The sequence below is a fragment of the Nonomuraea helvata genome (assembly GCF_039535785.1).
Lineage (GTDB): Bacteria > Actinomycetota > Actinomycetes > Streptosporangiales > Streptosporangiaceae > Nonomuraea > Nonomuraea helvata.
Window position 1 is genome coordinate 171,356 of sequence record NZ_BAAAXV010000011.1, and the last position, 56,449, is coordinate 227,804.

Genomic DNA, 56,449 nt, shown 5'->3' on the forward strand with positions numbered 1-56,449 from the left:
TTCGCTAAGGGCTGACATCGCGCCGACATCACATAGGCTGATTCATCATGAGTACGGCAGAGCCTCCGAAACGCGGGGGATTGCGCGGGTTCTTCAGTCGGCTGGCCTCACCCCAGTCCGAGATCGAGGCCCAGGAACTTCGGGAAGACGCCGACGAGGTGGGCGCGACCCCCATCGTCTCGTGCGGCGGGCGCCGGCGCTTCTGCGTAGCCGGTACGCTACGTACAGTCACACTGCGCCCGAGGGGCGGCGCTCCCGCTCTCGAGGCCGAGCTGTACGACGGGTCCGACGTGATCGACCTCGTCTGGCTCGGCCGCCGCAAGATCGCAGGCATCGAGCCCGGTCGCACGGTCAAGGCCGAGGGCCTGGTCAGCGTCCAGGACGGGCGCAAGGTGATGTTCAATCCGCGTTACGAGCTGCGCCCAGGGAGTTGACACGTGAGTGCTGAGGCGGAAGAGGTCGCCCACGACACCGTTGAAGCGGCGGTGCGAGCCCAGCTCGCCAAGGCGTTCGGCGGTGTGCGCGGCATCATCGAGGCGGCGATCCCGACGATCGCGTTCACGCTCTGCTGGGTCCTCACCGAGGACCTGAAGACGTCGCTCATCGTCAGCGTCTCGCTGTCGGTGGTGCTGCTGCTGGTCAGGATCGTGCAGCGGTCCACGCCGCAGTTCGTGATCAACAGCCTGATCGGCATCGCGATCGGCGCGTTCTTCGCCAGCCGCACCGGTGACGCGAAAGACTACTTCCTGCCCGGCATCCTGTGGAACGCCGGTTACATGGTGGCGATGCTGCTGTCGATCGTCGCCCGCTGGCCGGTGGTGGGCTTCCTGATCGGCTCGGTCACGGGCGACCCGACCGCCTGGCACAAGGACCCGGGCATCGTGCGGCTCTGCACCAAGCTGACCTGGATGCTCATGTTGCCATGCGCGGTCCGGGTGGCCGTGCAGGCACCGGTGTACTTGTTCGGAGGCGGCGACCAAGCGGTCGCCGCCCTCGGTTTCGCGAAGATCGTCATGGGCTGGCCCCTGCAGGTGGCCGCCCTCGCCGCCATGCTCTGGGTCCTGGGCCGCGGCCGCACCCCGATCAAGCCGGTGGCCCCGGCCTGACGTCGGTCATGCTTCGATCATGGCCGTAGGCTGCTGCGGGTGAGCATCATGCAGGTTCCAGGATCGAAGTCCATCACCGCCCGCGCCCTGTTCCTCGCCGCCGCCGCGCGCGGCACCACGCTGCTGCGGCGGCCGCTGGTCTCGGACGACACGGAAGGGTTCGCCGGGGGACTGGAGACCCTGGGCTACCGGGTGGAGCGCGACCCCCGGGCATGGACGATCGAGGGCCGTCCCGAGGGGCCGCCCGCCGCCGAGGCCGAGGTGTTCTGCCGCGACGGCGCCACGACCGCACGCTTCCTGCCCGCGCTCGCGGCCGCCGGGCAGGGCGTCTTCCGGTTCGACGCCTCCGCCCAGATGCGCCGCCGCCCGCTCGGCCCGCTCACACAGGCGCTGCGAGAGCTCGGGGTCGACCTGGTCCACGAGGGGCAGGAGGGGCACCATCCGCTGACCGTACGCGCCCGGGGGATCAAGGGCGGGCGGATCACGCTGGACGCGGGGCTCTCCTCGCAGTTCCTCACCGCGCTGCTGCTCGTCGGGCCGCTCACGGCCGAAGGGCTGCACATCACCGTGACGGACCTCGTCTCGGCGCCGTACGTGGAGATCACCCTGGCGCTGATGCGCCGCTTCGGCGTCGAGGTCGAGCGCGCGGGCGACACCTTCCACGTGCCGCCCCGGCCGTACGCGGCCACCGACTACACCATCGAGCCGGACGCCTCCACGGCGAGCTACCCCCTGGCCGCCGCCGCACTCACCGGCCACAGCGTCACCATCCCAGGTCTGGGCTCGGCCTCGCTCCAGGGCGACGTGCGCTTCGCCGAGGTGCTCGGGCGGATGGGCGCGACGGTGGAACTGCGGCCCGACGCGGTGACCGTGACCGGCAACGGCCGCCTGCGCGGCCTCACCGTGAACATGCGCGACATCTCCGACACCGTCCCCACGCTCGCCGCCATCGCCCCGTTCGCGGACGGGCCGGTGCGCATCGAGGACGTCTACAACATGCGGATCAAGGAGTGCGACCGCCTGGACGCCTGCGCCGAGAACCTGAGCCGCCTAGGGGTGCCCGTACGCACCGGGCGTGACTGGATCGAGATCCACCCGGCCTCGCCTCGCGCGGCCGAGATCGCATGCCACGGGGACCACCGGATCGCCATGGCGTTCAGCGTCACCGGAGTGCGGACGCCGGGCATCACGCTGGACGACGCTGGATGCGTGCGGAAGACGTTCCCCGGCTTCCACCAGGCCCTGGCCGATCTGCGGGCGGGCTGGGCGCTCTGACAGCGCGCCGATCATCGGCGTGGCAGAACGCTCAGGGGCCATGCGGCAGAACGCCCACGCTTATGCGTTCAGCAGCGGTGACGTGACGAGCCATGACGGGGGTCGAGGAAGAACTGCTCAGGAATTAGCGGTAGCGACGCCATGATTCATGTCGATTACATCTTGTGACGGTTGAGTTCCTGACGGACGATCAAGCGGCGGAGTGTGGATGCTTCGCGGGTGAGCCGACGCAGGCGGAGCTGGAGCGATTCTTCCTTTGCCCGCCAGCAGGAGCGGGCTTGCGGCAGGTGCGGGCTCCATCCGCCGATCCCGAAGAGGACTAGCCATGGCCATCTTGTCCCACAGCGCGCGCCGTCAACACCGTCTTTGGCCCGATCGGGGCTTGCTGTGAAGGCCACACGGGCGGTAGCGCGCGTCATCGCGGTGGCGGTACTGACGGTGACTCTCGGGGTGGCGATCAACCAGATCCTCAACGGCGCCACCGTGCAGCCGCTCTGGCTCGTCGCGGGCTTGTCACTGGCGGCGCTGGTCGAAGCGCTGCAGCAGTGGCTGACCCGGCGGGACGCGGCCGCCAACGCCGTCAAGCCGGTGCTCTGGCCGGAGCTGGCCGACCGGGCCGGCCGTCCCAAGGCGTTGAGGGAGATCACCCCGCGCGAGCTGGGGGTACACGCCAACCGGTTCACCGCCGATCAGCAGCTGCCCTACATCCCTCGCGACATCGACGCCGTGCTACGAGAGGCGCTGGCCGGCGACAAGCGCCTGATCGTCGTTCGCGGGCCACGGCTCGCCGGCTGCACCGCCACGCTGGCTCACGCAGTGCTCACGTACCTACCTGGCCACTACCGGATCATGGCCTTTCACGACGACCCCCGCCTGCAGGTCCAGCAGATGGTCGAGCATGCCGCCCACCTGGCAGCCGTCGCCAAGGCGGGCGGAGCGGTGCTGTGGCTGGACGGCCTGCCCGCGGAGCGGGCCGGGGAACTGGCGAACCTCTTGGAAGAGACAATGCCGGATGGCTTGTGGATAGCGGTCACGCTCACCCGCGGACCTGATGACGAGCAGCCTCCAGGCGCCCGTATGGGCACCTTCCTCGACCAGCACGCAGTTCAGGTCGACCTTGACGCGATCAGATCGGCCGAACGCCGCGCGCTGCTCGACAGTGACACCTACGCGGAACTGCATCCGGTCCTGGCCGAAGGGCATGACGTACTGATGGGGCGGCTGATGGTCTCCTGGGAGGAGATCCGCCGAGCCCTGAGGCGCGAGGGTGAGGAGTCCACCGACCGGGTCGCGCTGCTGCACGCCGTCACCGACTGGTACCGGCTACGGCTGGACGTCCACCGGTTGCTCACCTCTGACGCTTTGAAGCACCTGTTCGCGCAGTACCGGCGGGAAGTCGCCGACCTGCCACCGGATGCGCCGCTCCCTGTCACGGGTCGGCGCGCCGCGTTGACTTGGGCTATGGCCGCCGACAGCCCGGTTCGGCCGCGGCTGATATATCAGCAGGACACCGGCTCCGGCCGCCGTTACGCCCCCCACCCCCTCCTGCCACTGCTCGCCGATGACCCGTCCGAGCAGAACAGCTGGCCTGTCCACGAAGCGCTATGGACCTACGCCGACCAGCACTTCGAAGGTGATCAGCGCCGCGACATCGGCTATGCGGCCCTACAACGGCAGGCTTACCGTACGGCGATCACGCTTCTCGACCACGCCGATGCCGACATACACATGGAGGCGATGTTCCAGATCGCCGAGTGGCTCTACTCAGTTGAGGACTGGCCTGCAGCACGTCATTGGTTACACAAAGCCAGTCTCACTGGCCACCCCGATGAGGCGCCCAGAGCGATGGTCAGCCTTGGAGCGCTGGAGCTGCAGCAGGGGAATCTGGCTGAGGCCCGGCGGTGGTGCCAGGAGGCGATCGCCACCGGTCACCCCGATCAGGCACCCACGGCGATGGTCGCCCTTGGGGTGCTGGAGGTGGAGCAGGGCGATCTGGCCGAGGCCCGGCGGTGGTGTCGGGAGGCGATCGCTACCGGCCACCTTGATGCGGCACCTGTGGCGATGCGTAATCTCGGGTTGCTGGAGGAGAAGCAGGGCGATCAGGCCGAGGCCCGGCGCTGGTACAGCGAAGCGATCGCCAGCGGCCACCCCGATGCGGCACCTTTGGGGATGGCCAATGTCGGGATGCTGGAGGAGAAGCAGGGCGTTCTGGTGGCGGCGCGGCGCTGGTACGGCGAAGCGATCGCCAGCGGCCACCCCGATGCGGCACCCACGGCGATGCGCTGTCTCGGGTTGCTGGAGGAGCATCAGGGGGATCTGGTGGCGGCGCGGCGCTGGTACGGCGAAGCGATCGCCAGCGGCCACCCCGATGAGGCGCCCACGGCGATGGTCAATCTCGGGGTGCTGGAGGAGCAGCAGGGCGTTCTGGCCGAGGCGCGGCGCTGGTACGGCGAAGCGATCGCTACCGGTCACCCCGATGAGGCACCCAGGGCGATGCGTAACTTGGGGTGGCTGGAGGAGCAGCAGGGCGATCTGGCCGAGGCCCGCCGCTGGTACCGCGAAGCGATCGCCAGCGGCCATCCCGACCAGGCACCCAAGGCGATGCGTAACTTCGGGTGGCTGGAGCTGCAGCGGGGGGATCTGGATGCGGCGCGGCGCTGGTTTGGCGAAGCGGTCGCTACCGGTCACCCCGATGAGGCACCCAGGGCGATGCGTAACTTGGGGTGGCTGGAGGAGCAGCAGGGCGATCTGGCGGCGGCGCGGCGCTGGTACGGCGAAGCGATCGCCAGTGGCCACCCCGACCAGGCACCTCCAGCGATGGTCAATCTCGGGGTGCTGGAGGAGCAGCTGGGCGATCTGGCGGCGGCGCGGCGCTGGTACGGCGAAGCGATCGCTGCCGGTCATCCCGACGAGGTACCCACGGCGATGCGCTGTCTCGGGTTGTTGGAGGAGCAGCTGGGCGATGTGGCGGCGGCGCGGCGCTGGTATGGCGAAGCGATCGCCACGGGACACCTCGACGAGGCACCCAAGGGGATGCGTAACCTCGGGGTGCTGGAGGAACAGCAGGGGGATCTGGCGGCGGCGCGGCGCTGGTATGGCGAAGCGATCGCTACCGGTCACCCCGAGGAGGCACCCAAGGCGATGGTCAACCTCGGGATATTGCAGAAGAAGCAGGGCGATCAGGCCGAGGCCCGGCGCTGGTACGGCGAAGCGATCGCCACCGGTCACCCCGACGAGGCACCCACGGCGATGCGCTGTCTCGGGTTGCTGGAGGAGCAGCTGGGCGATGTGGCGGCGGCGCGGCGCTGGTATGGCGAAGCCATCGCCACTGGACACCCCGAGGAGGCACCCAAGGCGATGGTCAACCTCGGGGTGCTGGAGGATCTGCAGAAGGATCTGGTCGAGGCCCGGCGCTGGTACGGCGAAGCCATCGCCACTGGACACCCCGACGAGGCGCCTGTGGCGATGGTCAATCTCGGGATACTGCAGAAGCAACTGGGCGATCTGGTGGCAGCCCAGCGCTGGTACGGCGAAGCGATCGCTACCGGTCACCCCGACCAGGCGCCTGTGGCGATGGTCAATCTCGGGATACTGCAGAAGCAACTGGGCGATCTGGTGGCAGCCCAGCGCTGGTATGGCGAGGCCATCGCCAGCGGCCACCCCGACGAGGCACCCAAGGCGATGCGCTGTCTCGGGTTGTTGGAGGAGCAGCTGGGCGATGTGGCGGCGGCCCGGCGCTGGTATGGCGAAGCGATCGCTACCGGTCACCCCGATGAGGCGCCCACGGCGATGGTCAATCTCGGAGTGCTGGAGGAGCATCAGGGCAATCTGGCCGAGGCCCGGCGCTGGTACGGCGAAGCGATCGCCACCGGCCACCCCAGCATGCAAGCGGACGCGAAAGAACGACTCCGAGACCTTGATCGCCGCCAGAAAGAATTGCGGCGGGCGAACTGGTACGCCAAATACGGCTACCTGGCCTACGCCGACCCATCGATGATGCGCCAGCAGCCCGCGTCACACCCCGAGCAACCACACGAGGAAGAAGGACCGCTGCCGCAGTAAATGCCGCATGTATGGCGGCAGCTCCGATACGGGCATCAATGCGCACGTCACCCAGCCTGGACCGGCTGGGAGCGAGATTCCGCGCGGGGTTCGTCCTCTATACCGGGGAAGAGACACTGAAGGCCTTAGCCAATCGCGTCCTTCTGAAAGCTCGGCAGCACCCCCGATCCATGGATCCCGCGCCAGGGCTGCGCGGAGACCACCGGATCGCCATGTCCTTCAGCGTCGACAGACTGCGTACGCCAGGCAGCACGCTGGAAGAGCCTGGACGTGTGAAGAAGACATGCCCTGGCTTCCACCAGGCCCTGGCCGACCGGCGGGCGCGCTGGGCGCTCTCGTGGCGCCCCGATCGTCGGCAAAGACTTCCGGCGCAATCTCTTACACAGGTGATCCACTTGCGCGGGTACGAAAGGCGGCGAACGATCAATTCACGCCGTACCGGGGGGCCACCATGTACAGAAGCGCCATCATGACCGTGACCGCTGTAGGCCTGCTCCTGTCAGCCGGGCCCGCGATAGCCGATGACGACTGGGCCGGGCCGGATCCGGCTTTGTGCGGAGGGAGCGCGGAGGCGATGCGGGGCATCGACGTGTTCTTCATGCCGGAGGGGGTCTTCCTTGTGCCGCAGAGGGTCGCCACGTCCTGCGCTGACACGAATGACCCGCACACCGCCCATTCGACCAACTGAGCGCCGGCTGCCGTAGGTGGGCCCTCGCACATCTTCTTCAGGCAGTTCAGGCTCGAGCCACACCCCACCTCACCCAGGAACGGGTGCCCGCTTTCCAGCCCAAACCCACTCGATACGCTCCGCCTCTCAGCCGGGGAAAGGCGATGTCTTCGTGGGGGCTTTCACATCGGAGGCTCGCAGGTCAGATCATCGGACGTAGTTCTCGGTCCTCGTCACCAACTGATCGACCGAGGTGACGCGCCCCATACGGTGCCGAGGATGTCGCGGCAGTCGATCAGACCCAGCTGGCGGGAGTCCTGCGAGCGTGTTGTGTTGTCCCCGGCCACCGCGACCTGCCCGGCCGGCACGTGTGACACGCCCGGCAGCGCTGGGACGAGCCAGCCCGGCAGCGGGTCGCCGGTGACCGCGACGACCCGCTTGATCCGATGCGGCAACTGCTCGTCCACCACCCGGAACACGATCACCTCGCCGCGCCGAGGGTCCCGGCGCAGCCGCCGCGCGAACAGGCGCTGGCCGTCCCGCAGGGTGGGCGACATGCTGTTGCCCTGCACGATCACCCTCATCCACCCGATCATCGCACCCTCGCATCCTGGTAGCCGTCGGCCTGGAGGCGGAACAGCCGGGCGTACTCGCCGCCCGCGTCCATCAGTTCGTCGTGACTGCCCCGCTCGGCGATCCGGCCGTCGACAAGCGTGACGATCAGTTCCGCGCCGCGCAGCGCGGACATCCGATGGGAGATCAGCAGCCGGGTACGGCCCTCGGCGTGCCGGCGCAGGGTGCTGTGCACGCGGTGCTCACCCTCGGCGTCCAGCCCCGAGGTCGGCTCGTCGAGCACGATCAGCTCGGCGTCGGTGCGCATCAGGCAGCGGGCCAGGGCCACCCGCTGCCACTGCCCGCCGGACAGCGTCACACCGGTCCGATCGCCGTCGTCGGTGTGTGTCCTGGACAGCACGGTGTCGTAGCCGTTGGGCAGTGCCGCCACCGTGTCGTCGGCACGTGCCGCCCGCGCGGCCGCGACGATCCGCGACCGGTCGTCGAGGTGGTGGACCTGCCCGATGCCGATGTTCTCGGCCGCGGTCAGGTCGTAGGTCATGAACTCCTGGAACACCACACCGATCCGCGCGCGCAGTGCCGCGACGTCCAGCTCGCGGATGTCCACGCCACCCCAGGTGATCGTGCCGCGCTGCGGGTCGTAGAACCGGCACAGCAGTTTCACCAGTGTGCTCTTGCCCGCGCCGTTGACGCCGACGAGTCCCACGGCGGCGCCGGCGGGGATGGTCAGGTTCACCCCGCGCAGCACCCACGGACCACCCTCGCCGTAGCGGAACCAGACGTCCCGCAACTCGATGGTCGCCGGTGAAGGCGGCGTTCCCGTACCGGCCCGCAGGTCGTCTTCGGTGTCGAGGACGTCGAGGTAGTGCCCGAACAGCCGCACCGCGCGGCCGGCCTCGCCGAGTTGGAGCACCACGGCGGACAGCCCGGTCTGCACGCCGGCCACCGCACCGAGGAACAGCACCAAGTCGCCGACCGACGAGCCACCGGTGACGACGTTCGTGGCGACCACGACCGTGCCTATCCCGGTGACCACGGCGCCGAGCAGCGCGAGCCCGCTCTGCACCAGTGTGCCCCTGCGTGCCGCGGACAGCCGTGCGTGCGAGACCGACGCCAGCGACTCGATCATCCTGGTGTGCAGCAGCGTGCCGAGGCCGAACAGCCGGATCTCCTTGGCGGCACGCACATCGGTGAGCAGTGCCCGGTAGAACAGGCGGCGTCGGTCGGTGGCCACCCAGGCCTCCTCGGTGGCCGCCTCGCGCCGCGCGGTCGCCAGCCTGGCGAGCACGGCGACCAGCACCGATGCGAGCAGCAGCAGGGTCATCGGCGGCCATACCACCAGCAACGCACCCGCGAAGCCGGTGAGCAGCACCAGTGAGCGGACCAGCTCCTGCGCGAACTGCGAGACTGTGCCGGGCGCTTCCTGCGCGGCCTGCTCGGCGAGCCGCAGCCGGTCGTGGAACGCGGGATCTTCGATGTGCCGCAGTCCCGGCAGGGTGGCGACCCGCTGGAACAGCCGGCTCTCCACGGTCAGCGTGACCCGGTGCCGGACCACTTCACCGAGGTGGCCGGCGAGGTAGAGCAGGGCGATGGCGAGCCCGCCGGCGATCGCCGAGGCGATGGCGAGGAACACCGCCCGGCCCGTGCTCGCCACACCCGAGGTGAGCTCGTCGACCAGCAGCCTCGTCAGCCATGCCCCGGTCGCGGGCGCGGCACCCGCGACCACGGTGAGCGTCAGAGTGGTGGTGGCGGTCAACGGCGCGGACCGGAACGGCAGCGCGAGCGCCGCCACGCCCACGCGGAAGGCCGATCGGGTCATGCCACCTTCGCCGGGGCGCCGGTGGCGTCCGCGAAGTCGTCGAGCCGGCTGCCGGACGCGGTCACCACGCCGCTGTGCGTGTGCAGCAGCGCCGGGAACGCGACGACCTCGAACGCGGTCAGCACGGGGTCGTCGACGCCGATCACCGCGACCCGGCCGAGGACACCGAGCTTGGCGACCAGTTGCGCGGTGGCCTCGGGGGCGGCCGGGTCACCGTCCACGATGGACACGAACCGGGCGGCCGGCGGGGCGGTGACGAGCGCGTCGGACAGCATCCGGCACGGCCCGCAGCCGACCTGGAAGAACCCGACCTGGACCGGGCCGTCGAGGTCGGCCTCGGTGATCGTGGCGCCGTCGGTGTCGGTGACCGAGAACGGGCGGACGACCGTGCCGGGCCTCGGCACATGCGTGTTGCGGGCAGGGGCGCTGCCGTGCTGTTGCAGCTCGCGGACCCTGGCGACCAGCGCGAACGTGAACAGCAGGTGCACCGCAACAACGACAGCAACCAGGACGACGGCGGTGGTGAGAAGGATCAACGCTTCCTCCCGGTGGGAACGAGGAGGAACGCGACGTCCTCCCAGCGGGTCGTGAGCAGGCCGAGGAACGCTCCGGTGACCAGGGCGACCAGCGTGGCCTGAGCGGACGTGGGCACGCCACCGGCGAGCGCACCGATGACGGCGACGGCGACCAGCAGGCCGTTGCGGACGAGGTGCTGCGGGCCGAGCAGGCCACCGCCCGCGCCGAAGCACTGGCAGCGCACGAACTGCCTGGCGAGGACCGCACGGGCGATGACGGCACAGAACACGATGAGGAGCACGGCCGCGAGGGCGTAACCGGCCAGCCGCGTGCCGGGGACGGCGAGCAGCACCACGGTGGCGGCCTCCCCCGCGACGACCGCGCCGGCGGCCGGCCCGGCGGACAGCCACCGTGGCCCGATCGCCGCGACCGAGTCGCGGAACTCGGCGAACCCCTGCCGGGAACGCGTCTTCCCGACGACCGCCGCGAAGAAGACGACGGCGAGCAGCACGCGAGCAAGCAGGTCGAGCACGGCAGCCTCCGGGCCGATACGGTGGCCGGCGGGGCGCGAGGTGGCGTCCCCGCCGGCCGCTCCGGTCAGTGTGTGGTCAGCAGGTGGACACCCTCTCGGTGCAGATGCCGTAGCAGTTGTAGCGATAACCCCTCTTGCAACATACGCCGTGCTCCGGCACACATGCACCGGCTTCCACCTTCGGCAGCACCATCCCGACGAGCCGCTCTCCCGCTCGCTGCACGATTCGCTTCATTCCAACTCCTTCCGTGACCAACATCGCGGACACCGACCAGAAGATCAGTGATCTCGACGCCACGGCCACGGCAAGTGCCGCATCGTCCGCTTTGGCCAGAACACCGTACTTTTGCCTCCTCTGGCTGGCATCGACAAAGCTGCCCTGAATTTGATCAAGAGTCAAGATCCTTGATCAATGAAGATCTAAAGGCCTGTACGGAGCTGAGATCAGAGGAATTCGCGTGTGCGCCGGTCTCCGAGCGGGGTGATGCGCCGCAGTTCATCCCGCTGCTGGAGGCCATCCGGGTGGCTCGCCTGGGCCCTGGCCGGCCGTGTACCCCGGCCGATCCGGTTGCATGGCGACAAGGCCTACTCCTCGCGCGCCAACCGGGCCTACCTGCGCCGCCACCGGATCGATGAGATGCGCGAGATCGGTGACGGTTGGACCTGGATCGTGCGCGGTGTCACGCGGTCGCAGCGGCCTGAGTGCGAACCCCTCGACAAGGTTCATCGCCCCAGTTCAGAAGGCACTTTCGTATTTCCTCGCCGCTTCCGGCCTCATCTCTACCGAAACGGCGAGGTTAGTCGCCGAGGATCCGCTCCCACAGCAGCCCGTCCCGCCAGCCCCCGTCGAGAAAGATCGAGGAGTGCGCGACGCCGTACGGGCTGAACCCGTTGCGGCGCAGCACCCGCTGCGACGGCAGATTCTCCAGATTGGTGGACGCCTCGGCGCGGTGCAACCCGAGTTCGTCCGTCATCACCCGGAGTACAAGCCCGACGGCGTGCCCGGCGTGCCCTTGATTCTGGGCGACGCTGGCGATCCAGTATCCGACGGAGCCGCGGCGCAGATGCGGCTGCGGCAGGATGTTTCCGACGGTGATCTGCCCGATCACCTGGTCGTCGGCGAGCACCACTCCCGGCCAGACCGAGCCGGCCCGGTATCCGGCCAGCAGGCTGTCGATCCGCGCCGCCTGGCCCTCCGGGGTGAAGAAGTCGGCCGGCTGGGCCGGTTCCCACGGTCGGAAAGCCTCGAAGTCCCGCACCCGATGCGCAGCTATCGGGGCGGCGTCGGTGGGCTCGATCAGGCGGATCCTGGTGCTGCTACGCATGGGCTGATCCTCGTCGCGGTGCGTCGGATGAGATGGCAGCCTATGCGAGGGCGCTCGCGGGCATCAGGCCTCCGTCTCGCATAGTGAGGCGCTCATGGAGGCCGCCGAGGCGTCTTGCGTGATGAGTACTTCTGCCCACACCGTTCTGCCGCCAAGCGCGTCGTCGTGTACGCCCCAGCGGATCGCTGTCTCGCCGACTATGTGCAGGCCCCGCCCCGAGCACTCCGTATCACTTGGCTGACGCATACGTGGCACCGTCAGCCCTCCTTGATCGATCACGTCAATGCGGGCCATGGCGTCACCGATCTGCCGGACGGCCACGGTGATCAACCCGCCTGTCAGTCCCGAGACGGTGTGCAAGATGGCGTTCCCCACCAGTTCGCTGACTATGAGCAGGGCGTCGTCGACGCACCGATGGCCCGCTGCCTTGAGAATGCCCCTGACGCAGTGACGAGCTGCGGATACCGAACGACGCTCGCCCGGGAACACCAACTCGGCCAGGAACTCTTCGTTCATAACGTCGCCTCCTCAGTTCCGTCCGGTTGTACGCGGGTCGCGATCTCGGGCCTGGGCGGGTCGGATCTGTCGTGTTCGACTCGTCACTGGATGTAATCGAAGCTTGACGCCATCCGCTGGCCTCTGCAAGTGAAACTGCAAATTTGCATCGGCGTTCTCTCTGGGACTTCTGGTGCAGAGGAAGAGCACGTGCGGAACACTAGAGAGCCACGTGCTTGAAGGAGGGCCCGACGATGGCTGGTGGGCGAGGCCCCACTCTCCGCCGACGCAGACTCGCGGGAGAACTCCGCCTTCTACGCGAGCGCTCCGGACTCACCGGAGAGCAGGTAGGAGAGCGGCTCGGATGGTCCGTCAGCAAGGTAAGCCGCATCGAGACAGCACAAGTCGGGGTGCGGACCGGTGACCTCACGGCGCTCTGCGACCTCTACGAGGTGCCAGCCGCAAAACGTGAGGCGCTCCACGAGCTTGCGCGGACAGCCATGCGGCGTGGTTGGTGGGAAACGTATGAGTCGATCTCGACCGACTACGCGAACTACATCGGCCTCGAATCCGAGGCCGCCGACATCAGGTGCTTCTCGCAAACCCTCATCCACGGACTGCTGCAAACAGAGGACTACGCACGTGCCGTCATCCGGGCGACTCTCATGCCGTTTGCGCCCGCTTCCGAAGTTGACCGCCGGGTTGAGATCCGTATGACCCGCCAGAAGATCCTCTGCCGGGACAACCCACTTGGTATCTGGATGGTCCTGGATGAAGCAGCGCTCAAACGTCTGGTCGGCGGCTCGGAGGTGATGAAAGCCCAGTGCGAGTCGTTGATCCGGATGTCAGAGTTGCCCAACGTCACGATCCAGATCCTCACCTGCTCCGTCGGCGCCCATCCCGGCGCCAACACCCCGTTCTCGATCCTGTCGTTTCCTGAGGTGTACGACCCTGACGTGGTCTACATCGAGACCATGACGAGTAGCCTGTGGATCGAGGATGACAGTGAGGTTCACTCCTATAGCCTCGCCTTTGACCAAGTGCGTGCGATGGCGCTCAGCCCAGACGACTCGGCAGAGTTGATCTCAGAAATGGTTGGACGCCTGTAGATGGAAGAGGACCAGCAAGCCATGCACATGAATCCAATCGACCCCTCCACCCTCACCTGGCGGAAGAGTCGGCGCAGTGACGGAGGCAACGGCTGTGTGGAGGTCGCGGTGGCCGATGCCGCACCGGCCGATGCTCCTCACAAGGCCGAGCGAGGACCTCTTGTGCTCTTTCGCGACAGCGAGAACCCGGCAGGACCCGTTCTGGCCTTTACCCGCTCTGAGCTTGAAGCGTTCTTCGGAGGGATCAAGGACGGGGAGTTCGACGATCTCATTTAGCCTCCGTCAGTGAGGCTGAGGGCCGCTGCCTCCTGGTCAAAGGTGATTACGCGGTCCCTGCCATCAGCGACTCTCCCTAACCGGCTATCTCGGCGGACTGCCGTGTTTCCGGCAGGGCTTCTGGTCAGAGCACTAGGCAGCGGGGTGGAGGCCGGCGAGTGAAGCGAGCGGGTTTCGGGTGGGCTCCAGCAGGCCCACCCGGTAACCAGGCAACGGGTGGGGGCGGCGAGCGGAGCGAGCGGGGTTGTCCGGGGGGTCGAAGGGGCGGAGCCCCTGGGAGGCAGGGCCCGAGTGTTCGCATGGCGCATAGCGCCCCCAATGCGAGGACCTTGCCTTTGGCCCCAGGGCTCCGTGGCGTTCCGGCTAGTGCTGGGAGAGGAGGTGGGCGAGTTCCTGCTCGACCTCCTGATTGGCCACGAACAGCAGTTCGTCCCCCGCCTCCAGCGGGTCGTCCGCCGTCGGTACCAGGACCCGGCCCTCCCTGAGGATCGCCACCAGGGCGGCGTCCACCGGCCAGGGGACGGAGCCCGCTCGCTGGCCCACGACCGGCGCGTCCTCCGCCAGCGTGAGCTCCACCAGGTTGGCCTGGCCCTGGCGGAAGGTCATCAGGCGGACGAGGTCGCCGACGCTGACCGCCTCCTCCACCAGCGCGCTCAGCAGGCGCGGGGTGGAGACGGCCACGTCCACGCCCCACGACTCGTTGAAGAGCCACTCGTTGTTGGGGTGGTTGATGCGGGCCACCACGCGCGGCACGCCGTACTCGGTCTTGGCCAGCAGGGAGACGACCAGGTTGACCTTGTCGTCGCCGGAGGAGGCGACCACGACGTGGCAGTTGTTGAGCCCGGCCTCGTCCAGGGAGGCGATCTCGCAGGCGTCGGCGAGCAGCCACTCGGCGCGCGGCACGCTGTCGATCTTGATGGCTCGGGGGTCGATGTCGATGAGCAGGACCTCGTGGCCGTTCTCCAGGAGCTCGGCGGCGATGGAGCGGCCGACGGCGCCTGCGCCGGCGATGGCGACGCGCATCACTCCTCCTCTTCCGGTGCCGCGGCGAGCACCTTGTTGACGCGGTCCATGTCGTTCTCCGCGGCGATCACGTGCAGCACGTCGCCCTCCTGCACCACGGAGTCGTCCGTGATGGTCAGGGCCTCGCCCATGCGGTTGATGAAGGCGACGCGCGTGCGTACGCGTGATTCGAGGTCGACGACGCGGGTGCCGATCCAGTCGGAGTGCGCGGTGACCTCGGCCAGGATGACGGTGCCCGTGGGGTCGCGCCAGAGGGGCTCGGCGCCCTCGGGCAGGATGCGCCGCATGATCTGGTCGGCCGTCCAGCGGACGGTCGCCACCGTGGGGATGCCCAGCCGCTGGTAGACCTCGGCCCGGCGGGGGTCGTAGATGCGGGCGACCACGTTGTCCACGCCGAACGTCTCGCGGGCCACGCGGGCGGAGATGATGTTGGAGTTGTCGCCGCTGGAGACCGCGACGTACGCGGCGGCGGACTCGATGCCGGCCTCGGTGAGCACGTCGCGATCGAAGCCGATGCCGGTCACCCGCCGCCCCCGGAATCCGGCGCGCAGCCGCCGAAACGCCTGCGGGTCGCGGTCGATGATGGCGACGGAATGGCCGCTGTCTTCGAGGATGTGGGCGAGAGTCGAGCCGACCCGGCCACACCCCATGATCACTATATGCATTTCCCCCCGCATGTTCGCGGTCGGCCGGTTGCTGGACACCAGTATGGCCCGAGGGGGGAGCGCCTCGTTGAGGACCTCGGCATGGGGCTAGCATCAGGTTACGTGGCGAAGGTAACGGATCTTGTCAAACGCTTGCTCGTGGGACGTGCCCTACGAAGCGGGCAGCTCCACGAGCAACTCCTGCCTAAACGGATAGCACTACCGGTTTTCGCGAGCGACGCGCTCTCTTCTGTGGCGTATGCGCCTCAGGAGATCCTGGTCATCCTGTCACTGGCCGGAGTCTCCTTCTATACATACAGCCCGTGGGTCGCGATCGCCGTCGTGGTCGTGATGCTCACGGTCGTGGCGTCGTACCGGCAGAACGTGCACGCCTATCCCAGCGGCGGCGGTGACTACGAGGTGGCGACCACCAACCTCGGCAAGAACGCCGGGCTCACCGTCGCCAGCGCGCTCATGGTCGACTACGTGCTGACCGTCGCGGTGTCCGTCGCCAACGGCGTCGACTACGTCGGCGCCACCATCCCGCTCGTGGGCGAGCACAAGCCCGCCATCGCCATCGTCATCGTCGTTCTGCTCACCGTGGTCAACCTGCGTGGGATTCGTGAATCCGGCGTCGCCTTCGCCATCCCGACGTACGCGTTCATGATCGCCGTGCTGCTCCTGATCGCCTGGGGCGGGTTCCGGCTGCTGGTGCTGGGCGATCAGCTTCAGGCGCCGAGCGCCCACTTCACCATCGAGCCCGAGCAGACCAACCTCGCCACCTTCGCCGCCGCGTTCCTGATCCTGCGGGCGTTCTCCTCCGGCTGCGCCGCCCTGACGGGGGTCGAGGCCATCAGCAACGGCGTGCCCGCGTTCAGGAAGCCGAAGAGCAAGAACGCCGCCACCACGCTGCTGATGATGGGCCTGGTCGCGATCACCATGTTCGGCGGCATCATCGCGCTCGGCCTGGCCTCCGGAGTGAAGGTGGCCGAGCCGTCCGTGGTCGCGGAGGACCTGCGCCTGCCCGACGGCACCCCCGTCGGCCCCGGCTACTACCAGCAGCCGATCATCTCCCAGGTGGCCGACGCGGTGTTCGGCGGCGGGTCGCTGCCGTTCGTGGTGATCTCGGCGGTGACGGCGCTGATCCTCTTCCTGGCGGCCAACACCGCGTTCAACGGCTTCCCGGTGCTCGGCTCGATCCTGGCGCAGGACCGTTACCTGCCGCGCCAGCTGCACACCCGCGGCGACCGGCTGGCCTTCTCCAACGGCATCATCATCCTGGCGGCGGGCGCGTGCCTGCTGCTGTGGGGGTTCCAGGCGGACGTCAGCCGGCTGCTGAACCTCTACATCGTCGGCGTCTTCGTCTCGTTCACGCTCAGCCAGACCGGCATGGTCATCCACTGGACCCGCCACCTGAAGACCGAGACCGACCCCAAGGTGCGCCACCAGATGCACCGCTCCCGAGTGATCAACTTCTTCGGCGGCATCATGACGGGGCTCGTGCTGGTGGTCGTGCTGCTGACGAAGTTCCTGGTCGGGGCGTGGATCGTGTGCCTGGCGATGCCGATACTCTTCCTCATGATGAAGGGCATCAGGCGCCACTACGACAACGTGGCCGCCGAGCTCGAGGTCACCGAGGACTACGAGCCGACCATGCTGCCCGCGCGCAACCACGCGATCGTGCTCGTCTCGAAGATCCACAAGCCGACCCTGCGCGCGCTCGCGTACGCCCGTGCCACCAGGCCGTCCACGCTGGAGGCCGTCACGGTGGGCGTCGAGGGCGAGGAGGCGCGCAAGCTGCAGGAGGAGTGGGAGCGGCGGGGCATCCCGGTGCCGCTCAAGATGCTCGACTCGCCGTACCGCGAGATCACCCAGCCCATCCTCGACTACGTCAAGACCCTGCGGCGCGGCTCGCCGCGCGACGTGGTGACCGTGTTCATCCCCGAGTACGTGGTCGGCCGCTGGTGGGAGCACCTGCTGCACAACCAGAGCGCGCTCAGGCTGAAGGCGCGGCTGCTGTTCAAGCCGGGGGTCATGGTGACGAGCGTGCCCTGGCAGCTGCACTCCTCCGACCGGCTCAAGGGCAGGCCCGAGCCGTTCGCCCCCGGGTCCGTGCGCCGGCCCTGGCACCAGGCCCTCAAAGATGAGGAGCGGCTCCGGGCATAGGGTGTCCATGTGGAACAGGAATCTCTCGAGCTGACGGTAGGTCCGGTCGCGCACGGCGGCTGGTGTGTGGCGCGCCACGACGGGCGCGTGGTGTTCGTCCGGCACGCCTTGCCCGGCGAGCGCGTCATCGCCCGCGTCACCGAGGAGACCGCCCGGTTCCTGCGCGCCGACGCCGTGGAGATCCTGGAGGCCTCGCCCGACCGGGTGGTGCCGCCCTGCCCGTACGCGGGCCCAGGGCGGTGCGGCGGCTGCGACTGGCAGCACGCCACGGTGGAGGCGCAGCGGCGGCTCAAGGCGCAGGTCGTGGCCGAGCAGTTGCAGCGGCTCGCGGGCATCTCGCGCGAGGTCGTGGTGGAGGAGGTGCCGGGCGCCAAGGACGGGCTCGGCTGGCGTACACGGGTGCAGTTCGCCGCCCGGCCCAGCGGCGAGCTGGGCTTCCGCCGGCACCGGTCACACGAGATCGAGGTCGTGGACGCCTGCCTGATCGCACATCCCGAGGTGGAGGCGGTCGGGGCCGAGCAGCGCTCCTGGCCGGGGGCGTCCGGCGTCGAGGTCATCGCGTCCTCCGCCGGCGACCGTGCCGTGGTGATCTCCCCCAAACCGCGGCGAAGTGTGACGGTGCCCGAGCTCGACGCGCCCGCCTCGATCCTGCTCGACGAGGGCAAGGGCCGTACGGTGCCGCGGCGCGGCTCCGGGGTGCTGCGTGAGCAGGTGGGCGACCGGGAGTTCCGGGTGGCGGGGAGCGGCTTCTGGCAGGTGCATCCGGGCGCCGCCGAGACGCTGGTGGACGCGGTGCTGGCGTACGCGGCGCCGGAGCCGGGGGAGTGGGCGCTCGACCTCTACTGCGGGGTGGGGCTGTTCGCGGCCGGGCTGGCCGAAGCCGTGGGGTCGTCCGGAGCGGTGTTCGGCCTGGAGTCTGACGCGGCGGCCGTACGCGACGCCCGCGCCAACCTCCGTGACCTGCCGCAGGCCCGGGTGGAGCGGGGGCGGGTCGAGGAGGCGCTGGACCGCTTCCAGATCGAGCGCGCGGACCTCGTGGTGGTGGACCCGCCCCGGGCCGGGCTGGGACGCGAGGTGGTGGAGCGGGTCGCCTCGCTGGATGCGCTGCGCATCGTGTACGTGTCGTGCGACCCGGCCACACTGGCGCGCGATCTCGCCTGGCTGGCGGAGCGCGGTTACCAGCTGTCTGATCTGCGGGCCTTTGATGCCTTCCCGATGACCCACCATGTGGAGTGCGTGGCGCTGCTGGTCAGAGCGTAGCTCATGACGATTCGCCAGGCGGGCCGCGGATGAACCGAAGGGAACACGGTGAAGAACCTCGTCGCTCGCCTGTGGCGGCTCATCCGCGGCCCGCTTCAGTGGCGGCTGCTGTGGCTGTGGCACGCCAAGTTCATGGTCGGCGTGACCGGCATCGTCCGTGACAGCGAAGGGCGCGTGCTCCTCCTGCGGCACCGCATGTGGCCCCCGGACCGGCAGTGGGGATGCCCGTCCGGCTACGTCAACAAGTCCGAGCGCTTCGAGGACACCGTCGTCCGCGAGGTGCGCGAAGAGACCGGCCTCCACGTCAAGGTGGGGCGTCTCCTGCTCCTCAAGAGCGGATACCGGCTGCGCGTGGAGGCGGTCTACGAGGCCGAGCTCGCCGGCGGCACGCTCACGATCGACTCCGTCGAGATCCTGGAGGCGAAATGGTTTTCGCCGTACGACCTCCCCGAGGGGGTGCAGGAGTCGCACAGGCTCCTGATCCAGCAGACCGCCACCGGCCCGCAGGGCTCGGCAGCCGCCGCTCTGTAGCCTGACGAGTACGACGCAAAGAAGCCGCCCTCCCCGTGCGGGGAGGGCGGCTTCTCGCTTGCACTAAAGGACCTTGCACCACATCCACACGCCGTCGATGTGGCATTTGTACCAGCCGTCGTCCGCTGGGTTCCACGCGTAAGCAGGACTGCTCGCCACGCCGATCGTGAGCAGCGTGGTGATGGACAGAAGGGCCAGAGCCAGTGCCCGGCGCACACCCCGGGCCGCAAACATGTTTCTCATGGCGCTCATGCAACACCCCGCCTCTTGGGCTCGTCTGAGACCCGACTTGGTGCGGCTCTTGAGCTGCAGGTCAGGCGGCCCACGCCGGAACCCTCCGGGGCCGGGGTGCGGCTGAGCTTGACCTCAGAGCCAGCCCATGCGCTGGGCGGTCCGGATGGCCTCCAGGCGGTTCTGCGCGTTGAGCTTGGTCATCGCGCTCGACAGGTAGTTGCGTACGGTGCCCTCGGTCAGATGCAGCTCGGCCGCGATCCGCGAGATCGTGGCCCCGTCGCCGGCCAGCCGGAGCGCGTCGCGCTCGCGCTCGGTGAGCGGGCTGTCCCCGGCGGCCATCGCCGCCGCGGCCAGCTCGGCGTCGAGGTAGCGGCCCCCGGCCTGCACCTTGCGGATCGCCATGGCCAGCTCCTCCGCCGAGGCGTCCTTGCCGAGGAAGCCGCTCACGCCCGCCGCCATGGCCCTGCGCAGGTAGCCGGGGCGGCCCAGGCTCGTCAGGATGATGATCTTGCATTGGGAGCTGATCCGCTCGGCCGCGCTGAGGCCGTCCATGCCGGGCATCTCGATGTCGAGCACGGCCACGTCGGGCCGGTGCTCGGTCACGGCGGCCGCGACCTCGTCGCCCCTGCCCACCTGGGCGACGACCTCGATGCCTTCCTCGAGGTCGAGCAGGGCCGCGATGGCGCCTCTGATCAGGTGCTCGTCGTCCGCCAGCAGCACCCGGGTCGTCATGCCGGCACCGCCGCCCGCAGCAGGTAGCGGCCCTCGGGCGTCGGCGCGGCCTCCAGGGTGCCGCCCGCCGCGCGCACGCGCTGGGCCAGGCCCGCCAGGCCGTTGGGCGCGTGCTCGCCCACCGGGCCGCTCAGCCCGTCGTTGGACATCTCCAGCACTCCGTCCTCGATCGTGATCGTGCAGCGTTCGGCATTGCTGTGCTTGAGCACGTTCGTCGCGCCCTCGCGCACGACCGTGGCGAGCAGCGTGCGAGCCTCCGGCGGCAGCGAGCCGGTCTCGGCCTGCACGGTACACCGTACGTCCGCCGCCTCCAGCACCGCGCGCACGCTGGCCAGCATCTCGTCCAGATCGACGGCCCGGTAGCTCTGCACGACCGAGCGCACCTCGCGCAGCGACTGCCTGGCCAGGTCGCGTACCGCGAACATCTCGTCGGCGGCCGCGCGGGCGTCGGCGGGCAGCGCGTGTGAGGCGTTCTCCGTGCGAGTCGCGATGTCGAGGAGGCTCTGTCCGAGCAGCGAGTTGAGGTCGTGGGCGAAGCGCAGCCGCTCCTCCGACACCGCCAGCCTGGACCGCGCCTCCTGCCCTTCGTAGGCCTCCTTGGCCACCCCCCACAGCCACAGGTTGGCCAGCATGCCGCCCACGCTGATGACGGTCAGCAGCGTCTGCACCAGGAGCAGCCCGAGCACGTTCGCGCCCAGCAGCCCCATGTAGAGGTTGAAGGCCACGACGGTCAGCACCGACGCGACGACGACGGTGCGCCTGCGCACGAACGGCGCCAACGCCGCCAGCCACGCCGGGACGGCCCACATGAGCCCGGTGACGGCGAGGACCAGGCCGATGATCCCGGCCACCGCCAGGATCGCCGTCGGACGTGCGCCGCCTCTTATGGCGATCCGGTGCGGCCGGGTCGCCAGCACGTTGAAGATCAGCAGCAGGACGGCGCCGGTCACGACGACCGGCAGGGGCACCCCCAGTTGCCAGCGGAGGTACAGGTCGTAGTAGCCGATGAGGGCGGCCAGCATGATGCCGTCGGTGGAGTAGACGATCAGCCAGCGGAGCTTGTCGAGCTTCGTCGCGCGCCGCATCACGTCGGCACCTCCGCGCGCAGCAGGAACTCCCCGCTCGGGGTGGGCTCCGCGGAGAACGACCCGCCCGCCGTGGCCAGCCGCTCCGACAGGCCGCGCAGGCCGTTGCCGGGGACGGGCGGCTGCTCGGGCACTCCGTCGTTGAGCATCTCGAGCACGCCGCCGTCGATGGTGATCGCGCAGCGGGTGGCGGTGCTGTGCTTCAGCACGTTGGTGGCCCCTTCGCGGACCGCCCATGCCAGCAGCGTCCTGGCGGACGGCGACAGGTTGTCCGCCCTGGCGTCGATCAGGCAGCGGGCGCCCGCCGCCTCGAGCGCGGCCCGCGCGCCGGTCAGCTCCTCGTCCAGGTCGAGCGTCCGGTATCCGTGCACCGCCTGCTGCACCTCGGTCAGCGCGTCGCCGGCCAGCCGGTGCACCTGGCCCATCTCGTCGGCCGCCCGCTCGGCGTCCTTGGTCGCCAGCTTGGCGGCCAGCTCGCTCTTCAGCGAGATGACCGACAGGCTGTGCCCGAGCAGGTCGTGCAGGTCGCGGGCGAAGCGCAGCCGCTCTTCCGACACCGCCAGCCGGGCCTTGGCCTCCTTGCTGTCGTGGGCGTCCCTGATCGTCCACCAGAGCCAGCGCCAGAGCAGCATCGCGGCGGTCATCACGACGGCGCTGATCGCCTCGGGGATCAGCACATCCGGCCAGGTCCGGTCGCTGATCGCCACGATGTAGCCGCTGACCAGGCCGACCACACCCACGCCCAGGCAGAAGGTCACGGCCAGCGGGACGTAGAGCGCCGCGGCCGACAGCCAGAGCACCCCCATCTCCAGCCAGCTAGGTGTGTCCTGCAGCGGCTGGTGGGGCACCAGCGCGACCGCGACCGCCGCGAACACCGTCGCGATCAGCAGCTTGGGCGTGGGACGGTCCGGCCTGGCGTCATAGGCGTCCCTGAGCAGGAAGGGGAAGAGCCCGAAGAACCCGAGCAGGCAGACGATGGTGGTCGTCGCGTTGAGGGGGGAGATCCGGCCGGCCGTGGCGTGCACCAGCGTGAGGGTCACCATCAGCAGGCCTAACAGGCCGACCGCGGCGTCCATCCAGTAGAGCAGGAGCTTTCGCGCCGTCTCCGGACGCGCCGCCATCACGTCTCCCCCTGCTGCCGGAACCTCATCGGTCCCGGAAATCCTATCTTCAGGGAGGGGTGCGCCAAAGAATTCGTGACACGTCGGGTTTCGGAGCGACTCCGCGCAGCGACAGCCAGGCCAGCCCGTGGCGGGCGGCGTACGCGGTCAGCGTGCGGGCGTCGATCTCGTTCAGGTCGCCCGAGTCCGTCAGCACGGGGGTCAGCGCGATGCGCTCCCACGCCTCGTCGGGGTCGGCCAGCCCCTGGGCCTGCGCGATCTGGTCCCGCGCGGCCAGCACGGACTCCGCCATCCGCTGCAGGCGGCCGTCGGCGGAGCCGCGCTGCTCGATCTCGGCCAGGAGGTTGACGGTGCCGATCTCGGCGCCCGCCTGGCGGGTGGCGCGCAGCATCGCCACGTCGTCCGCGTCCAGCCCGTCCTGTCCCACCGGCAGGGTGAAGCTGACCTGGAGCGGCCGTTCGCGCTGCATGGCGTAGATGGCCCGCGCCCGGCGCAGCACGGCGGCCCTGTCGTCGCTGTCGTGGACCTCGAAGTCGACGGTGCCGGCGTCGAACGCCCCCACCACCCTGCGGTAGGCGGAGGCCAGCCCGCCGGGCCTGGTGCAGGTGTCGGCCAGCTCCCGCCCGTCGGGGCCGCCGAACACGGGCGCGGCGTCGCCGCCCAGGGCCCGGAGCCGGCCGATCCGGTTGGCCACCGGGTTCTTGCTGGGGTCGAGCGGGTCGGAGTCGGACGGGCCGTGCCACTTGGGCACGCAGCCGTCGTCGCCCGCCACGAGGTGGCCGAGCGCGTAGTGGCGCACGCCGGTGCGCCGGGACTCCTTGGGCAGGTCGAAACCGGGTTCGCGGGCGGTGTCGACGAATTCGACGAAGCCGGCGGGCGGCTCGTCTGCCACCGGTGGCGAGACGGCAGGGGAGTGCCTCACCACCGGCGGCGGCTTCGGTGCGGGGCTGGCGTCCGCCGGGAGCATGCGCCAGGCCATGCCGGTGACCCCGGTGAGCGCGAGCGCGCCGAGGATCGAGAGCGGGCGCGGGAGCATGCCCGGCTCCCTCGTGTGCCGTGGCATAGGCAACCCCGTGTGGTCAGTCGGCTACGTAGCGGCGTTGCCCGGAACGCTAGCAAGCTCGCGGGGCTCCGGGCGGGGCTTTTCCGGCACGCGTCCGTTGTGTACGCATAATGGCGTCATGAAGCTGCGGATCTTCACCGAGCCCCAGCAGGGCGCGACATATGACGACCTGCTCACCGTCGCCCAGGCCACCGAACGGCTGGGTTTCGACGCTTTCTTCCGTTCCGACCACTACATGCGCATCGGCCCCGGCGACCCGGGGGCCGGCTCCACCGACGCGTGGATCACCCTTGCCGGCCTGGCCAGGGAGACCTCGAGGATCCGCCTCGGCACTCTGGTGACACCGGCCACGTTCCGGATGCCCGGGCCCTTGGCGATCAGTGTCGCGCAGGTCGACCAGATGAGCGGCGGCCGGGTCGAGCTGGGCTTCGGCACCGGCTGGTTCGACAATGAGCACGCGGCGTACGGCATCCCGTTCCCGCCGCAGCACGAGCGGTTCGGGCGGTTCGAGGAGCAGCTCGAGATCATCACGGGCCTGTGGACCGCGGAGAAGGGCTACTCCTTCGAGGGCAGCTACTACCGGGTCGCCGACTCTCCCGCGCTGCCCAAGCCGGTGCAGAGCCCCAGGCCGCCGATCATCATCGGCGGTTTCGGCGCCAAGCGCACTCCGCGGCTGGCGGCGACGTACGCGGACGAGTACAACCTGCCGTTCCGCACGCTGTCCGACACGGCCGAGGGCTTCGGCCGGGTGCGCGAGGCCGGCGAAGCGGCCGGGCGCAGCCTGGTCTACTCGGTGGCGCAGACCACCATCGTGGGCCGCGACCGGGCCGAGATCGAGCGGCGCGCCGCCGCCGTCGGCGAGAACCCCGACACACTGCGGGAGAACGGCCTGGCCGGCACCCCGGCCGAGGTGCTGGAGAAGATCGGGAAGTTCGCGGAGCTGGGCGCCGAGCACGTCTACCTGCAGATCCTGGATCTGTCGGACCTGGAGCACCTGGAGCTGATCGCCGCCGAGGTGCTCCCGCACGTCCGGTAATCGAATGGCGGCGCTTCGCGGGGGTACGGCAGACTTGGGGCGTGCTGCTGATGATCACGACCACCGCGAGGCCCGCCACCGACCTGGGTTTCCTCCTGCACAAGCATCCCGAGCGGGTGCAGGAGTTCGGCCAGTCGTTCGGCACGGCCACGGTGTTCTACCCCGAGGCGGGCGACGAGCGCTGCACGGCGGCGCTCCTGCTCGAGGTGGACCCGATCGCGCTGGTCCGGTCGCGCGGCAAGAGCTCGCCCGACTTCAGCCTGTCGCAGTACGTCAACGACCGCCCGTACGCGGCCTCCTCGCTGCTGGCCGTGGCGCTGGCGGACGTGTTCCGCACCGCGCGGGCCGGCCGGTGCAAGGCCAGGCCGGAGCTGCCCGGCACGCCGCTGCCGCTTGAGCTGCGGCTGCCCGCGCTGCCCTGCAGGGGCGGCCCGGAGCTGGCGGCGCGGCTGTTCGAGCCGCTCGGATGGGAGGTGGACGCGCAGGCGCTGCCGCTCGACGAGGGCTTCCCCGAGTGGGGACAGTCGCGCTACGTCCGGCTCACCCTGCGCGGCACGGCGCGCCTCGCCGACGCGCTCAACCACCTGTACGTGCTGCTGCCCGTCCTCGACGACGGCAAGCACTACTGGATCGCGCCCGACGAGGTCGACAAGCTGATCAGGGCCGGTGAGGGATGGCTGCACGGCCACCCAGAGCGCGGCCTGATCAGCCGGCGCTACCTCGGGCGGCGCTGGGCGCTGGCCCGCACCGCGCTGGCGCGGCTGGCCGAGCTGGGCGACGAGACCGAGGAGGAGCTGGAGCCCGCGGTCGAGGAGGACGCGCCCGCCGGGGAGAGCGCCGCCGACGAGGCGGCCGCCGCGGAGGCGGAGTCCCAGGGCGACGCCCCCTCGGAAGAGGTCTCCTCCGAAGAGAAGGCCCCCAAGAAGACCCCGCTGAACGTCACGCGCCGCGAGGCCGTGCTCGCCAAGCTGGAGGAGCTGGGCGCGGCCAGCGTGATCGACCTCGGCTGCGGCCAGGGCGAGCTGGTCGGCGCGCTGCTGGCCAGGCCCAGGTTCGCCCGGGTGGGCGGCATGGACGTGTCGTCGATGGCCCTCACCATCGCCGCCCGCAAGCTGCGCCTCGACCGCATGCCCGACAGCAAGCGCGCCAGGCTCACCTTGTTCCAGGGCGCGCTCACGTACACCGACAAGCGCCTGTCCGGCTACGACGCCGCGGTGCTCATGGAGGTGATCGAGCACGTCGACCCGCCCCGCCTGGCCGCGCTGGAGAACGTCGTGTTCGGCCACGCGAGGCCCCACCACGTGCTCGTCACCACCCCCAACATCGAGCACAACGTCCGCTACGAGTTCCTGACCGGCCTGCGCCACCCCGACCACCGCTTCGAGTGGACCCGCGCCGAGTTCGCCGCCTGGGCCGCCCGCGTGGCCGGCGAGTACGGCTACCAGGTCGCGTTCGAGCCGGTCGGCGAGGACGACCCCGAGGTCGGCCCGCCCACCCAGATGGGAGTGTTCACCCGTGATCAGCGTTCCTGAGCTGTCCCTGGTGGTGCTGGTCGGCGTCTCAGGCAGCGGCAAGTCGACGTTCGCCGGGAAGCACTTCAAGCCCACCCAGGTCATCTCCTCCGACTTCTGCCGCGGCCTGGTCGCCGACGACGAGAACGACCAGGCGGCCACCCCCGCCGCCTTCGACCTGCTGCACCACATCGTCGGCGTGCGGCTGGCCAGGGGCCTGTTCACCGTGGTCGACGCCACCAACGTCCAGTACGCCGCCCGCAAGAGCCTGATCGAGCTGGCCAAGCGGCACGACGTGCTGTGCGACGCGATCGTGCTCGACGTGCCGGAGGAGGTGGCCATCGAGCGCAACGCCGCCCGCCCCGACCGCGACTTCGGCCCCGGCGTGGTGATCCGCCAGCGCAAGGACCTGCGGCGCTCGTTGAGCAGGATCTCGAACGACGGCTTCAGGCGGGTGCACGTGCTGCGCGGCCTGGACGAGATCGACAGCGCGGCGATCAGGTACGAGAAGGCGTGGTCCGACAGGACCGAGCTGACCGGCCCCTTCGACATCATCGGCGACATCCACGGCTGCCGCTCCGAGCTGGAGACGCTCCTGCGCAAGCTCGGCTGGGAGGGACTCACGCACCCGGAGGGCCGCACCGCCGTGTTCGTCGGCGACCTGGTGGACCGCGGGCCCGACACTCCCGGCGTGCTGCGCCTGGTGATGGACATGGTCGAGGCGGGCACCGCGATCTGCGTGGCCGGCAACCACGAGCAGAAGCTGGTGCGCGCGCTCAACGGCCGCAAGGTCAAGGTCGCGCACGGCCTGCAGGAGTCGCTCGACCAGCTCGCCGAGCAGCCGCCCGAGTTCGTGGAGCGGGCGAGGACCTTCATGGACGGCCTGCTCAGCCACTACCGGCTCGACGGCGGCCGCCTGGTCGTCGCGCACGCGGGACTCAAGGAGGCCTACCACGGCCGCGCCTCCGGCCGGGTGCGCTCCTTCGCCCTGTACGGCGACACCACCGGCGAGACCGACGAGTACGGCCTGCCGGTCCGCTACCCGTGGGCCGAGGAGTACCGCGGCAGGGCCATGGTCGTCTACGGCCACACCCCCACGCTCCACCCCGAATGGGTCAACAACACGATCTGCCTCGACACCGGTTGCGTCTTCGGCGGTCACCTGACCGCGCTGCGCTACCCCGAGCGCCAGATCGTCCAGGTCCCCGCGGAGCAGGTCTGGTACGAGCCGCTCAAGCCGCTCGGCGGCCCCGGCCGCGATCCCGGCATGCTGGACATCAACGACGTGACCGGCACCCGGTACGTCGAGACCGGGTTCGGCCCCCGGGTCAAGGTCCTGGAGGAGAACGCGGCCGCGGCCCTGGAGGTCATGAGCCGGTTCGCGGTGGACCCGCGCTGGCTGGTCTACCTGCCGCCCACCATGGCGCCGCCGGAGACGTCCAAGCTGGACGGCTACCTGGAGCACCCGCACGAGGCGTTCGAGGAGTTCGCCGCCGCCGGGGTGCGCGAGGTCGTGTGCGAGGAGAAGCACATGGGCTCCCGGGCCGTCGCCGTGCTGGCCAGGACGCCGGAGGTGGCGGCGGCCAGGTTCGGCGTGACGGACGGCAGCGCGGGCGCCGTCTACACGCGTACCGGACGGCCGTTCTTCCACGACATGGCGCCGCTGGTCACGCGGCTGCGCGAGGCGTGCGAGCCGCTCTGGGCCGAGCTCGGCTCGGACTGGGTGGTGCTCGACTGCGAGCTGCTGCCCTGGTCGGCCAAGGCCGGGGAGCTGATCAGGTCGCAGTACGCCTCCGTCGGGGCGGCCGCCCGCGCCGCGCTGCCCGAGGCGGTCTCGGCCCTGGAAGCGGCGGCCGGGCGCGGGCTGGATGTGGGCGGACTGCTCGCCCGCACCCGCCGCCGCTCCCACAACGCTGCCCTGTTCCGCGACGCCTACGCACGATACTGCTGGCCGGTCGACGGCCTGGAGGGCGTCCGGGTGGCGCCGTTCCAGATCCTGGCCTGCGAGGGGCGGGCCACGGCGCTGGAGCCGCACGACTGGCACCTGTCCACGCTGGCGCTGCTCGACTCGCCGCTGATCACCCAGACCCGGCACGTCTTCGTCACGCTCGACTCGCCGGAGTCCCGGGCTGAGGCGACCGCGTGGTGGGAGTCGCTGACGGCGGCGGGCGGCGAGGGCATGGTGGTCAAGCCCGCCACCTACGCGGGCGGCCGGGTGCAGCCGGGGGTGAAGGTGCGCGGGCGCGAATACCTGCGCATCATCTACGGCCCCGACTACACCGAGTCGCTCGACGTGCTGCGCAGGCGCTTCCTGGGCAAGAAGCGCTCGATGGCGCTGCGCGAGTACACGCTGGGGCTGGAGGCGCTGTCGCGGCTGGCCGAGGGGGAGGCGGGCTGGCGGGTGCACGAGCCGGTCTTCGCCGTGCTGGCCCTGGAGTCGGAGCCGGTCGACCCGCGGCTTTAAGGGCCTGGCCTGCGGGTATGTCCCCGACACCTCGGGGAGGACCTGCATGTCTACCAAGTACGCCCATCACGAGCACCTGGGCCACGTCGTGTTCATCACGGCGGCCGCGGCGATCGGGGGGTTCCTGTTCGGCTACGACAGCGCGGTCATCAACGGCGCGGTCGTGGGCATACAGAAGTACTTCCACGTGGGGCCGGTCCGGACGGGCTTCGTGGTGGCCATCGCGCTGCTCGGGTCCGCCGTGGGGGCGTGGGCGGGCGGCGGGATGGCCGACCGGCTGGGGCGTACGAAGACGATGCAGGTGGCGGCGCTGCTGTTCGCGATCAGCTCGATCGGGCAGATGCTGCCGTTCGCCCTCTGGGACCTCGCGTTCTGGCGCGTGGTCGCGGGTTTCGCGATCGGCATGGCCTCGGTGATCAGCCCTGCGTACATCGCCGAGGTGGCGCCGCCCGCCTATCGGGGCCGGCTGGGCTCGTTCCAGCAGCTGGCCATCGTGCTCGGCATCGCGATCTCCCAGCTCGTCAACTACCTGATCGTCGAGCTGGCCGGCGGCAACGTGAACAACCCCCTGGGGGCGCTGCAGGCCTGGCAGTGGATGCTGGGCGCCTGCCTCGTGCCCGCCCTGCTCTACCTGGTGTTCGCCCTGACCATCCCCGAGTCGCCGCGCTACCTGATCATGTCGGGGCGCACCAGGAGGGCACGCGAGGTGCTGGTCGAGGTCGAGGGCGAGGACGTCGACCTCGACGCGCGCATCGCGGAGATCCAGCACGTGCTGCGCACCCAGCGCGTGCCGACGCTGAAGGACCTGCGCGGGCCCGCGTTCGGGCTGCTGCCGATCGTCTGGATCGGGATCACCCTGTCGGTGTTCCAGCAGTTCGTCGGCATCAACGTGATCTTCTACTACTCGTCCGTGCTCTGGCAGTCGGTCGGCATCAACCAGGCCCAGTCGCTGCTGATCAGCTTCTCCAGCTCGATCATCAACATCGTGGGCACGTTCATCGCGATCTCGCTGGTGGACCGGATCGGGCGCAGGCCGCTGCTCCTGATCGGCTCGGCCGGGATGACGGTCGCGCTGGCCACCGCGGGGTGGGCGTTCAGCGCCGCCCGGATGGTGGGGAAGTCGGTCACGCTGCCGGACCCGCAGGGGCTGATCGCGCTCGTGGCGGCCAACGTGTTCGTGCTGTTCTTCGCGCTGTCCTGGGGTGTGGTGGTCTGGGTGCTGCTGGGGGAGATGTTCCCCAACCGCATCCGCGCCGCCGCCCTGGGCGTCGCGGCGGGAGCGCAGTGGATCGCGAACTGGGCGATCACGGTGTCGTTCCCCGCGCTGGCGCAGTGGAACCTGGCGGCCACCTACGCCGTCTACGCGTGCTTCGCGCTGCTGTCGTTCCTCTTCGTCATCAAGTGGGTGCGGGAGACCAAGGGCCGCAAACTCGAAGACATGGGCTAGTCTCCGGCACGTGCTTATGGTCGCGCTCCCTCGGGCCTCCGCTGGTTACGGACTGGACGCCCTGCCGCTCTCCGGCCCGGCTCGCCGCTCGTGATCGACGACGTCCTGGGTCCCTCGCTCGACGTGCTGTTCTGCGGCATCAACCCCGGCCTCATGTCCGAGGCCACCGGCCATCACTTCGCCCGTCCGGGCAACCGCTTCTGGCCCGCGCTGCACCTGTCCGGCTTCACGCCGCGCCTCCTGGCGCCTGCAGAGCAGCACCTCCTGCCCTCGTACGGGCTGGGCATCACGAACATCGTCGCCCGCCCCAGCGCCAAGGCGTCGGAGCTGACCAGGCAGGAGCTGGTCGAGGGCGGCCGGACGCTGGCGGCGAAGGTGGCCGACGCGGCGCCCAAGGTGCTGGCCGTCCTGGGGATCTCGGCCTACCGGACGGCCTTCGCCCGCCCCAAGGCCCGCATCGGTCCTCAGGACGAGGCCGTCGGCGGGGCCAGAGTCTGGGTGCTGCCCAATCCCAGCGGGCTGAACGCCCATTGGACCCTGGCCACCATCGCCGATGAGATGGGCCGGCTCCGCGGCTACTTGGCGACGAAGTCCTGGGTCCAGTAGATCCGGCCCTGGGGGTTCTTGGCCGCGCCGACGCCGATGAGGTTGTAGTCGCAGTTCATGATGTTGGCCCGGTGACCCGGGCTGTTCATCCAGCCCTTGACCACGGAGGCCGGGGTGGGCTGGCCGAAGGCGATGTTCTCCGCGAAGCCCGTCCCTCCGGAGAAGCCGGCCCCCTTGATCCGGTCCATGAAGTCGCGGCCGTCCTTGGAGTCGTGGTCGAAGTAGTCCTGCTTCGCCATGTCGGCGGAGTGGCCGAACGCGGCCGCGCGGAGCAGCGGGTCGAACCTGAGCGGCCCGCAGCCGCCCTTCGCCCGCTCGGCGTTGGTCAGCCTGAGGACCTCGTTCTCCTGGGACGTGCCGACCGTGCTCCGCGACGGGGCCGTGGTGGGCGTCGAAGTGGGGGTCGGCGTGGGGGTGGGCGTGCTCACGGGGGCACAGGCCAGCTTGGCGGCCTTGGACTTGGCGGTACGACCGCGGTAGTCGGTGGCGAACGCGTAAAAGGTGCCCGACTTGCAGGGGAGCGCCAGGATGATGCGGCCGTTCTTGGTGGCCCCGCTCTTGACGACGGGGTCGGTGCCGGGGACGGCGCGCATGATGCGGATGCGCATCAGCGCCGGATTGACGCAGCCGCGACGGGTGGCGAACGAGGTGATCTTGCCTTTGGCGCCGAGCCGCGGCTTGGCCACGCGCACGCGACACGAGGCCTCCGACGCCACGGTCGAGCCGCGAGCCGCCGATGAGCCGGGTGCCGCCGAGCCCTGCGCCGCCGCCGTGCCCTGGGTCGCCGGCGGGGCCGGCGCCTCTGCCGCGCCCTGCGCCCCGGTTCCGGCCGCGCAGCCGGTCGCGGAGAGCGCCGCCAGGGTCAGGAGCCCGCCGAATACCCCAAGGGGTCTACGCATAGGGGGTTGCCTCCCAGTTGGGATAGACGCTGGATGGCTAGGCATTCTGTCGGGAACGAAACCCTTTTGTCATCAAATTGGGATATTTGCCACATGGCGCAGGTAAACCAAAGTGATCGTTGAGGCGTCTGTGCCGACGCCGCGCGGGCCTGGATGCCCCTACGCCGTGGGGCTTCGCGAGTCACGATCTTCGCCATGGTCGCCTGGAGATACGCATGAGGCTGGCGTCCGGTTCGGGCGGCAGGCGTCCCCGCCAGGGTCCGCGGGGTGGTACGGGTCCGGACGGGCCTGTACCACCGGCGGGGTGCCGCCGGCGGACTGCTGGAGGCCGAGCCCGGCCATTTCGTGGCCTGCGCCCAGCTGGAGACCTGCCGAGGAGAGCCCGTCAGACCCTGAACTCCTCGGTGCGGTGCGCGTAGGCGGGCACCGCGGCCCGCATCTCGTCGGTGACCAGCGGCGGCGGCAGCGGCACGATCTCCCGCTCGTGGAAGTCGAGGATGTGCTCGCCGTCGTCGAACAGCTCCTGGACCGCCCGCAGGCACGGCTCGACCACCGCGCGGTCGGTGATCCGCCGGCCGCCCATGCCCCCGCCGTACCGGTCGTACAGCACTTCGTACATCAAGGACGGAGAGAAGATCACCAGCTCCGGCAGCGGGTCGAGGTCGGCCACCCGCGCGGCGCGCACCACCCGGCACGGCGAGCCGGCCCGGGCGCGCAGGGCCAGCACGTGCATCTCCCACTGCAGGTACGCGCTGATCGGGAACTCCACCACCCGCACCCGCCGGACCGGGACGCGGTGGCGGAAATAGTCGGCCACGGGCACCGCCATGCGGTCGGCCAGGGCCAGCGACCGCTCCCAGTCGCCGTCCATCATGGCCCGCCAGCTCGCCACGTCGGGCTCGTAGAAGTGCTGGGCCCGCTCCAGCTTCCACATCGGCTCGGCGCAGGCCGCGTGGTCGCGGTCGAAACCGGCTTGGTACTCCGGCACATCCAGGACGAGGCCGTCGGTGCGGGCGACGGCGGCGAACGGATTGTGGCGGCGGGCCGGAGTGCCCTGCTCGGTCATAGGCGTCCCTTCGACTCTGAAGATCCGCCCCGATCATGAGATGACCCCTCGACCCGGTCAAGGCCCAAAACGATCCGAGCGGGCCCTCAGCGGCGGGAGTTGAAGCGCCGGTGGATCGCGCCGAACAGCATGGACCCGATCCACACCACGAACAGCACCTTGAAGATCCCGAAGCCGCCGAAGATGAGCCCCAGCACCATGAGCACGAAAAGCACGCCCAGGAACGGGTGCGGCCCCCGGTGGTGCCGCCACGGGTGGCCCTGATGGCGCCACTGCCGCCGCATCTCGCGGTGCTGCTCGTGGATGGAGTGCCGCACGTCCCGCTGGGCCTGGCGCATGGACTGCATCTGCCGCCGGTGCGCGCTCATCGCCTCCCGCCAGCCGTCCATGTCGTAGTGGGGGACGGGCTCGCGGTAGCCGGGCGCCGGTTGGTGCGACCCCGGCAGGTCGGCGGTTACCTTCGCGAGGTCGCGGGCCGTCTTGGAGGCCAGCGCCTGGTCGAGTCGCTCGTCGAGCTCCTCGTGGGTCAGGCGGCCCTGCGCGAAGTGCTCGCGCAGGGCTTCCATCGTCTGCTCACGCTCGGCATCACCGATGCGGAGTTCGTTCGAGTCCATGCCTGCGTCCTCCCGGAGAAGAATGGCTCACTCCTCGCCCGGTTCGCCGTCGGCCAGGATCTGGTACAGCTTGCGCCGGGTCTCAACAAGAGTCTTACGCGCTTCGCGGATTTGTGCGTCGTTCCCGGTCTGGAGAATCTGCATCATGGCGAACGCGGACTGCCGGGCGATGTGCCAGAGGTCGGCGGTGTTGTCGTCGATGTCCGGCCGCATCTCGTCCCACGGAGCCCGGACCTCGTCCGCGTGCGCCTCGATGTAGTTGCGGCCCTCCTCGGTGAGCCGGAAGGTCTTGCGGCCCTCGTTCTCCTCCGAGATCACCAGGCCCTCGTCGGTGAGCTGCTGCAACGCCGGGTAGACGGCGCCCGGGCTGGGCTTCCAGCCGCCTTCGCTGCGCTCGGCGATCTCCTGGATGATCTGGTAGCCGTTGCGGGGCTCCTCGGAGAGCAGGGCCAGGATCGCGGCGCGCACGTCGCCCCGCTTGGCCTTGCGGCTCCTGCCCCAGCCGCGGTGGCCGCCGGGACCGCCCCAAGGCGGCCCGCCGGGGCCGCCCCACGGGCCGCGTCCCCAGTCGAACGGGAACGGCCCGGGACCGCGCCTGCCGCGCTGCCGGTGCTCGTGATGGTGGCGGCCCTCACCGAAGGCCTCGGACATGGCCCTGAACGCCTCGCGCGCCGCCTGCTTGGCCTCGCGGGCCGCCTGCCGGTACTCGTGCGCACCGGGCCAGTGGCCGCCTGCTGCTTGTGCGGAAGTCATTTTTCCTCCTATATCGCGATCTGTTCTCGATGCGTCAACGATATATCGATAGTATGTCGTTCGCAAGGCTGAGGGTTGAGTGAGCTAGATCACGAAAAAGTTGCGGAATCCGGGAACAGGATCGGGGGGAGCCTCGTTGTTCAGAGCAGACGAGGTCGTTCCGCGTCGGCAGGGCTGGGGGGTGCTGTCGCCGCGGAAACGACCTCGTCTGCATTTGCGGGGGCAGCCACGTCTCCCCATGTCTTCGCAAAGTGCCGTGTTCCGGACAGGTCCCAGCCGCCTGTGAAGGCCCCGCCAGGCGGGTCTCACCGCGTAAAGGGATTCTTTGCCGTACAGTCCGGATCATGATGGGGCACACGCATGCGATGACCGGGGCCATCGCCTGGCTGGGGCTGGCGCCGCCTCTCGCCGCACTTCCGCTGCTGAACGAGTCCTCGCGGTTCATCGAGACCGGGATCATGGCGACCGCGATCAGTCCGGCCGAGCTGATCGCCGGGGCGATCATCTGCGCGGGCGCCGCGATGCTGCCCGACCTCGACCATCCGAGCGCGACGATCGCGCAGACGTTCGGGCCGGTCACGTGGGTGCTCAGCAAGGCCGTGTGCTGGATCAGCGGCGGGCACCGCGGGGCGACCCACTCACTGGCGTTCGCGGCGGCGCTCGGGTTCGGCACGCACTGGCTGGCCAACACCTATCCCATCGGGCGCGACATCGTGGTCGTGCTGCTCATCGGGCTGGCCCTGCGGGCGATCGGCGTCGGCATCCCCGGCAACAAGATGGGCTCCGCGCTGATCAACATCGGGCTGACCGCCGGCCTCTACGCCGTCTTCCTCTCACTCCAGGTGGGGTACGCCTGGCTGGGGCTGGCGGTGGGGATCGGCTGCCTCATCCATGTGGTGGGTGACTGCATGACCGAGCGGGGATGTCCTGTGCTGTGGCCATTGGGAGCCAAGTTCGTGCTGCCATGGAAGATCGGCATCAAGACGGGGAAGAAGTTCGAGCAGAAGATCCTCGCTCCGATCCTGTCCGTGGCCATCATCGGGCTGCTGTTCTGGCGGTTGGCACCCGCTTAACTTGATGTCGAGATATCCTAGAGATATCTTGACGTCGAGACATCCGCCGCGGCGCTCGCGACTTAGGGTCACCTAACGTGCTTCCCGTCCGACGAGTGCGGCAGGATTTGGTCTGAACCCTTTCTGATGGAGGAGGCGAATCACCGTGTCCGCGAACAGCTTCGGCAGCCGTGACACGCTACGCGTCGGTGACGCGTCATATGAGATTTTCCGGCTGGATGCCGTCGAAGGCGCCGCACGCCTCCCGTACAGCCTGAAGATCCTGCTGGAAAACCTCCTCCGCACCGAGGACGGCGCGAACATCACCGCCGACCACATCCGTGCGCTGGGCGGCTGGGACCCGAACGCGGCACCGAGCGTGGAGATCCAGTTCACGCCCGGCCGCGTGATCATGCAGGACTTCACCGGTGTGCCCTGCGTGGTCGACCTCGCCACCATGCGCGAGGCCGTACGCGACCTGGGCGGCGACCCGGCCCGCATCAACCCGCTCGCGCCGGCCGAGATGGTCATCGACCACTCGGTGATCGTCGACTACTTCGGCCACCCGGACGCCTTCCAGCGCAACGTCGAGCGTGAGTACGAGCGCAACCGCGAGCGCTACCAGTTCCTGCGCTGGGGCCAGACGGCCTTCGACGAGTTCAAGGTCGTCCCGCCGGGCACCGGCATCGTGCACCAGGTCAACATCGAGCACCTCGCCCGCGTGGTCATGACCCGCTCCGACGGCGACATCAACAGGGCCTACCCCGACACCTGCGTCGGCACCGACTCCCACACCACCATGGAGAACGGTATCGGCGTCCTGGGCTGGGGCGTCGGCGGCATCGAGGCCGAGGCCGCGATGCTCGGCCAGCCGATCTCCATGCTCATCCCGCGCGTGGTCGGCTTCAAGCTCAGCGGCAAGCTGCCCGCCGGTGCCACCGCCACCGACCTCGTGCTGACGATCACCGAGATCCTGCGCAAGCACGGCGTGGTCGGCAAGTTCGTGGAGTTCTACGGCGAGGGCGTCGCGTCCGTGCCGCTGGCCGACCGGGCCACGATCGGCAACATGAGCCCCGAGTTCGGCTCCACCTGCGCGATCTTCCCGATCGACGGCCAGACCATCGACTACCTGCGGCTGACCGGGCGCTCCGAGGAGCAGATCGCGCTCGTCGAGGCGTACGCCAAGACCCAGGGCCTGTGGCTCGACCCGTCCGCGCCCGAGCCGGTCTTCTCCGAGTACATCGAGCTCGACCTCGGCACCGTCGTCCCGTCGATCGCCGGCCCCAAGCGCCCGCAGGACCGCATCGCGCTGTCGGCCGCCAAGGCCACCTGGCGCCACGACGTCCAGAACTACGTGAGCGACGACCTCGACGAGGAGGGCGAGGAGACCTTCCCGGCCTCCGACGCGCCCGCCTCCAACGCCCGCGCGGACGGCGCCCGGCCGCACAAGCCGGTGCCTGTCACGCTGGCCGACGGCACCACGTTCGAGATCGATCACGGCATCGTCTCGATCGCCGCGATCACCTCGTGCACCAACACCTCCAACCCGTACGTCATGCTCGGCGCGGCGCTGCTGGCCCGCAACGCCGTCGACAAGGGCCTGACCCGCAAGCCGTGGGTCAAGACCTCGCTGGCTCCCGGCTCGCAGGTGGTCACCGGCTACTTCGAGCGCTCGGGGCTGCAGCCGTACCTCGACAAGATCGGGTTCAACCTCGTCGGCTACGGCTGCACCACCTGCATCGGCAACTCGGGCCCGCTCCCGACGGAGATCTCCGAGGCCGTCCAGGCCAACGACCTCGCGGTCACGGCCGTGCTGTCGGGCAACCGCAACTTCGAGGGCCGCATCAACCCCGACGTCAAGATGAACTACCTGGCCTCGCCGCCGCTCGTGGTGGCGTACGCGCTGGCCGGGACCATGGACATCGACCTCGACACCGAGCCGCTCGGCCTCGGCAACGACGGTCAGCCGGTCTACCTGAGGGACATCTGGCCGTCGCCGGAGGAGATCTCGGCGGTGGTCAACTCCTCCATCGGCCGCGACATGTTCGAGCGCGACTACGCCGACGTGTTCAAGGGCGACGACCACTGGCGCTCGCTGCCGATCCCGACGGGCGACACCTTCGAGTGGGACCCGGACTCGACGTACGTACGCAAGGCCCCCTACTTCGACGGCATGCCGTCGAAGCCGGAGGCCGTCACGGACATCACCGGCGCCCGGGTGCTGGTCAAGGTGGGCGACTCGGTCACCACCGACCACATCTCGCCGGCCGGCTCCATCAAGGTCGGCACGCCGGCCGCGCAGTACCTGCAGGCCAACGGCGTCGAGGTGAAGGACTTCAACTCCTACGGCTCGCGGCGCGGCAACCACGAGGTGATGATCCGGGGCACGTTCGCCAACATCCGCCTGCGCAACCAGATCGCGCCGGGCACCGAGGGCGGCTACACCCGCGACTTCACCCAGCCCGACGGGCCGGTGTCGTTCATCTACGACGCCTCGGTCAACTACGCCGCGGCCGAGACGCCGCTGGTGGTGCTGGCGGGCAAGGAGTACGGCTCCGGCTCCTCGCGCGATTGGGCGGCCAAGGGCACGGCGCTGCTGGGCGTGCGCGCGGTCATCGCCGAGTCGTACGAGCGCATCCACCGCTCCAACCTGATCGGCATGGGCGTGCTGCCGCTGCAGTTCCCGGAGGGGGCCTCGGCCGCCACGCTCGGGCTGACGGGCGAGGAGACGTTCGACATCACCGGCGTCGAGGAGCTCAACTCGGGCGGCATCCCGAGCACCGTGCACGTCAAGGCGGGCGACGTCGAGTTCGACGCGGTCGTCCGCATCGACACGCCGGGCGAGGCCGACTACTACCGGCACGGCGGAATCATGCAGTACGTTCTTCGCTCGTTGCTCGCGAAGTGACTTCCCGGGCCTTCGCGCGGTCATGAGCCGCGCGAAGGGCGGGAGCCGGCTTGTTCGAGCCGGGGTTGGGCGCGATCCTCACGCGCCCGTATCGGGGGAACCACCCGACACAGAAGAGCCGCTCGGCGGGACACCCCCCGCCGGGCGGCTCTTCGTCATCGGGACATCGTCCGGTAGCGGTGCACGGCCAGCGGCAGGAACACCGCGAGGATCCCCACCGACCAGATCAGGCTCGCGGTGATCGGGTGCTGGAGCGGCCACGCCGAGGAGACCGAGGTGGGGTTGCCGAAGAGGCCACGGACGGCGGCCACGACGGCGCTCATGGGGTTCCAGTCGGCGATGGGCTTGAGCCAGACCGGCAGTCCCTCGGTGGGGACGAACGTGTTGGCCAGGAACGTCATCGGCATCAGCCAGCCGAACGTGGCCGCGTCCGCCTGCGCCCCGCTCTGGATCCACAGGCCGATGTACGTGCCCACCCAGATCATCGCGAACCCGAACAGCGTCAGCAGCCCGAACGCCGCCGCCGTGTCCCCGAGGCTCCCGTGCACCCGCCACCCGGCGATCAGGACGCCGGCCAGCACCATCGCGGCCAGCGACAGCAGGTGCATCGACAGGTCGGCCACGCTCCGCCCGACCAGCACGGCGCTGCGGGCGATGGGCTGGGCGCGGAACCTGTCGATGATCCCGCGGGCCATGTCCTCGCCCACGGTGGTGGCGGCCGAGGCTGCCGTCAGGGCCATGACCTGCATGAAGATGCCGGGCATGAGGTAGTTGCGATAGTCGCCCCCGCCCGGCAGGACGATCGCACTGCCGAAGACGTAGCCGAACAGCACGGTCATGATCACGGGGAACACCAGGAAGCTGGCGAGCTCGCCCGGCTGGGCTTTCAGCCGCGCGTAGGTGCGGCCCGCGATCGTGAGGGCGTCGGCCACGGTCCAGCGCAAGGTCTCGTACATCGATGGACTCCTTTCAGGCCGTCAGGTGGAGGAAGACCTCGTCGAGGGTGGGCCGCCGCAGCGCCAGGTCCTCCACGGGGATGCCGGCCGCGTCCAGCGCGCCGGCGATGCGGATGAGCGACTGCGCGCCGTCGGTCGCGGGAACGGTCACCTGCCGCCCGTCGGCGCTCTCGATCTCCGGCGTCGCGGCGCTCCGGAGCAGCTGCACTCCAGCGGCCACGTCTCCCAGGTCCCGGAAGACGACCTGCACCCGGTCGCCCCCGATCGTCCGCTTCAGATCTTCGGGTGAGCCCGCGGCGGCCACGACGCCCTCCCTGAGCACCACGATCTGGTCCGCCAGCTGGTCGGCCTCGTCCAGGTACTGCGTGGTCAGCAGGAGCGTGGTGCCCTCCTTGACCAGGTCGCGCAGCAGCTCCCACAGCTGAAGCCGGCTGCGCGGGTCGAGCCCGGTGGTGGGCTCGTCCATGAACAGCACCGACGGTGACACGATCAGGCTCGCGGCCAGGTCGAGCCGGCGCCGCATGCCTCCGGAGTACTGCTTGACCGGCCGCCGCGCCGCGTCCGCCAGCCCGAACCGCTCCAGCAGCTCGTCCGCCCTGCGCCGCGCCTCGGCCCTGGACAGGTGGTAGAGCCGCCCGAACAGCTGGAGGTTGCGCCGCCCCGTCAGCAGCTCGTCCACCGCCGCGTGCTGGCCGGCCAGGCCGATGCGGAAGCGGAGCCGGGTCGCGTCGCGGACCACGTCCAGCCCGTCGACCTCGGCCCGCCCCGCGTCGGGACGCAGGAGCGTGGTGAGGATGCGGACGGCGGTGGTCTTGCCCGCCCCGTTCGGCCCGAGCAACCCGCAGACCGTGCCCGCCGGAACCTCGAGGTCGATGCCCTTGAGTGCTTCCTTGGCCGCGTACCGCTTACGCAGTCCCTCTGCGTGGATCATCTGAGCACCTCCTTAACGGTGTTAAATCTAACGGCGTTAAGGATGCATTGAACGTTGTTAAGCTGTCAACCGTGGCACTCGAAAAAGGCACCATCGTCGCGACCGCACTGCGGCTGCTGAACGAGGTCGGACTCGACGGGCTGACGCTGCGGCGGCTGGCGAGCGAGCTCGGCGTGCAGGCCCCGGCCCTCTACTGGCACTTCAAGGGAAAGCAGGAGCTGCTGGACGCGATGGCGGCCGCGATGATGGCCGCGCACCAGTCCCGCCCCCTGCTGACGGAGCCGGCCAAGTGGCGGGAGTGGGTCGCCGACTACGCGCACACCGACCGCGCGATGCTCAACTCCTACCGCGACGGGGCCAAGCTGGTGGCGGGCACCCGGCCGTCGCCCGAGCTCTTCGCGGCGGTGGAGCGGGTGGTCGCGGGGCTGGAGTCGGCGGGGTTCACCGCCGGCGACGCGATGCGAGGGCTCTCCACGGTCAGCGGGTACGTGGCCGGGTTCGTGCTGGAGGAGCAGGCCGACAGGATGCGTCCGGACAAGGGGCACGCCCTGCCGGACATGGAGGAGTTCCAGGCGGCCTATCCGCGGCTGATGGCGGGCATGGCGGAGGTGGGCGACCCGCAGGGCGACCAGGCGTTCGAGGGCGGGCTGCAGCTGATCCTGGACGGGATGGAGCTCCGCCTCAAGGCTCAGGCGACCTCGGCGGCCGGGGCCGGCCAGGTGCCGCGGGCGGAGGGGGAGGCGACCCGATAGTCGCGCTTGGGCGGGAGGGCTTGCACGGTGGGGAGCTTAACGATCAGCGACTGTATGGCACGATGGAGGTGCCACCCGGCGAACCTCTATTTCGCCGGGCGGCAAACACTCGCTAGATCGAGTCGACGATCCAGTCAGTGACTTCGCGGACGACCTCGTCAGGAGCGATCCCGATCCTCCTCGTGAACCGCCGTGGGGACACGCTGCGCACGTGCTCGACCATGGCCCAGCTGAGCTTCTCCAGGCCGGTGCCGTCGCAGCCAATGGCGACGTGGTTGTCCCATCCTCGGTCGGTCGTCGTCAGGGGCACGACGATCTTGACTGGGGCTGCGGCGTTGAACTCGTCGTTGCTGACCACGAGTACCGGACGGGGAAAGCCCTGCTCGCGACCGACGGGTTCGCCCAGGTCAGCGAGCCAGATCTCGCCCTGGATCACCCTCATTTCTCTCCTCGGGAAACGTGATGAGCCCCTCCCACTCCGGCGCGATGCGGGTGGAGCGTGACGGCTTGCCCTGAACCATCCCGGATTCGGCGAGGTAGTCGGCCCAGGCTTGCGGGTCTTCTCGTCGTGTCTGCTCCATCTGCTCCGCGACGTGTTGCCAGCGCTGCTTCTTCTCCATCTCCCGGATGGCCTGGTCGATGATCGCGGTCATGGGTTCACCTGCCTTCTTCGCGAGTGCTGCGATCTTGTCTCTGGTCTTGACGCTGACGCGTATGCTCGTCGCTTTGGGCTTCATGGCCATACTCCTGAGGCTACGTCGGCGTCCTTAAATCACGTTACACGCCCACGGTCACTCTCAAAGCACGAATGGCAACAGAGCGTAAAGATGATTGAATCTTCGCCATGGCTGATGCGGCATTGGTACTGATTATTGGTGGTCTGGCGGTCTTCGTCGGGGCGATTATCCAAGGTGGCGTGGGTTTCGGCTTAGGGCTCGTCGCAGTCCCCGTGCTCACCATGCTGAGCCCCGACCTCATGCCCGGCGCCGTCCAGGTCGTCAACGTGACCCTGCCGCTGTTCACGCTGGCCGTCGAATGGCGCACGGTGGACTGGCGCGGACTGGGCTTCGCGGTGCTGGGGAGACTGCCGGGGAGTGTCATCGGCGCAGTCATTGTTGTCTACGTTTCCATATACATCAGAGGTGTCTTCGTCGCCCTCATGGTGCTCATCGCGGTGGCGCTGACGGCCAGGGCGCTGAGCGTGCCGCGCAACGGCCTGACGGTCGCCTCCGCCGGCTTCGTCTCGGGGATCACCGGGACGGCCACCGGAATCGGCGGGCCGCCCATGGCCCTCGTCTACCAGCACGCCAAGGGGTCGCAGATCAGGGCGACGCTGGCGATGTTCTTCTTCCTGAGCGCCGCCCAGTCGCTGGTCATCCTCGCGGTCGTGGATGAGCTCCCGGCCCGGGCGCTGCTGACGGGGGCGGTGCTGGTCGTGCCCATGGTGCTCGGGTTCCTGGTGTCGGGGCCGCTGCGCCGGTATCTCGACGGCGGCAAGGTGCGGGTGGCCGTCCTCGTGGTGGCCGCCGCGTCCGCCGTGGCGCTGCTTGTGCAATCCCTGATGGTAAATGCCGGTTGACGGGTGATTTGACCGCTGATCGCGGCCGCCCTCATGGCGCGGACCATGAGGGCGTTGTGTCATTTGCAAGTCTCCGGTCGGGCATGCGACGTTATGATCGCCATATTCGTGCTTACCCTGTTCGCGTTTTACGGCTGGGGGACATCGCACCATGGGCAATGGCCGAAAAGGCAAGGACGGAAAGAAAAGCCAGGTCGGTGGGAATGTGCCGCAGGCGGCGGAGAAGCCCAAAGACGGAGGGTGGAAAGCGGCGCGTACGTGGGCGGCCGGAATCGTCAGCGCGGTGCTCGTCGCGGTCATCGGGGTGGTGTTCACCGCCTGGTTCGACTCCCGTGGCACGGATGCGATCGACCGGATCAGCGGAGACCCGCCCGTCACGATCGGTCATGTGGCCGTGGACGCCGATGAGCGGGACATCGCCTTGAGAGAGCCGGTGACGGATCCGGAAGGGCGGAGAATTCTCCTCGGCGGCCATGCGTCGGACGCCGAACGGCAGGCATTGCTGACCCGCCATCAGGCTGCCGCCATTAAGCAGATGAATATCACGGTCGTCCTCGTGGGAAATCGACGCAGTCTGCGCATCGTCGACCTGAAGCCCCGTATTGTCAGGCGTGAATCCGTGTCGGACGGCGCGTATCTGAAGGCCGCCACGGGCGGAGAGGTCGGCACCGTGGAACTCCACGCGGACCTTGACAAGGCGGCACCCCGTTTCACGACCGCCAAGGAGCCCGGCGTCCGGTATTTCGCCACGAAGCAGATCGACCTCAAAAGGGGCGAGCGCGTCACGCTGAGCATGACGATCAGCGGCGTGCAGGCGTATTACGAGTTCGACCTCCTCGCCACCGTGCTCGCGGAGGAGCGGACCGAGCAGCTCGTGATCAACGGACCGGGCGGGGGCCTGTTCCGGCTGACCGGCGAGGGCGAGACCTATCGCTCCTTCTACACCACGTCATCGCTGGGCGGGTGGGCGCCGATGGCGGCGGCCGAGGTGTGCGAGTTGTTCCCGGAGAGGAAGAAATGCTGACCGTGCGCGGTCCGCGCTACCTCGTGATCCTCCTGGTGCTGGCAGCCTGCCCGGTCGTGGCCGGGGACGCGCCGCGCCTGCCGTGGGTGCCCACCGCCTGGCGTACCGCCTGGTCCATGCCTGACCAGCTGGAGGACCCGTTCCCACCCGGGAGCCCGCGCTACGGGGTGTCGGGCGAGGGACTGGCCGTAGCGACGCCGCAAGGGGCGGTGGCGGTCCGCGACCCGCGCACCGGCAGCCGGAGGTACACCATTCCCGCCGGCACCGTGCCCACCGCCGGCGTGTGGGTCGCGGCCGGGACGATCGTCGTGGCGAGACAAGCCGGAGCGGCCGACCGCCAACTGTCCGGCTACGAGCTGGCCGACGGAACCCTGCTGTGGCGTAGAACGGTCACCGTCGAGCGCGTCGAGGTCGTGGAGGGCGCTCCCGGCTACTCCGGCCCCACGATCATGGTGACCGGGCGCGGCGTCACCTACATCAACAGGCAGGGCGGCCCCTACACCTTCACCTCGCTCGACCTCCGCACCGGCAGGATCACGGCGCGGACGGTCCGCCCGCGCGGCTGCGGGCTGGTCGCCGCCGCCTCAGCCCGGTCGGTCGCGCTGCTCAGCGATTGCGCGGGCAGGGTCGAACTCGCCTCCGTTAACCCGTACACCCTCCATCCCGACTGGACGCGCTCGCTGCGGACGCTCGGGCAGGCCGCCGGCCCGGTCGGCCTGAAGGCGGGCGACGACGGGTACCTGGACGTCAGGGACGGAGGCGGAGAGTCGTTCTTCGCACCGGACGGTCGGCTGGTGGCCACCGCGCCCGCGGCCCTTGAGCCCCCTCCGGCCGCCGGGGCCGCGCGACCGGAGCAATGGAGCCGGCCCTTCGGGGTGGGCGCCTACCCGGAGCTCACCCGTGAAAGGGACCTCCTGACCGACAGCAGGGGGGCGACTCCCAACTTTCTGATCTCCCTGGACACCGTCACCGGCCGCGTCCGCGCGCTGCCCATCGCCTTGCCCGCGCTCAACCCCATCCTGGTGGGCACGACCGAGGACATGGCCTTCGTCCACGACCAGGCCGGGCGGATCTTCGCATACACGCTGGTCCACGGGCTGTCCGGCGCTCCCGCCCCGCCTGGCGGCGCCCCCCTGTCCGATTGGCCGGACGCCTGTGCCCTCCTGGGCGAGCGCGCGGCGAGCGTCCTCGGCGGCTACCGCCCCGGCCCCGGGCGCCGGACCGTGGCTGGAGTGCCGACGCCGAAGCCGGCCGACTGCGACTGGATACCACCGACGGACGAAGGGGCGGTCGTGTCCGTCTCGGTCGCCTGGGTGTTCTCCACACCGGCCGTCGCGAGAGAGGTCTTCGCCGCCATGGTCCGTCACGTCAAGCAGACCGGCAGGTACGACCCCACCACCGAGACCCCGTACGCCCTGTCGCAGACGCTGCCCCGCACGCCCAGCGGGATGATGAGCGAGTCCATCGTCACGGTGGGCCCGGCCCTGATCCTTCTGCGGTCCTCCTCGCGCCGGGCCATCCGGCTGCTCACCCCGCCGCTCCAGAGAAACCTGCTGGCCCGCTACGAGCCGGGAGCCGTCGTTCCCGATGGCGGCCCGCGCGCCGCCCGCCCGGCCGGATGGAGCTTCCCCGCCGACGACGGATTCCGCCACCTGATGGTGGCGGACGGCATCGTGTACGCGGGCAGCGACGACGGCAAGGTGTACGCGCTGGACGCCGTCTCCGGTGCCCTGCGATGGAGCCACCAGTTCGGCGACCTGGTCACACAGGGCCCGATCCGAGCCGGCGGCACCGTGTACGCCGCCACCTACGGCCGGATCGTCGCGCTGGACGCGGTGCGCGGCCGGACGCGGTGGAGCCGCAGGACCATCGGGACGGGCGGGCTCACGGTCGACGGGCGCACGGTGTACGTCGCGACCGAGCGCGGGCTGGTCATCGCCCTGGACACCGCCTCCGGCCGGACGCGATGGCGTGCCGGAACGGGTGACCTCCTCCGCGATGTCATCCCACATGCGGCGGGTCATCTCGTCTATGCCGTCGGCAGGAACGGCGTGGTGGCGCTGGACGCCGGCTCGGGCGAACGCCGCTGGCGTTTCCGCGTCGACGGGCGCGCAGGCGTCGCGGGCGTGGCCACGACAGCCGACACCGTCTACGTCGCCACCCAGGAGAACGGCCGGCTCCACGCGCTGGACCAGATCACCGGCAGGCCGAAGTGGCGCTTTCGGACCGGCGTCCCGCTCTACAGCGGCCCCCAGGTGAGCGGCGGGGCCGTCTACGTGGGCGATTGGGGAGTGCTGCACAAGCTTGACGCGGCCACGGGCGCGCGACAGTGGACTTTCAAGGCCGGCGGTAGCGTGGCGCAGTCCGCTTTCACGGTCGTCCGCGGTGACGTGTACGTGACAATCGTCGGGGATCGCCTCCACGACCTCGACGCCGCCACGGGCGAGACCCGGTGGAGCTTCCCCCTCGGAGGGGAGGACAAATTCGGATTCTCCGACGTGTCCCGCCCCGTACTCGTCGGGGACGCACTGTACGCCGCGGCCGGCAACGGCCGATTGGACGCCCTCGACGCCGCGACCGGTACCCGCCGGTGGAGCTTCCAGACCGGCGGCGACCTCAGCACCGCTCCCGTGGTGGCGGGCGGCCGGGTGTACGCCGGCGGCATGAACGGCAACGTGTACGCCATCCGCGCGTCCGACGGCAGGGTGGACGGCTGAACGAGTCAGAAAGATTGAGGTCGCGTTTCTGGATTGTTACCCGAAACAACAAACTCCCGGCCGACAGGGTCTTCCAAAGCAGGCCATCCCGGAATACGTTGCCGCAAACAACATTCATCCGGGCCGCTCCGGAAGAAAGGACCCTGCACCATGCGCAAGGGGATCCTCAGCCTGACCGCCACGGCAGCCGCGCTCGCCCTCGGTCTCACCGCCTGCGGGGGCGACAGCGGTCAGACCACGTCGACCACGTCGGCCTCGGCCCCGGCGGCGAAGGCCGGGAAGATCGGCGTCATCCTGCCGGACAGCAAGTCCTCGGCCCGGTGGGAGACGGCAGACCGCAAGTACCTCGAAGAGGCGTTCAAGGCCGCCGGCGTCCAGTACGACATCCAGAACGCCCAGAACGACAAGACGGCGTTCCAGACCATCGCCGACCAGATGGTCACCAACGGTGCCACCGTCCTGATGATCGTGAACCTGGACAGCGGCAGCGGCAAGGCCGTCATCGACAAGGCCAAGTCCCAGGGCGTGGCCACGATCGACTACGACCGGCTGACGCTCGGCGGCGGCGCCGCGTACTACGTCAGCTTCGACAACACCAAGGTCGGCACGTTGCAGGGCGAGGGCCTGAGCAAGTGCCTGGCCGACAAGAAGGCCAGCAAGCCGATCGTGGCCTACCTGAACGGCTCTCCCACCGACAACAACGCCACCCTGTTCAAGCAGGGCTACGACGGGGTGCTCAAGCCGAAGTTCGACTCCGGCGAGTACGTCAAGGGCCCCGAGCAGCCCGTGCCCGACTGGGACAACGCGCAGGCCGGCACCATCTTCGAGCAGATGCTGACCCAGCAGCCGAAGATCGCCGGCGTGCTGGCCGCCAACGACGGCCTGGGCAACGCCGCCATCACCGTGCTGAAGAAGAACAACCTCAACGGCAAGGTGCCCGTCACCGGCCAGGACGCCACCGTCCAGGGGCTGCAGAACATCCTCGCCGGCGACCAGTGCATGACGGTCTACAAGGCCGTCAAGAAGGAGGCCGACGCCGCGGCCAAGCTCGCGGTGGCGCTGGCCAAGGGCGAGAAGCCCGCGGCGAGCAGCAGCGTCAAGGACCCCGAGAGCGGCCAGGACGTGCCCTCCGAGCTGATGGAGCCGCAGGCCATCTACCTCGACAACGTCAAGGACGTGGTGGCCGACGGCTACGTGACCAAGGAGGAACTGTGCACGGGTGACTTCGCCAAGAAGTGCACCGAGGCCGGCATTCAATAAGAGCGAGGGGGTGCGGCCGGACTGGCCGCGCCCCTCTTAGGGAGCCCCATGACCCCCCTCCTTGAAGTGCGCGGGATCGACAAGAGCTTCGGCCCGGTGAAGGTGCTGCACAAGGTCGAGCTCTCGGCGTACGCCGGCGAGGTGACGGCCCTGGTCGGCGACAACGGCGCGGGCAAGTCGACCCTGGTCAAGTGTGTCGGCGGCATCTATCCGATCGACGACGGAGAGATCCTCTTCGACGGCCGCCAGGTGCAGGTCCACAGCCCGCGCGACGCGGGCGAGCTCGGGATCGAGATCGTGTACCAGGACCTCGCCCTGTGCGACAACCTCGACATCGTCCAGAACATGTTCCTCGGCAGGGAGCGCAAGAACGGGATCCTGCTCGACGAGGACAGCATGGAGGAACTGGCCGAGCGGACCCTCAGCAGCCTGTCCGTACGGACGGTGAAATCCATCAGGCAGCAGGTCTCCAGCCTGTCCGGCGGACAGCGGCAGACCGTGGCCATCGCCAAGGCCGTGCTGTGGAACAGCAAGGTCGTCATCCTCGACGAGCCGACCGCGGCCCTGGGCGTGGCCCAGACGGCGCAGGTCCTGGAGCTGGTGCGCCGGCTGGCCGACACGGGCCTGGCCGTGGTGCTCATCTCGCACAACATGAACGACGTCTTCGCCGTCTCCGACCGGATCGCGGCGCTCTACCTCGGCAGGACGGCCGCCCAGGTCAGGACCGCCGACGTGACGCACGCGCAGGTCGTCGAACTGATCACCTCAGGCCGCAGCGGGGATCTCGGCCTCAAGAACGGGGTCACCCCATGAGCAAGGTCAAGGAACTCCCCGGCGAGGCCATCGTCACCGCGACGCAGTCCCCGTCGATCGGCAACAGCTTCCTCGCCTACGTCGAACGCGTACGCGGCGGGGACATGGGGGCGCTGCCGGCCGTACTGGGCCTGATCGTGCTCTGCACGGTCTTCGCCGTCGCGCGGCCCGCCTTCGTCACCTCGATCAACTTCGCCAACCTCTTCACCCAGGGCGCCGCGACCACGCTGATCGCGATGGGCCTGGTGTTCGTGCTGCTGCTGGGCGAGATCGACCTGTCCGCCGGGTTCGCCAGCGGCGTGTGCGCGGCGGTGCTCGCCGTCACGCTCACGAGCATGGGCCTGCCCTGGTACGTGTGCGCCCTGGCCGCCATCCTCACCGGCGTGGTCATCGGCACCGTGCTCGGCACACTGGTCGCCAAGGTCGGCATCCCGTCGTTCGTGGTCACGCTGGCCGGGTTCCTCGCCTTCCAGGGCCTGGTCCTGGTCCTGGTCAAAGAGGGCACGAACATCTCGGTCAGGGACAGCGTGATCCTGGCCATCGCGAACAAGAACCTGCCGCCCTCGCTCGGCTGGGCGCTGTACGCGGTCTGCGTGGCGGTCTTCGCCGCCGTTCAGCTCCTGCGGGCCAGGAAGCGCACCAAGCGCGGGCTGGTGGCCGACCCGCTGTCGCTGATCGCCGCCCGCGTGGGCGCGCTGGCGGTGCTGGCCGGGCTCGCGGTCTACGTGCTCAACCTGGAGCGCAGCCGCAACCCGGCGCTGGTCTCGCTCACCGGCGTGCCGATCGTGGTGCCCGTGATCCTGGCGCTGCTGGTCGTGTGGACGCTGGTGCTGCGCCGTACCGCGTTCGGACGCCACCTGTACGCGGTCGGCGGCAACGCCGAGGCGGCGCGGCGGGCGGGCATCCCGGTCGACAGGATCAGGATCAGCGCGTTCGTGATCTGCTCGTCGATGGCCGCGATCGGCGGGATCGTGGCCGCGTCCAGGGCCAGCTCGGTCGACCCGAACACGGGCGGCAGCTCCGTCCTGCTGTACGCGGTCGGCGCGGCGGTCATCGGCGGCACCAGCCTGTTCGGTGGCAAGGGCCGGGTGCTGGACGCCGTGCTCGGCGGCGCCGTGGTGGCGGTCATCGAGAACGGCATGGGTCTGATGGGGTATGGAGCCAGTGTGAAGTACCTGGTCACGGGCTCTGTGCTGCTGCTCGCCGCGGGGGTGGACGCCCTTGCGCGCAGGCGGGCGGCAGCCGCTGGTCTAAGGTGATCAGCGACTCTCAGCCCCCCTTGAAGGAACCCCAGACGATGCGTGCCGGCCCCTCCCAAGAGGACATCAGGCGCCACAATCTCGGCACGCTGCTTCGCCATGTCCACCTGGGCGGGCCGATCTCGCGTGCCGAGCTGACCACGAAGATGGGGCTCAACCGCAGCACGATCATGGCACTGACCTCTGACCTCACCGCGGCGGGGCTGGTGCGCGAGGAGCTGCCCCGCGAGACGGGCCGCGCGGGACGGCCCTCGCTCGTGGTGCGGCCCGAGTCGGCGCGGGTCTACGTGTTCGCCTTCGACGTGGGCCCCGACCGGCTCGCGGTCGCCCGGGTGGGACTCGGCGGGGTGATACTCGACCGCCGCGAGACGGCCCGCGAGCGTGGCCCGTTCCAGCTCGAGGAGCTGGCCGGGACATTGGCCGGCTTCGCCAGGCAGATGCGGCGCAAGACCAGGGACGACACCGTCTGCGTCGGCGCGGCGGCGGCCGTGTCCGGCGGCGTGCGCAAGGCCGACGGGGTGGTCCGCTTCGGGCCGAACCTGCTGGCCGAGGAGGTGCCGTTCGGCGAGGAGCTGGGCCGCAGGCTCGGCCTGGGACTGCCGGTCAGCGTGGGCAACGACGCCAACCTGGCCGCGCTCGCCGAGCACAGCCGCGGCGTCGGGGCCGCTGTCAGGGACCTCATCTACCTGCATGGTGACGTGGGCATCGGCGGCGGCATCATCGCGGGCGGCCACCTGCTGGGCGGCCACGACGGCTACGGCGGCGAGGTCGGCCACATGGTCGTCAACCCGGGAGGCCGTGCCTGCGGCTGCGGCTCGCACGGATGCCTCGAGGCGGAGGTGGGGGAGCGGGCCCTGCTGGAGGCCGCGGGCCGCGTCGGTCCCGGGCAGCACGGGCGGGACGCGGTGCGCACCGTGGTGGAGGCCGCCGACCGGGGCGACATCGAGGCGCAGGCCGCGCTCAGCAAGGTCGGCGACTGGCTCGGACTGGGCGTGGCGAACCTGGTGAACATCTTCAACCCGGAAATGGTGATCTTCGGGGGGATGCTGCGGGAGATCTACCTCGGGTCGGCGGCGCAGGTGCGTACCCAGCTCGTCCTGCACGCGATGGCGCCGCAGCGGGAGAGGCTGCGGCTGCGCACGTCCTCGCTCGGGGACGCCGCCACGCTGGCGGGCGCGGCTGAGCTGGCCTTCGCCCACGTCCTCGCCGACCCTCTGGAGGTCCTGGCCCGGGCCAACGCCTGACCGGGACGCTCAGGTGACCTTGGACGTGATGGCCGTCCACGTGTTGCAGAAACCCGTGGCGCCGCCGCGGTAGCCGCGGTCCTGCCAGAAGGCGAGGTTGCGCGGCTTGCCGTGGATCGCGCTCTCGTCCGCCCTGCGCACGGCGTCGATCCAGTCGTCCCACTCGATCCCGGGGTTGATCGACTCGAGGGCGGAGCTGTAGAAGACGCCGGCGAAGCATTCGGCCTGCATCTCCAGCCGGTGGCTCAGCAGTGCCCGCGAGCTGTCCGAAGCGGGCCAGTACAGCGCGTTCTGCGCGTCCAGCACGCCGATGAGCTGCTGCACGTGGTGCCCCCACTCGTGGGCGACCGAGTGCGCGATGTTCATGCGGAACGGGTCGCGCAGGTCCTGCTTCATGATGCGGATGACGATCGTGCGCTGCCCCGGGCAGTACTGCGCCCCGTTGCTGGTGATCTTCCCGCAGACGGAGTCGCTCCCCGTCGTGATCGTGACCTCGGGCGAGGTGTACGTCAGGCCGGCGGCCGCGAACTGGGCGGCCCAGAAGCGGTCGGCGCATCCGGCCATCGCCCGGTGGAAGGACTTGAGCGAGGCGACGCTCCCCCCGCGGATCTGCGGGATCGCGCACTCCTGGGCGGCCACGTGACCGCCGGTCATCCCCGACAGGCCGGCCTGCGCGATGCTCGACGCCGCCCGGGCCGGCCCGGAGAAGAGAAGCAGACCCGCGACCATGCCCGCTAAGAGGGAAATGCGCACGATCGCGGATCTTAGATTACTTAGTGCTGGTTTGCGCTAGAGGACCTTGGTCTTCGGGGCGGTCCAGGTGTTGCAGGCGCTCGCCGACTGGGCCTTGAAGCCGCGCTTGGCCCAGTAGGCGACGTTGGAGTCCTTGCCGTGGGTCTCGTCGGCGTTGCTCCGCACCTTGACGCCGATGGAGCTCAGGTCGAGCCAGTTGTGGGTGGAGCCGAGCAGGTCATTCCATTCGGCGCTGCTGCGGCCGAGCGAGCCCCAGACCCGGCCGACGAACGCCCCGCCCAGGCACTCCGCCTGCAGCTCGGAGCGGCGGCTCGCGTTGAGCGCGCGCGCCTCGGTGCTGCGGTAGAGGCTGTCCCTGGCCTCGCCTATGCCGGTGAGCTGCTGGATGTGGTGTCCGTACTCGTGGGCCAGCACCGCCATCAGCGCCAGGTTCCTCGGCTCTTCGACGATCGCCGGGGTCAGCCAGAACGTGATGGACTTGTTCCTCCCGCAGTAGATCGCCTGCGCCTCTTCGGGGAACTTGCCGCACGCCGTCTTCGTGCCCGCTTTGGTGATCACCGTGAGCTTGGGGGCGCTGAAGCGGAAGCCCGCCTTCTTCACCACAGGCGCCCACGCCTGCTTCAGGCAGTCCATCACGGAGGCGAAGTAGACCTCCGCCTCCTCGACGGTCCCGTTGTTGACCTGCGGTTCGTCGCACGTCTGGGTGCCGAGTTTGCCCGCCTTGTACAGCGGGTTCTTCGTCAGGACCGGCTTGAAGGCGGGTGCGGGGGCGGTGGCCGCGTGGGCCGTGCCGGCGAAGAGCAGGCTCGCCACGGCGCCTGCCATGAGCGCCAATCGGGGGATACGCATGAGAAGGCACCCTATTAAAGAGGGAGTTCCAGGTAAAGGAATATTAAAGTGTATTTCTGGTGGAGGCGGACCAGGTGTTGCATGCACCCGGGGTTCCGCGGTTGAAACCGCGCGTCATCCACGCGGCCTGCGTCGGGCCCCTGCCGTGGTCGTTCTGCGGCCAGCCCTTGGCGCCGTTCTTCCTGAACCAGTCCACGGTGTACGCCCAGTCGGCGTCCGTGACCAGCTTCGTGCCCTTCATCGTGCTCATGAAGACCGAGGAGAGGCATTCGGCCTGCAGCTCCGAATTGCGGGAGAGCTGCAGCCGTTTTGCCTTTCCCGCCACGGTCCTGGCGGCCCAGTAGTAATTCCAGATGCCGGAGATCTGCTGGACGTGGTGTCCGTACTCGTGGGCGATCAGGCGGGTGATGCCCAGCGGGAACGGGTTCCGCAACTGGTCCTTGCTGATCATCAGGTACATCGTGCGGTCGGTGGAGCAGTAGACGCCGTCGGCGCCGGCGTTCCACGCGCCGCAGGGCGTCTTGACCTTGGTGGTGATGATGCGCAGCCGCGGCTTGGTGAAGGGCAGGCCGGCCTTGCGGAACTGGGCGCCCCATGCCCGGTTGAGGCAGTTGGTCACGCGGGTCAGGAAGCGCCGGTACGCGGTCATGCTCCCGGCCGGCAGGTCGCCGGGCGCGCAGTTCACGTCGGTCAGACGGCCGCTCCTGTAGAGCGGGTTCGCCGTCGCCAGCGCCCTGCCGATCGCAGGGCCCTTCTTCGCCTGGCTGGAGATCTTGGCGGGAGGAGAGGCGAGCTGCTGGGCCTCGTTCTGCGGCTCCGTCGAGGTGGTGGCCACATCGGCCAGCACGAGCACCAAACCGGCGGCTGCCAGGGCAAGTGCCAGCATGGCGACCGCGAGTGCCGCGAGTTTGCTTTTGGGGACGGAGTTCATATGTCCCGAAAGACTAGGTCAAGATCGGACATATGTGGGTGGGTTTGACTCGATGGAGTCAGTGAGGCGTCCGCGAACTAGACTCGGACCGTCGGCGCACAAGAGCAGAGGGGAGTCGGATCCGTGAGCGGGTTGCTGGGCTCGATGAAGGGACCGCACGACGTCAAACGGCTCGCTGTCGAGGAGTTGCCACAGCTCGCAGGGGAGATCCGTGATCTGCTCGTCGACTCGTGCGCCAGGTTCGGCGGCCACCTGGGCCCCAACCTCGGGGTGGTCGAGCTGACCATCGCGGTGCACCGGGTCTTCGACTCGCCGAACGACCCCGTTGTCTGGGACACCGGCCACCAGGCGTACGTGCACAAACTGCTGACCGGGCGGGCCGCGGGCTTCGAGGCGCTCAAGCAGGAGGGCGGCCTTTCCGGCTATCCGAGCCAGGCCGAGTCCGAGCACGACTTCGTCGAGAACTCCCACGCCTCGACCGCGCTCTCCTATGCCGACGGCCTGGCCAAGGCGTTCAAGCTGCGTGGCGAGCGCGACCGCACGGTCGTCGCGGTGATCGGCGACGGCGCGCTGACCGGCGGCATGGCCTGGGAGGCGCTCAACAACATCGCCGCCGGCAAGGACCTGCCGGTCGTGATCGTGGTCAACGACAACGGCCGCTCCTACTCGCCCACGATCGGCGGCCTGGCCTCCCACCTGTCCTCCCTGCGGGTCAACCGCCGGTACGAGGACATGCTCGAGTACGTCAAGGAGAAGCTGGGGAACGTTCCCGTCCTCTACGACGCGCTCCACGGCTTCAAGAAGGGCGTCAAGGACGTCCTGGCGCCGCAGGTCATGTTCGAGGACCTCGGGCTCAAGTACGTCGGCCCCATCGACGGCCACGACGAGCAGGCCATGGAGACGGCGCTGCGCAAGGCCCGCGACTTCCGCGGGCCCGTGATCGTCCACGCGCTCACCCAGAAGGGCCGCGGCTACTCACCCGCCGAGAACCACGACGAGGACCAGTTCCACTCGCCCGGCGCCTTCGACCGGGCCACCGGCGCGGAGAAGCCCAAGGGCCGCATCTGGACCAACGTGTTCAGCGAGGAGCTCGTCCGGCTCGGCAAGGAGCGCGAGGACCTCGTCGCGATCACCGCGGCCATGCTCCACCCGACGGGCCTCAGCGCGTTCGCCGAGGCCTTCCCCGAACGCATCTACGACGTCGGCATCGCCGAGCAGCACGCGCTGACCAGCGCCGCCGGGCTGGCCCTCGGCGGCATGCACCCCGTCGTGGCCGTCTACGCCACGTTCCTCAACCGCGCCTTCGACCAGCTCCTCATGGACGTCGCCCTGCACCGGCTGCCCGTCACCGTGGTCCTCGACCGCGCGGGCGTCACGGGCGACGACGGCGCCAGCCACAACGGCATGTGGGACCTGTCGATCCTCCAGGTCGTCCCGGGGCTGCGCATCGCCGTGCCGCGCGACGGCGACCGGCTGACCGAGCTGCTGCGCGAGGCCGTGGAGGTCACCGAGGGCCCGACCGTGCTGCGCTTCCCCAAGGGCCCGGTCGCCGAACCGGTCGAGGCGGTGGGCAAGCTGGGCGAGATGGACCTGCTGCGCGCCCCCGAAGGCGAGCCCGACGTGCTGCTGGTCGGCGTCGGCCCGATGGCGCAGGCCTGCATGGACGCCGCGGTCCTGCTCGACGCCCAGGGCATCTCGGCCACCGTGGTCGACCCCCGCTGGGTCAAGCCGCTCGACGAGGCGCTCGTGCTGGCGGCGAGCGCCCACAAGCTGGTGGCCGTCGTCGAGGACAACGGCCGCGTGGGCGCCGTGGGCGACGCCGTGGCCCGGCTGCTGCGCGACGCCGACGTGGACGTGCCGGTGCGTACGTACGGGATCCCGCAGGAGTTCCTCGACCACGCCAAGCGGGCCGTGATCCTCAGCCGGGTCGGCCTGACGGGGCAGGACCTCGCCCGCCAGATCACCGAGGCCGTCGCCAAGCGCACCGCCCACGAGGAGCCCGCCCGCCACTGACCACCGTGCGGCGCTCGGTGACCAGGCGCCGCGATCGGTGGTGCGCGGCGCGCCGGTCACCCGCCGGCTCGGCGATCGGGTGGGCGGACCTGTGACGAGCGGAAAGCCGCCGCCTGCGCGTGATCAGGCATGATCGCGAAGGGTGGGGGAAGGATCACTAGTCGTGGAGATCTTTCGCACGAAGAGTGTCGAGCAGTCCATCCGCGACACCGAAGCTCCCGAGCACCAGCTGCGTAAGCGCCTGACCGCCACCGATCTGACCGTCTTCGGCATCGGGGTGATCGTCGGCACTGGGATCTTCGTGCTCACGGGACAGGTCGCCAAGACGATGGCGGGCCCGGCGGTGGCTGTCTCGTTCGTCGTGGCGGGCATCGTCTGCGGGCTCGCCGCCCTGTGCTACGCCGAGTTCGCCTCCACGATCCCGGTCGCCGGCTCGGCCTACACCTTCGCCTTCGCGACCCTCGGCGAGTTCCCGGCCTGGGTGATCGGCTGGGACCTGACGCTGGAGCTCGCGCTGGCCGCGGCGGTGGTGGCGGTCGGCTGGTCGGGCTACTTCGCCTCGATGCTCTCCTCCATCGGCGTCCACCTGCCGAACGCGATCGCGGGCGACAACCCCGTGGTGAACGTGCCCGCCATCGCCATCGTCCTCATCCTCACCCTGATCCTGGTCGTCGGGATCAAGGTGTCCTCGCGGGTCAACCTCATCCTCGTGGCCACCAAGATCGCGGTGGTGCTGCTGGTGATCGTGGCCGGGCTCTTCTTCGTCAAGGCCGCCAACTACACGCCGTTCATCCCGGAGCCGGTCCCCACGCCGCAGGTGGGCGGGCTGAAGGCGCCGCTGCTGCAGGTGCTGTTCGGCGTCACGCCCGTCGCGTTCGGCGTGCTCGGCATCTTCTCGGCCGCCGCGATCGTGTTCTTCGCGTTCATCGGCTTCGACATCGTGGCCACGGCCGCCGAGGAGACCATCAACCCGCAGCGCGACGTGCCGCGCGGCATCATCGGTTCCCTGGCCATCTGCACGGCGCTCTACGTCGCCGTCTCGCTCGTCGTCGTCGGCATGCAGCGCTACGACCGGCTGAGCGTCTCGGCGCCGCTGTCCGACGTGTTCACCTCGGTCGGCTTCGCCTGGCTGGCCACGATCATCAGCATCGGAGCCCTCGCCGGCCTGACGACGGTGGTGCTGGTGCTGCTGCTCGGGCAGACCCGGGTGCTGTTCGCGATGTGCCGCGACGGGCTGCTGCCGCGCTCCCTGTCGAAGGTCGATCCCCGCTTCGGCACGCCGGCCCGGCTGACGATCATCGTCGGGGTGGTGGCGATGGCGCTGGCCGGGTTCGTGTCGTTCGGCGAGCTGGCAGAGCTGGTCAACATCGGCACGCTCTTCGCGTTCGTGCTGGTCTC

53 protein-coding genes (2 of these 53 cut by a window edge) are annotated in these 56,449 nt (G+C 69.6%); 28 read left to right on the forward strand and 25 right to left on the reverse strand.

All coding sequences use genetic code 11. The features are described 5' to 3' along the window. From ABD830_RS48700 to ABD830_RS48725, 6 genes are all read left to right on the forward strand, one after another. On the forward strand, positions 1-8 hold the 3' portion of the coding sequence (locus tag ABD830_RS48700) for a DUF3710 domain-containing protein (protein ID WP_345002410.1). It extends 631 nt beyond the left edge of the window; 8 of the gene's 639 nt are visible here — the last part of the coding sequence; the start codon falls outside the window, past its left edge; it ends in the stop codon at positions 6-8. Between the two features lie 39 nt (positions 9-47). After that, positions 48-434, forward strand: a complete 387-nt coding sequence (locus tag ABD830_RS48705; protein ID WP_345002411.1) for an OB-fold nucleic acid binding domain-containing protein — start codon at positions 48-50, stop codon at positions 432-434. A 3-nt stretch (positions 435-437) separates the two neighbouring features. Next, a complete protein-coding gene (locus ABD830_RS48710) occupies positions 438-1,106 on the forward strand; it encodes a DUF3159 domain-containing protein (protein ID WP_345002412.1) in 669 nt (222 codons plus the stop codon). Positions 1,107-1,154: 48 nt separating this feature from the next. Beyond that, positions 1,155-2,381 carry a 3-phosphoshikimate 1-carboxyvinyltransferase gene (gene aroA / locus ABD830_RS48715; RefSeq protein ID WP_345002665.1) on the forward strand — a complete coding sequence of 409 codons (1,227 nt, stop codon included), beginning with the start codon at positions 1,155-1,157 and terminating at the stop codon, positions 2,379-2,381. Positions 2,382-2,768: 387 nt separating this feature from the next. After that, positions 2,769-6,443 (forward strand): tetratricopeptide repeat protein, encoded by a 3,675-nt coding sequence (locus ABD830_RS48720; RefSeq protein WP_345002413.1) that lies wholly within the window; start codon positions 2,769-2,771, stop codon positions 6,441-6,443. Between the two features lie 469 nt (positions 6,444-6,912). Beyond that, positions 6,913-7,131, forward strand: a complete 219-nt coding sequence (locus ABD830_RS48725) for a hypothetical protein (protein WP_345002414.1) — start codon at positions 6,913-6,915, stop codon at positions 7,129-7,131. Between the two features lie 212 nt (positions 7,132-7,343). Here ABD830_RS48725 and ABD830_RS48730 read toward each other — a convergent pair whose 3' ends face one another. The 7 genes from ABD830_RS48730 to ABD830_RS48760 all read right to left on the reverse strand — a co-directional run bounded on the left by ABD830_RS48730 (position 7,344) and on the right by ABD830_RS48760 (position 12,391). Next, a complete protein-coding gene (locus ABD830_RS48730; RefSeq protein ID WP_345002415.1) occupies positions 7,344-7,694 on the reverse strand; it encodes a S26 family signal peptidase in 351 nt (116 codons plus the stop codon). Between the two features lie 8 nt (positions 7,695-7,702). Continuing rightward, entirely contained in the window at positions 7,703-9,502 is a 1,800-nt protein-coding gene (locus ABD830_RS48735; protein WP_345002416.1) for an ABC transporter ATP-binding protein, read from the reverse strand. Continuing rightward, positions 9,499-10,038 (reverse strand): TlpA family protein disulfide reductase, encoded by a 540-nt coding sequence (locus ABD830_RS48740; RefSeq protein ID WP_345002417.1) that lies wholly within the window; start codon positions 10,036-10,038, stop codon positions 9,499-9,501. The genes ABD830_RS48735 and ABD830_RS48740 overlap by 4 nt, the downstream gene beginning before the upstream one ends. Next, the gene (locus ABD830_RS48745; RefSeq protein WP_345002418.1) at positions 10,035-10,550 is read right to left on the reverse strand and encodes a MauE/DoxX family redox-associated membrane protein; all 516 of its coding nucleotides are present in this window, start codon (positions 10,548-10,550) and stop codon (positions 10,035-10,037) included. The genes ABD830_RS48740 and ABD830_RS48745 overlap by 4 nt, the downstream gene beginning before the upstream one ends. A gap of 76 nt (positions 10,551-10,626) precedes the next feature. After that, positions 10,627-10,950, reverse strand: a complete 324-nt coding sequence (locus ABD830_RS48750) for a hypothetical protein (protein ID WP_345002419.1) — start codon at positions 10,948-10,950, stop codon at positions 10,627-10,629. Between the two features lie 397 nt (positions 10,951-11,347). Beyond that, positions 11,348-11,875: a GNAT family N-acetyltransferase gene (locus tag ABD830_RS48755; protein WP_345002420.1), complete on the reverse strand. Its 528-nt coding sequence runs from the start codon at positions 11,873-11,875 to the stop codon at positions 11,348-11,350. Positions 11,876-11,938: 63 nt separating this feature from the next. Then, positions 11,939-12,391, reverse strand: a complete 453-nt coding sequence (locus ABD830_RS48760) for an ATP-binding protein (RefSeq protein WP_345002421.1) — start codon at positions 12,389-12,391, stop codon at positions 11,939-11,941. Between the two features lie 233 nt (positions 12,392-12,624). Between ABD830_RS48760 and ABD830_RS48765 the strand changes: the two genes are divergently transcribed. Together ABD830_RS48765 and ABD830_RS48770 are read left to right on the forward strand one after the other, a co-directional pair. Then, a complete protein-coding gene (locus ABD830_RS48765) occupies positions 12,625-13,479 on the forward strand; it encodes a helix-turn-helix domain-containing protein (protein ID WP_345002422.1) in 855 nt (284 codons plus the stop codon). Then, complete coding sequence (locus tag ABD830_RS48770; RefSeq protein WP_345002423.1) at positions 13,480-13,755, forward strand: DUF397 domain-containing protein; 276 nt, start codon at positions 13,480-13,482, stop codon at positions 13,753-13,755. Positions 13,756-14,118: 363 nt separating this feature from the next. Here ABD830_RS48770 and ABD830_RS48775 read toward each other — a convergent pair whose 3' ends face one another. Together ABD830_RS48775 and ABD830_RS48780 are read right to left on the reverse strand one after the other, a co-directional pair. Continuing rightward, on the reverse strand, positions 14,119-14,778 hold the full coding sequence (locus ABD830_RS48775; RefSeq protein WP_345002424.1) for a potassium channel family protein: 660 nt from the start codon (positions 14,776-14,778) through the stop codon (positions 14,119-14,121). After that, the gene (locus tag ABD830_RS48780) at positions 14,778-15,443 is read right to left on the reverse strand and encodes a potassium channel family protein (RefSeq protein WP_345002425.1); all 666 of its coding nucleotides are present in this window, start codon (positions 15,441-15,443) and stop codon (positions 14,778-14,780) included. The genes ABD830_RS48775 and ABD830_RS48780 overlap by 1 nt, the downstream gene beginning before the upstream one ends. A 102-nt stretch (positions 15,444-15,545) precedes the next feature. Here ABD830_RS48780 and ABD830_RS48785 point away from each other — a divergent pair, with 102 nt between their 5' ends. The 3 genes from ABD830_RS48785 to ABD830_RS48795 are packed head-to-tail and all read left to right on the forward strand — an operon-like array spanning position 15,546 to position 19,379. Continuing rightward, positions 15,546-17,588, forward strand: coding sequence for an APC family permease (locus tag ABD830_RS48785; protein WP_345002426.1), 2,043 nt, complete (start codon positions 15,546-15,548; stop codon positions 17,586-17,588). Between the two features lie 9 nt (positions 17,589-17,597). Beyond that, on the forward strand, positions 17,598-18,848 hold the full coding sequence (locus tag ABD830_RS48790) for a class I SAM-dependent RNA methyltransferase (protein WP_345002427.1): 1,251 nt from the start codon (positions 17,598-17,600) through the stop codon (positions 18,846-18,848). Between the two features lie 48 nt (positions 18,849-18,896). Further along, a complete protein-coding gene (locus tag ABD830_RS48795; RefSeq protein ID WP_345002428.1) occupies positions 18,897-19,379 on the forward strand; it encodes an NUDIX domain-containing protein in 483 nt (160 codons plus the stop codon). A 63-nt stretch (positions 19,380-19,442) separates the two neighbouring features. Here ABD830_RS48795 and ABD830_RS48800 read toward each other — a convergent pair whose 3' ends face one another. The 5 genes from ABD830_RS48800 to ABD830_RS48820 form a co-directional block, all read right to left on the reverse strand. Continuing rightward, complete coding sequence (locus tag ABD830_RS48800; RefSeq protein ID WP_345002429.1) at positions 19,443-19,622, reverse strand: hypothetical protein; 180 nt, start codon at positions 19,620-19,622, stop codon at positions 19,443-19,445. 123 nt (positions 19,623-19,745) lie between these two features. Further along, positions 19,746-20,345, reverse strand: a complete 600-nt coding sequence (locus ABD830_RS48805; protein ID WP_345002430.1) for a response regulator transcription factor — start codon at positions 20,343-20,345, stop codon at positions 19,746-19,748. After that, a complete protein-coding gene (locus ABD830_RS48810; RefSeq protein ID WP_345002431.1) occupies positions 20,342-21,430 on the reverse strand; it encodes a sensor histidine kinase in 1,089 nt (362 codons plus the stop codon). The genes ABD830_RS48805 and ABD830_RS48810 overlap by 4 nt, the downstream gene beginning before the upstream one ends. Beyond that, positions 21,430-22,551 (reverse strand): sensor histidine kinase, encoded by a 1,122-nt coding sequence (locus ABD830_RS48815; RefSeq protein WP_345002432.1) that lies wholly within the window; start codon positions 22,549-22,551, stop codon positions 21,430-21,432. Before ABD830_RS48815 ends, ABD830_RS48810 begins: the two co-directional genes overlap by 1 nt. A gap of 49 nt (positions 22,552-22,600) precedes the next feature. Beyond that, positions 22,601-23,587: a glycoside hydrolase family 18 protein gene (locus ABD830_RS48820; protein WP_345002433.1), complete on the reverse strand. Its 987-nt coding sequence runs from the start codon at positions 23,585-23,587 to the stop codon at positions 22,601-22,603. Between the two features lie 145 nt (positions 23,588-23,732). On the opposite strand from ABD830_RS48820, the gene ABD830_RS48825 reads away from it, so the two are divergent. The 5 genes from ABD830_RS48825 to mug all read left to right on the forward strand — a co-directional run bounded on the left by ABD830_RS48825 (position 23,733) and on the right by mug (position 30,678). Continuing rightward, complete coding sequence (locus ABD830_RS48825) at positions 23,733-24,650, forward strand: LLM class F420-dependent oxidoreductase (protein ID WP_345002434.1); 918 nt, start codon at positions 23,733-23,735, stop codon at positions 24,648-24,650. A gap of 50 nt (positions 24,651-24,700) precedes the next feature. Then, positions 24,701-26,182, forward strand: coding sequence for a 3' terminal RNA ribose 2'-O-methyltransferase Hen1 (locus ABD830_RS48830; RefSeq protein ID WP_345002666.1), 1,482 nt, complete (start codon positions 24,701-24,703; stop codon positions 26,180-26,182). Next, complete coding sequence (locus tag ABD830_RS48835) at positions 26,166-28,625, forward strand: polynucleotide kinase-phosphatase (protein WP_345002435.1); 2,460 nt, start codon at positions 26,166-26,168, stop codon at positions 28,623-28,625. The genes ABD830_RS48830 and ABD830_RS48835 overlap by 17 nt, the downstream gene beginning before the upstream one ends. A gap of 46 nt (positions 28,626-28,671) precedes the next feature. Further along, complete coding sequence (locus ABD830_RS48840) at positions 28,672-30,072, forward strand: sugar porter family MFS transporter (RefSeq protein WP_345002436.1); 1,401 nt, start codon at positions 28,672-28,674, stop codon at positions 30,070-30,072. Positions 30,073-30,162: 90 nt separating this feature from the next. Further along, positions 30,163-30,678 (forward strand): G/U mismatch-specific DNA glycosylase, encoded by a 516-nt coding sequence (mug, locus tag ABD830_RS48845; protein ID WP_345002437.1) that lies wholly within the window; start codon positions 30,163-30,165, stop codon positions 30,676-30,678. Here mug and ABD830_RS48850 read toward each other — a convergent pair. The 4 genes from ABD830_RS48850 to ABD830_RS48865 all read right to left on the reverse strand — a co-directional run bounded on the left by ABD830_RS48850 (position 30,648) and on the right by ABD830_RS48865 (position 34,010). After that, positions 30,648-31,577, reverse strand: a complete 930-nt coding sequence (locus ABD830_RS48850; protein ID WP_345002438.1) for a CAP domain-containing protein — start codon at positions 31,575-31,577, stop codon at positions 30,648-30,650. The two genes, mug and ABD830_RS48850, sit on opposite strands and share 31 nt — an antisense overlap. 385 nt (positions 31,578-31,962) lie before the next feature. Next, the gene (locus ABD830_RS48855) at positions 31,963-32,643 is read right to left on the reverse strand and encodes a DUF6879 family protein (RefSeq protein ID WP_345002439.1); all 681 of its coding nucleotides are present in this window, start codon (positions 32,641-32,643) and stop codon (positions 31,963-31,965) included. A gap of 86 nt (positions 32,644-32,729) precedes the next feature. Further along, a complete protein-coding gene (locus tag ABD830_RS48860) occupies positions 32,730-33,257 on the reverse strand; it encodes a DUF1707 domain-containing protein (protein WP_345002440.1) in 528 nt (175 codons plus the stop codon). A 27-nt stretch (positions 33,258-33,284) separates the two neighbouring features. Then, positions 33,285-34,010, reverse strand: coding sequence for a PadR family transcriptional regulator (locus ABD830_RS48865; protein ID WP_345002441.1), 726 nt, complete (start codon positions 34,008-34,010; stop codon positions 33,285-33,287). A 344-nt stretch (positions 34,011-34,354) separates the two neighbouring features. Here ABD830_RS48865 and ABD830_RS48870 point away from each other — a divergent pair, with 344 nt between their 5' ends. Both ABD830_RS48870 and acnA read left to right on the forward strand, forming a co-directional pair. Continuing rightward, the gene (locus ABD830_RS48870) at positions 34,355-35,083 is read left to right on the forward strand and encodes a metal-dependent hydrolase (protein WP_345002442.1); all 729 of its coding nucleotides are present in this window, start codon (positions 34,355-34,357) and stop codon (positions 35,081-35,083) included. Positions 35,084-35,228: 145 nt separating this feature from the next. Next, entirely contained in the window at positions 35,229-37,970 is a 2,742-nt protein-coding gene (acnA, locus tag ABD830_RS48875) for an aconitate hydratase AcnA (RefSeq protein WP_345002443.1), read from the forward strand. A 155-nt stretch (positions 37,971-38,125) separates the two neighbouring features. Here the strand turns inward: acnA and ABD830_RS48880 are convergent, their stop codons facing one another. Both ABD830_RS48880 and ABD830_RS48885 read right to left on the reverse strand, forming a co-directional pair. Beyond that, complete coding sequence (locus tag ABD830_RS48880; RefSeq protein WP_345002444.1) at positions 38,126-38,926, reverse strand: ABC transporter permease; 801 nt, start codon at positions 38,924-38,926, stop codon at positions 38,126-38,128. Positions 38,927-38,939: 13 nt separating this feature from the next. Beyond that, complete coding sequence (locus ABD830_RS48885) at positions 38,940-39,857, reverse strand: ATP-binding cassette domain-containing protein (protein WP_345002445.1); 918 nt, start codon at positions 39,855-39,857, stop codon at positions 38,940-38,942. A gap of 71 nt (positions 39,858-39,928) precedes the next feature. Between ABD830_RS48885 and ABD830_RS48890 the strand changes: the two genes are divergently transcribed. Next, the gene (locus tag ABD830_RS48890; protein ID WP_345002446.1) at positions 39,929-40,609 is read left to right on the forward strand and encodes a TetR/AcrR family transcriptional regulator C-terminal domain-containing protein; all 681 of its coding nucleotides are present in this window, start codon (positions 39,929-39,931) and stop codon (positions 40,607-40,609) included. Positions 40,610-40,721: 112 nt separating this feature from the next. On the opposite strand, the gene ABD830_RS48895 is transcribed toward ABD830_RS48890, so the two are convergent. Both ABD830_RS48895 and ABD830_RS48900 read right to left on the reverse strand, forming a co-directional pair. Then, positions 40,722-41,045, reverse strand: coding sequence for a type II toxin-antitoxin system PemK/MazF family toxin (locus ABD830_RS48895; protein WP_345002447.1), 324 nt, complete (start codon positions 41,043-41,045; stop codon positions 40,722-40,724). After that, positions 41,017-41,352, reverse strand: coding sequence for a hypothetical protein (locus ABD830_RS48900; protein ID WP_345002448.1), 336 nt, complete (start codon positions 41,350-41,352; stop codon positions 41,017-41,019). The genes ABD830_RS48895 and ABD830_RS48900 overlap by 29 nt, the downstream gene beginning before the upstream one ends. 101 nt (positions 41,353-41,453) lie before the next feature. On the opposite strand from ABD830_RS48900, the gene ABD830_RS48905 reads away from it, so the two are divergent. The 7 genes from ABD830_RS48905 to ABD830_RS48935 all read left to right on the forward strand — a co-directional run bounded on the left by ABD830_RS48905 (position 41,454) and on the right by ABD830_RS48935 (position 50,505). Then, on the forward strand, positions 41,454-42,188 hold the full coding sequence (locus tag ABD830_RS48905) for a sulfite exporter TauE/SafE family protein (RefSeq protein WP_345002449.1): 735 nt from the start codon (positions 41,454-41,456) through the stop codon (positions 42,186-42,188). A 151-nt stretch (positions 42,189-42,339) separates the two neighbouring features. Beyond that, complete coding sequence (locus ABD830_RS48910) at positions 42,340-43,212, forward strand: hypothetical protein (protein ID WP_345002450.1); 873 nt, start codon at positions 42,340-42,342, stop codon at positions 43,210-43,212. After that, the gene (locus ABD830_RS48915) at positions 43,206-45,929 is read left to right on the forward strand and encodes an outer membrane protein assembly factor BamB family protein (RefSeq protein WP_345002451.1); all 2,724 of its coding nucleotides are present in this window, start codon (positions 43,206-43,208) and stop codon (positions 45,927-45,929) included. Before ABD830_RS48910 ends, ABD830_RS48915 begins: the two co-directional genes overlap by 7 nt. A 150-nt stretch (positions 45,930-46,079) precedes the next feature. Further along, positions 46,080-47,189, forward strand: coding sequence for a sugar ABC transporter substrate-binding protein (locus ABD830_RS48920; protein WP_345002452.1), 1,110 nt, complete (start codon positions 46,080-46,082; stop codon positions 47,187-47,189). A 48-nt stretch (positions 47,190-47,237) separates the two neighbouring features. After that, positions 47,238-48,002 carry an ATP-binding cassette domain-containing protein gene (locus ABD830_RS48925; RefSeq protein ID WP_345002453.1) on the forward strand — a complete coding sequence of 255 codons (765 nt, stop codon included), beginning with the start codon at positions 47,238-47,240 and terminating at the stop codon, positions 48,000-48,002. Further along, positions 47,999-49,261, forward strand: coding sequence for a sugar ABC transporter permease (locus ABD830_RS48930; RefSeq protein WP_345002454.1), 1,263 nt, complete (start codon positions 47,999-48,001; stop codon positions 49,259-49,261). Before ABD830_RS48925 ends, ABD830_RS48930 begins: the two co-directional genes overlap by 4 nt. A 38-nt stretch (positions 49,262-49,299) precedes the next feature. Next, positions 49,300-50,505 carry an ROK family transcriptional regulator gene (locus ABD830_RS48935; RefSeq protein ID WP_345002455.1) on the forward strand — a complete coding sequence of 402 codons (1,206 nt, stop codon included), beginning with the start codon at positions 49,300-49,302 and terminating at the stop codon, positions 50,503-50,505. Positions 50,506-50,514: 9 nt separating this feature from the next. Here ABD830_RS48935 and ABD830_RS48940 read toward each other — a convergent pair whose 3' ends face one another. From ABD830_RS48940 to ABD830_RS48950, 3 genes are read right to left on the reverse strand one after another with little or no spacing between them, the layout of a single operon-like run. Further along, positions 50,515-51,258: a neutral zinc metallopeptidase gene (locus ABD830_RS48940; RefSeq protein ID WP_345002456.1), complete on the reverse strand. Its 744-nt coding sequence runs from the start codon at positions 51,256-51,258 to the stop codon at positions 50,515-50,517. 36 nt (positions 51,259-51,294) lie between these two features. Continuing rightward, positions 51,295-52,107: a neutral zinc metallopeptidase gene (locus ABD830_RS48945; protein ID WP_345002457.1), complete on the reverse strand. Its 813-nt coding sequence runs from the start codon at positions 52,105-52,107 to the stop codon at positions 51,295-51,297. A 43-nt stretch (positions 52,108-52,150) separates the two neighbouring features. Beyond that, positions 52,151-53,038, reverse strand: a complete 888-nt coding sequence (locus ABD830_RS48950; RefSeq protein WP_345002458.1) for a neutral zinc metallopeptidase — start codon at positions 53,036-53,038, stop codon at positions 52,151-52,153. 132 nt (positions 53,039-53,170) lie between these two features. On the opposite strand from ABD830_RS48950, the gene dxs reads away from it, so the two are divergent. Together dxs and ABD830_RS48960 are read left to right on the forward strand one after the other, a co-directional pair. Beyond that, entirely contained in the window at positions 53,171-55,051 is a 1,881-nt protein-coding gene (dxs, locus tag ABD830_RS48955) for a 1-deoxy-D-xylulose-5-phosphate synthase (protein ID WP_345002667.1), read from the forward strand. 163 nt (positions 55,052-55,214) lie between these two features. After that, positions 55,215-56,449, forward strand: the 5' portion of a protein-coding gene (locus tag ABD830_RS48960; RefSeq protein WP_345002459.1) for an amino acid permease. Its footprint extends 238 nt past the window's final position; the window shows 1,235 of its 1,473 coding nt (coding positions 1-1,235); the start codon lies at positions 55,215-55,217; the stop codon falls past the right edge of the window.

What these genes read in the sequence shown, in the direction of transcription:
- ABD830_RS48880 (WP_345002444.1), bottom strand. Translation starts at nt 38,926, where the DNA reads ATGTACGAGACCTTGCGCTGGACCGTGGCCGACGCCCTCACGATCGCG.
- ABD830_RS48770 (WP_345002423.1), top strand. Translation starts at nt 13,480, where the DNA reads ATGGAAGAGGACCAGCAAGCCATGCACATGAATCCAATCGACCCCTCC.
- ABD830_RS48800 (WP_345002429.1), bottom strand. Translation starts at nt 19,622, where the DNA reads ATGAGAAACATGTTTGCGGCCCGGGGTGTGCGCCGGGCACTGGCTCTG.
- ABD830_RS48805 (WP_345002430.1), bottom strand. Translation starts at nt 20,345, where the DNA reads ATGACGACCCGGGTGCTGCTGGCGGACGACGAGCACCTGATCAGAGGC.
- ABD830_RS48855 (WP_345002439.1), bottom strand. Translation starts at nt 32,643, where the DNA reads ATGACCGAGCAGGGCACTCCGGCCCGCCGCCACAATCCGTTCGCCGCC.
- ABD830_RS48705 (WP_345002411.1), top strand. Translation starts at nt 48, where the DNA reads ATGAGTACGGCAGAGCCTCCGAAACGCGGGGGATTGCGCGGGTTCTTC.
- ABD830_RS48910 (WP_345002450.1), top strand. Translation starts at nt 42,340, where the DNA reads ATGGGCAATGGCCGAAAAGGCAAGGACGGAAAGAAAAGCCAGGTCGGT.
- ABD830_RS48840 (WP_345002436.1), top strand. Translation starts at nt 28,672, where the DNA reads ATGTCTACCAAGTACGCCCATCACGAGCACCTGGGCCACGTCGTGTTC.
- ABD830_RS48885 (WP_345002445.1), bottom strand. Translation starts at nt 39,857, where the DNA reads ATGATCCACGCAGAGGGACTGCGTAAGCGGTACGCGGCCAAGGAAGCA.
- ABD830_RS48815 (WP_345002432.1), bottom strand. Translation starts at nt 22,551, where the DNA reads ATGGCGGCGCGTCCGGAGACGGCGCGAAAGCTCCTGCTCTACTGGATG.
- ABD830_RS48730 (WP_345002415.1), bottom strand. Translation starts at nt 7,694, where the DNA reads ATGAGGGTGATCGTGCAGGGCAACAGCATGTCGCCCACCCTGCGGGAC.
- ABD830_RS48930 (WP_345002454.1), top strand. Translation starts at nt 47,999, where the DNA reads ATGAGCAAGGTCAAGGAACTCCCCGGCGAGGCCATCGTCACCGCGACG.
- ABD830_RS48735 (WP_345002416.1), bottom strand. Translation starts at nt 9,502, where the DNA reads ATGACCCGATCGGCCTTCCGCGTGGGCGTGGCGGCGCTCGCGCTGCCG.
- ABD830_RS48860 (WP_345002440.1), bottom strand. Translation starts at nt 33,257, where the DNA reads ATGGACTCGAACGAACTCCGCATCGGTGATGCCGAGCGTGAGCAGACG.
- ABD830_RS48820 (WP_345002433.1), bottom strand. Translation starts at nt 23,587, where the DNA reads ATGCTCCCGCGCCCGCTCTCGATCCTCGGCGCGCTCGCGCTCACCGGG.
- ABD830_RS48915 (WP_345002451.1), top strand. Translation starts at nt 43,206, where the DNA reads ATGCTGACCGTGCGCGGTCCGCGCTACCTCGTGATCCTCCTGGTGCTG.
- ABD830_RS48825 (WP_345002434.1), top strand. Translation starts at nt 23,733, where the DNA reads ATGAAGCTGCGGATCTTCACCGAGCCCCAGCAGGGCGCGACATATGAC.
- ABD830_RS48755 (WP_345002420.1), bottom strand. Translation starts at nt 11,875, where the DNA reads ATGCGTAGCAGCACCAGGATCCGCCTGATCGAGCCCACCGACGCCGCC.
- ABD830_RS48925 (WP_345002453.1), top strand. Translation starts at nt 47,238, where the DNA reads ATGACCCCCCTCCTTGAAGTGCGCGGGATCGACAAGAGCTTCGGCCCG.
- ABD830_RS48865 (WP_345002441.1), bottom strand. Translation starts at nt 34,010, where the DNA reads ATGACTTCCGCACAAGCAGCAGGCGGCCACTGGCCCGGTGCGCACGAG.
- ABD830_RS48765 (WP_345002422.1), top strand. Translation starts at nt 12,625, where the DNA reads ATGGCTGGTGGGCGAGGCCCCACTCTCCGCCGACGCAGACTCGCGGGA.
- ABD830_RS48950 (WP_345002458.1), bottom strand. Translation starts at nt 53,038, where the DNA reads ATGAACTCCGTCCCCAAAAGCAAACTCGCGGCACTCGCGGTCGCCATG.
- ABD830_RS48725 (WP_345002414.1), top strand. Translation starts at nt 6,913, where the DNA reads ATGACCGTGACCGCTGTAGGCCTGCTCCTGTCAGCCGGGCCCGCGATA.
- ABD830_RS48780 (WP_345002425.1), bottom strand. Translation starts at nt 15,443, where the DNA reads ATGCATATAGTGATCATGGGGTGTGGCCGGGTCGGCTCGACTCTCGCC.
- ABD830_RS48850 (WP_345002438.1), bottom strand. Translation starts at nt 31,577, where the DNA reads ATGCGTAGACCCCTTGGGGTATTCGGCGGGCTCCTGACCCTGGCGGCG.
- ABD830_RS48810 (WP_345002431.1), bottom strand. Translation starts at nt 21,430, where the DNA reads ATGCGGCGCGCGACGAAGCTCGACAAGCTCCGCTGGCTGATCGTCTAC.
- ABD830_RS48830 (WP_345002666.1), top strand. Translation starts at nt 24,701, where the DNA reads ATGATCACGACCACCGCGAGGCCCGCCACCGACCTGGGTTTCCTCCTG.
- ABD830_RS48945 (WP_345002457.1), bottom strand. Translation starts at nt 52,107, where the DNA reads ATGCGTATCCCCCGATTGGCGCTCATGGCAGGCGCCGTGGCGAGCCTG.
- ABD830_RS48920 (WP_345002452.1), top strand. Translation starts at nt 46,080, where the DNA reads ATGCGCAAGGGGATCCTCAGCCTGACCGCCACGGCAGCCGCGCTCGCC.
- aroA (WP_345002665.1), top strand. Translation starts at nt 1,155, where the DNA reads ATGCAGGTTCCAGGATCGAAGTCCATCACCGCCCGCGCCCTGTTCCTC.
- ABD830_RS48935 (WP_345002455.1), top strand. Translation starts at nt 49,300, where the DNA reads ATGCGTGCCGGCCCCTCCCAAGAGGACATCAGGCGCCACAATCTCGGC.
- ABD830_RS48775 (WP_345002424.1), bottom strand. Translation starts at nt 14,778, where the DNA reads ATGCGCGTCGCCATCGCCGGCGCAGGCGCCGTCGGCCGCTCCATCGCC.
- ABD830_RS48760 (WP_345002421.1), bottom strand. Translation starts at nt 12,391, where the DNA reads ATGAACGAAGAGTTCCTGGCCGAGTTGGTGTTCCCGGGCGAGCGTCGT.
- ABD830_RS48900 (WP_345002448.1), bottom strand. Translation starts at nt 41,352, where the DNA reads ATGGCCATGAAGCCCAAAGCGACGAGCATACGCGTCAGCGTCAAGACC.
- ABD830_RS48905 (WP_345002449.1), top strand. Translation starts at nt 41,454, where the DNA reads ATGGCTGATGCGGCATTGGTACTGATTATTGGTGGTCTGGCGGTCTTC.
- ABD830_RS48870 (WP_345002442.1), top strand. Translation starts at nt 34,355, where the DNA reads ATGATGGGGCACACGCATGCGATGACCGGGGCCATCGCCTGGCTGGGG.